At 58.3% G+C, this 56,184-nt stretch carries 55 protein-coding genes (1 of these 55 only partly in view); 21 read left to right on the forward strand and 34 right to left on the reverse strand.

Annotated features, from left to right (window positions below; translation table 11 throughout):
* From LZG00_12050 to cysQ, 3 genes are all read right to left on the reverse strand, one after another.
* On the reverse strand, positions 1 to 170 hold a 170-nt coding region (locus LZG00_12050; GenBank protein ID MCF3594727.1), incomplete at its 3' end, for a UTP--glucose-1-phosphate uridylyltransferase.
* 182 nt (positions 171 to 352) lie between these two features.
* Complete coding sequence (locus LZG00_12055; protein ID MCF3594728.1) at positions 353 to 1,606, reverse strand: glycosyltransferase; 1,254 nt, start codon at positions 1,604 to 1,606, stop codon at positions 353 to 355.
* A gap of 13 nt (positions 1,607 to 1,619) precedes the next feature.
* Entirely contained in the window at positions 1,620 to 2,414 is a 795-nt protein-coding gene (cysQ, locus tag LZG00_12060; GenBank protein MCF3594729.1) for a 3'(2'),5'-bisphosphate nucleotidase CysQ, read from the reverse strand.
* A gap of 156 nt (positions 2,415 to 2,570) precedes the next feature.
* On the opposite strand from cysQ, the gene LZG00_12065 reads away from it, so the two are divergent.
* Positions 2,571 to 3,392: an ABC transporter permease gene (locus LZG00_12065; protein MCF3594730.1), complete on the forward strand. Its 822-nt coding sequence runs from the start codon at positions 2,571 to 2,573 to the stop codon at positions 3,390 to 3,392.
* Positions 3,389 to 3,997, forward strand: a complete 609-nt coding sequence (locus tag LZG00_12070; protein ID MCF3594731.1) for an SH3 domain-containing protein — start codon at positions 3,389 to 3,391, stop codon at positions 3,995 to 3,997. Before LZG00_12065 ends, LZG00_12070 begins: the two co-directional genes overlap by 4 nt.
* Positions 3,998 to 4,012: 15 nt before the next feature.
* Here LZG00_12070 and LZG00_12075 read toward each other — a convergent pair whose 3' ends face one another.
* Complete coding sequence (locus LZG00_12075) at positions 4,013 to 4,624, reverse strand: alpha-ketoglutarate-dependent dioxygenase AlkB (protein ID MCF3594732.1); 612 nt, start codon at positions 4,622 to 4,624, stop codon at positions 4,013 to 4,015.
* Positions 4,625 to 4,841: 217 nt separating this feature from the next.
* Between LZG00_12075 and dnaK the strand changes: the two genes are divergently transcribed.
* From dnaK to radC, 3 genes are all read left to right on the forward strand, one after another.
* A complete protein-coding gene (gene dnaK, locus LZG00_12080; protein ID MCF3594733.1) occupies positions 4,842 to 6,767 on the forward strand; it encodes a molecular chaperone DnaK in 1,926 nt (641 codons plus the stop codon).
* A 76-nt stretch (positions 6,768 to 6,843) separates the two neighbouring features.
* Positions 6,844 to 7,998: a molecular chaperone DnaJ gene (gene dnaJ, locus LZG00_12085; protein ID MCF3594734.1), complete on the forward strand. Its 1,155-nt coding sequence runs from the start codon at positions 6,844 to 6,846 to the stop codon at positions 7,996 to 7,998.
* Positions 7,999 to 8,238: 240 nt separating this feature from the next.
* Complete coding sequence (radC, locus tag LZG00_12090; protein MCF3594735.1) at positions 8,239 to 9,003, forward strand: DNA repair protein RadC; 765 nt, start codon at positions 8,239 to 8,241, stop codon at positions 9,001 to 9,003.
* 23 nt (positions 9,004 to 9,026) lie between these two features.
* Here the strand turns inward: radC and LZG00_12095 are convergent, their stop codons facing one another.
* The 3 genes from LZG00_12095 to secA form a co-directional block, all read right to left on the reverse strand.
* On the reverse strand, positions 9,027 to 10,577 hold the full coding sequence (locus LZG00_12095; protein ID MCF3594736.1) for a phosphate ABC transporter substrate-binding/OmpA family protein: 1,551 nt from the start codon (positions 10,575 to 10,577) through the stop codon (positions 9,027 to 9,029).
* A 30-nt stretch (positions 10,578 to 10,607) separates the two neighbouring features.
* Positions 10,608 to 11,738 carry a hypothetical protein gene (locus LZG00_12100; GenBank protein ID MCF3594737.1) on the reverse strand — a complete coding sequence of 377 codons (1,131 nt, stop codon included), beginning with the start codon at positions 11,736 to 11,738 and terminating at the stop codon, positions 10,608 to 10,610.
* 133 nt (positions 11,739 to 11,871) lie between these two features.
* Complete coding sequence (secA, locus tag LZG00_12105; GenBank protein ID MCF3594738.1) at positions 11,872 to 14,556, reverse strand: preprotein translocase subunit SecA; 2,685 nt, start codon at positions 14,554 to 14,556, stop codon at positions 11,872 to 11,874.
* A gap of 179 nt (positions 14,557 to 14,735) precedes the next feature.
* Between secA and LZG00_12110 the strand changes: the two genes are divergently transcribed.
* The 3 genes from LZG00_12110 to mutT all read left to right on the forward strand — a co-directional run bounded on the left by LZG00_12110 (position 14,736) and on the right by mutT (position 17,305).
* The gene (locus LZG00_12110) at positions 14,736 to 15,590 is read left to right on the forward strand and encodes a peptidylprolyl isomerase (protein MCF3594739.1); all 855 of its coding nucleotides are present in this window, start codon (positions 14,736 to 14,738) and stop codon (positions 15,588 to 15,590) included.
* Positions 15,591 to 15,593: 3 nt separating this feature from the next.
* Positions 15,594 to 16,823, forward strand: a complete 1,230-nt coding sequence (gene argJ, locus LZG00_12115) for a bifunctional glutamate N-acetyltransferase/amino-acid acetyltransferase ArgJ (GenBank protein MCF3594740.1) — start codon at positions 15,594 to 15,596, stop codon at positions 16,821 to 16,823.
* An 83-nt stretch (positions 16,824 to 16,906) separates the two neighbouring features.
* Positions 16,907 to 17,305 (forward strand): 8-oxo-dGTP diphosphatase MutT, encoded by a 399-nt coding sequence (gene mutT, locus LZG00_12120; protein ID MCF3594741.1) that lies wholly within the window; start codon positions 16,907 to 16,909, stop codon positions 17,303 to 17,305.
* A 396-nt stretch (positions 17,306 to 17,701) separates the two neighbouring features.
* Here the strand turns inward: mutT and infB are convergent, their stop codons facing one another.
* From infB to pip, 5 genes are all read right to left on the reverse strand, one after another.
* Complete coding sequence (gene infB, locus LZG00_12125) at positions 17,702 to 20,200, reverse strand: translation initiation factor IF-2 (GenBank protein MCF3594742.1); 2,499 nt, start codon at positions 20,198 to 20,200, stop codon at positions 17,702 to 17,704.
* An 11-nt stretch (positions 20,201 to 20,211) separates the two neighbouring features.
* Positions 20,212 to 20,832: an RNA-binding protein gene (locus tag LZG00_12130; protein MCF3594743.1), complete on the reverse strand. Its 621-nt coding sequence runs from the start codon at positions 20,830 to 20,832 to the stop codon at positions 20,212 to 20,214.
* A 25-nt stretch (positions 20,833 to 20,857) separates the two neighbouring features.
* Positions 20,858 to 22,480: a transcription termination factor NusA gene (gene nusA / locus LZG00_12135; protein ID MCF3594744.1), complete on the reverse strand. Its 1,623-nt coding sequence runs from the start codon at positions 22,478 to 22,480 to the stop codon at positions 20,858 to 20,860.
* Positions 22,481 to 22,482: 2 nt separating this feature from the next.
* Positions 22,483 to 23,082, reverse strand: a complete 600-nt coding sequence (rimP, locus tag LZG00_12140; protein ID MCF3594745.1) for a ribosome maturation factor RimP — start codon at positions 23,080 to 23,082, stop codon at positions 22,483 to 22,485.
* A gap of 332 nt (positions 23,083 to 23,414) precedes the next feature.
* On the reverse strand, positions 23,415 to 24,386 hold the full coding sequence (gene pip, locus LZG00_12145; protein MCF3594746.1) for a prolyl aminopeptidase: 972 nt from the start codon (positions 24,384 to 24,386) through the stop codon (positions 23,415 to 23,417).
* Between the two features lie 64 nt (positions 24,387 to 24,450).
* Here pip and ubiG point away from each other — a divergent pair, with 64 nt between their 5' ends.
* A complete protein-coding gene (gene ubiG / locus LZG00_12150; GenBank protein ID MCF3594747.1) occupies positions 24,451 to 25,197 on the forward strand; it encodes a bifunctional 2-polyprenyl-6-hydroxyphenol methylase/3-demethylubiquinol 3-O-methyltransferase UbiG in 747 nt (248 codons plus the stop codon).
* Here the strand turns inward: ubiG and LZG00_12155 are convergent.
* The 4 genes from LZG00_12155 to LZG00_12170 are packed head-to-tail and all read right to left on the reverse strand — an operon-like array spanning position 25,194 to position 27,488.
* Positions 25,194 to 25,634 (reverse strand): MarR family transcriptional regulator, encoded by a 441-nt coding sequence (locus tag LZG00_12155; protein MCF3594748.1) that lies wholly within the window; start codon positions 25,632 to 25,634, stop codon positions 25,194 to 25,196. The genes ubiG and LZG00_12155 overlap by 4 nt on opposite strands.
* Positions 25,631 to 26,467, reverse strand: coding sequence for a carbon-nitrogen hydrolase family protein (locus LZG00_12160; GenBank protein MCF3594749.1), 837 nt, complete (start codon positions 26,465 to 26,467; stop codon positions 25,631 to 25,633). Before LZG00_12160 ends, LZG00_12155 begins: the two co-directional genes overlap by 4 nt.
* A gap of 6 nt (positions 26,468 to 26,473) precedes the next feature.
* Entirely contained in the window at positions 26,474 to 26,731 is a 258-nt protein-coding gene (grxC, locus tag LZG00_12165; protein ID MCF3594750.1) for a glutaredoxin 3, read from the reverse strand.
* 37 nt (positions 26,732 to 26,768) lie between these two features.
* Entirely contained in the window at positions 26,769 to 27,488 is a 720-nt protein-coding gene (locus LZG00_12170; GenBank protein MCF3594751.1) for a ComF family protein, read from the reverse strand.
* 24 nt (positions 27,489 to 27,512) lie between these two features.
* Here LZG00_12170 and LZG00_12175 point away from each other — a divergent pair, with 24 nt between their 5' ends.
* Both LZG00_12175 and hemH read left to right on the forward strand, forming a co-directional pair.
* Entirely contained in the window at positions 27,513 to 28,334 is an 822-nt protein-coding gene (locus LZG00_12175) for an SAM-dependent methyltransferase (GenBank protein ID MCF3594752.1), read from the forward strand.
* Between the two features lie 55 nt (positions 28,335 to 28,389).
* Positions 28,390 to 29,454, forward strand: a complete 1,065-nt coding sequence (hemH, locus tag LZG00_12180) for a ferrochelatase (protein MCF3594753.1) — start codon at positions 28,390 to 28,392, stop codon at positions 29,452 to 29,454.
* 78 nt (positions 29,455 to 29,532) lie between these two features.
* Here hemH and LZG00_12185 read toward each other — a convergent pair whose 3' ends face one another.
* Together LZG00_12185 and LZG00_12190 are read right to left on the reverse strand one after the other, a co-directional pair.
* On the reverse strand, positions 29,533 to 29,712 hold the full coding sequence (locus LZG00_12185) for a hypothetical protein (GenBank protein MCF3594754.1): 180 nt from the start codon (positions 29,710 to 29,712) through the stop codon (positions 29,533 to 29,535).
* Positions 29,713 to 29,861: 149 nt separating this feature from the next.
* On the reverse strand, positions 29,862 to 30,458 hold the full coding sequence (locus LZG00_12190; GenBank protein MCF3594755.1) for a L,D-transpeptidase: 597 nt from the start codon (positions 30,456 to 30,458) through the stop codon (positions 29,862 to 29,864).
* A 168-nt stretch (positions 30,459 to 30,626) separates the two neighbouring features.
* Here LZG00_12190 and LZG00_12195 point away from each other — a divergent pair, with 168 nt between their 5' ends.
* Positions 30,627 to 31,139: a CAP domain-containing protein gene (locus tag LZG00_12195; protein ID MCF3594756.1), complete on the forward strand. Its 513-nt coding sequence runs from the start codon at positions 30,627 to 30,629 to the stop codon at positions 31,137 to 31,139.
* Positions 31,140 to 31,148: 9 nt separating this feature from the next.
* On the opposite strand, the gene LZG00_12200 is transcribed toward LZG00_12195, so the two are convergent.
* The 5 genes from LZG00_12200 to LZG00_12220 all read right to left on the reverse strand — a co-directional run bounded on the left by LZG00_12200 (position 31,149) and on the right by LZG00_12220 (position 35,705).
* Entirely contained in the window at positions 31,149 to 31,640 is a 492-nt protein-coding gene (locus LZG00_12200; GenBank protein MCF3594757.1) for a L,D-transpeptidase family protein, read from the reverse strand.
* A 73-nt stretch (positions 31,641 to 31,713) separates the two neighbouring features.
* Positions 31,714 to 32,952 (reverse strand): class I SAM-dependent RNA methyltransferase, encoded by a 1,239-nt coding sequence (locus LZG00_12205; protein MCF3594758.1) that lies wholly within the window; start codon positions 32,950 to 32,952, stop codon positions 31,714 to 31,716.
* Between the two features lie 5 nt (positions 32,953 to 32,957).
* Positions 32,958 to 34,118, reverse strand: coding sequence for a CCA tRNA nucleotidyltransferase (locus tag LZG00_12210; GenBank protein ID MCF3594759.1), 1,161 nt, complete (start codon positions 34,116 to 34,118; stop codon positions 32,958 to 32,960).
* The gene (locus LZG00_12215; protein ID MCF3594760.1) at positions 34,115 to 34,720 is read right to left on the reverse strand and encodes a CoA pyrophosphatase; all 606 of its coding nucleotides are present in this window, start codon (positions 34,718 to 34,720) and stop codon (positions 34,115 to 34,117) included. The genes LZG00_12210 and LZG00_12215 overlap by 4 nt, the downstream gene beginning before the upstream one ends.
* Positions 34,707 to 35,705, reverse strand: coding sequence for an Hsp33 family molecular chaperone HslO (locus LZG00_12220; protein ID MCF3594761.1), 999 nt, complete (start codon positions 35,703 to 35,705; stop codon positions 34,707 to 34,709). Before LZG00_12220 ends, LZG00_12215 begins: the two co-directional genes overlap by 14 nt.
* Before the next feature lie 75 nt (positions 35,706 to 35,780).
* Between LZG00_12220 and LZG00_12225 the strand changes: the two genes are divergently transcribed.
* Entirely contained in the window at positions 35,781 to 36,224 is a 444-nt protein-coding gene (locus LZG00_12225; protein MCF3594762.1) for an NUDIX hydrolase, read from the forward strand.
* Here the strand turns inward: LZG00_12225 and LZG00_12230 are convergent.
* Positions 36,206 to 37,489, reverse strand: a complete 1,284-nt coding sequence (locus LZG00_12230; protein ID MCF3594763.1) for a SpoIIE family protein phosphatase — start codon at positions 37,487 to 37,489, stop codon at positions 36,206 to 36,208. The genes LZG00_12225 and LZG00_12230 overlap by 19 nt on opposite strands.
* A gap of 181 nt (positions 37,490 to 37,670) precedes the next feature.
* Here LZG00_12230 and LZG00_12235 point away from each other — a divergent pair, with 181 nt between their 5' ends.
* Positions 37,671 to 38,006, forward strand: a complete 336-nt coding sequence (locus LZG00_12235) for an Hpt domain-containing protein (protein MCF3594764.1) — start codon at positions 37,671 to 37,673, stop codon at positions 38,004 to 38,006.
* 3 nt (positions 38,007 to 38,009) lie between these two features.
* Here the strand turns inward: LZG00_12235 and ilvA are convergent, their stop codons facing one another.
* On the reverse strand, positions 38,010 to 39,257 hold the full coding sequence (ilvA, locus tag LZG00_12240) for a threonine ammonia-lyase IlvA (protein MCF3594765.1): 1,248 nt from the start codon (positions 39,255 to 39,257) through the stop codon (positions 38,010 to 38,012).
* A gap of 102 nt (positions 39,258 to 39,359) precedes the next feature.
* On the opposite strand from ilvA, the gene LZG00_12245 reads away from it, so the two are divergent.
* Positions 39,360 to 40,592, forward strand: a complete 1,233-nt coding sequence (locus LZG00_12245) for an argininosuccinate synthase (GenBank protein ID MCF3594766.1) — start codon at positions 39,360 to 39,362, stop codon at positions 40,590 to 40,592.
* Between the two features lie 128 nt (positions 40,593 to 40,720).
* On the opposite strand, the gene LZG00_12250 is transcribed toward LZG00_12245, so the two are convergent.
* The 3 genes from LZG00_12250 to LZG00_12260 form a co-directional block, all read right to left on the reverse strand.
* Positions 40,721 to 41,434: an HAD family hydrolase gene (locus LZG00_12250; protein ID MCF3594767.1), complete on the reverse strand. Its 714-nt coding sequence runs from the start codon at positions 41,432 to 41,434 to the stop codon at positions 40,721 to 40,723.
* Between the two features lie 64 nt (positions 41,435 to 41,498).
* A complete protein-coding gene (locus LZG00_12255; protein ID MCF3594768.1) occupies positions 41,499 to 41,786 on the reverse strand; it encodes a hypothetical protein in 288 nt (95 codons plus the stop codon).
* 2 nt (positions 41,787 to 41,788) lie between these two features.
* The gene (locus LZG00_12260) at positions 41,789 to 42,697 is read right to left on the reverse strand and encodes a D-amino acid aminotransferase (GenBank protein MCF3594769.1); all 909 of its coding nucleotides are present in this window, start codon (positions 42,695 to 42,697) and stop codon (positions 41,789 to 41,791) included.
* Between the two features lie 154 nt (positions 42,698 to 42,851).
* Here LZG00_12260 and msrA point away from each other — a divergent pair, with 154 nt between their 5' ends.
* On the forward strand, positions 42,852 to 43,514 hold the full coding sequence (gene msrA / locus LZG00_12265; protein MCF3594770.1) for a peptide-methionine (S)-S-oxide reductase MsrA: 663 nt from the start codon (positions 42,852 to 42,854) through the stop codon (positions 43,512 to 43,514).
* A 25-nt stretch (positions 43,515 to 43,539) separates the two neighbouring features.
* Here msrA and LZG00_12270 read toward each other — a convergent pair whose 3' ends face one another.
* Together LZG00_12270 and LZG00_12275 are read right to left on the reverse strand one after the other, a co-directional pair.
* Positions 43,540 to 44,460, reverse strand: coding sequence for a ribokinase (locus LZG00_12270; protein MCF3594771.1), 921 nt, complete (start codon positions 44,458 to 44,460; stop codon positions 43,540 to 43,542).
* 24 nt (positions 44,461 to 44,484) lie between these two features.
* The gene (locus LZG00_12275) at positions 44,485 to 46,740 is read right to left on the reverse strand and encodes an NADP-dependent malic enzyme (GenBank protein ID MCF3594772.1); all 2,256 of its coding nucleotides are present in this window, start codon (positions 46,738 to 46,740) and stop codon (positions 44,485 to 44,487) included.
* A gap of 175 nt (positions 46,741 to 46,915) precedes the next feature.
* Between LZG00_12275 and mutS the strand changes: the two genes are divergently transcribed.
* A complete protein-coding gene (mutS, locus tag LZG00_12280) occupies positions 46,916 to 49,534 on the forward strand; it encodes a DNA mismatch repair protein MutS (protein ID MCF3594773.1) in 2,619 nt (872 codons plus the stop codon).
* Between the two features lie 45 nt (positions 49,535 to 49,579).
* On the opposite strand, the gene LZG00_12285 is transcribed toward mutS, so the two are convergent.
* Positions 49,580 to 50,107, reverse strand: a complete 528-nt coding sequence (locus tag LZG00_12285) for a hypothetical protein (GenBank protein MCF3594774.1) — start codon at positions 50,105 to 50,107, stop codon at positions 49,580 to 49,582.
* A 45-nt stretch (positions 50,108 to 50,152) separates the two neighbouring features.
* On the opposite strand from LZG00_12285, the gene LZG00_12290 reads away from it, so the two are divergent.
* Complete coding sequence (locus tag LZG00_12290; protein ID MCF3594775.1) at positions 50,153 to 51,064, forward strand: histone deacetylase family protein; 912 nt, start codon at positions 50,153 to 50,155, stop codon at positions 51,062 to 51,064.
* On the opposite strand, the gene LZG00_12295 is transcribed toward LZG00_12290, so the two are convergent.
* Complete coding sequence (locus tag LZG00_12295; GenBank protein MCF3594776.1) at positions 51,061 to 52,023, reverse strand: phosphotransferase; 963 nt, start codon at positions 52,021 to 52,023, stop codon at positions 51,061 to 51,063. The genes LZG00_12290 and LZG00_12295 overlap by 4 nt on opposite strands.
* Before the next feature lie 101 nt (positions 52,024 to 52,124).
* Here LZG00_12295 and LZG00_12300 point away from each other — a divergent pair, with 101 nt between their 5' ends.
* The 3 genes from LZG00_12300 to dxs are packed head-to-tail and all read left to right on the forward strand — an operon-like array spanning position 52,125 to position 55,201.
* Entirely contained in the window at positions 52,125 to 52,367 is a 243-nt protein-coding gene (locus tag LZG00_12300; protein MCF3594777.1) for an exodeoxyribonuclease VII small subunit, read from the forward strand.
* A 4-nt stretch (positions 52,368 to 52,371) separates the two neighbouring features.
* Positions 52,372 to 53,235 carry a polyprenyl synthetase family protein gene (locus tag LZG00_12305; protein ID MCF3594778.1) on the forward strand — a complete coding sequence of 288 codons (864 nt, stop codon included), beginning with the start codon at positions 52,372 to 52,374 and terminating at the stop codon, positions 53,233 to 53,235.
* Between the two features lie 37 nt (positions 53,236 to 53,272).
* The gene (gene dxs, locus LZG00_12310) at positions 53,273 to 55,201 is read left to right on the forward strand and encodes a 1-deoxy-D-xylulose-5-phosphate synthase (GenBank protein ID MCF3594779.1); all 1,929 of its coding nucleotides are present in this window, start codon (positions 53,273 to 53,275) and stop codon (positions 55,199 to 55,201) included.
* Here the strand turns inward: dxs and LZG00_12315 are convergent.
* Together LZG00_12315 and LZG00_12320 are read right to left on the reverse strand one after the other, a co-directional pair.
* Positions 55,198 to 55,779, reverse strand: coding sequence for an exopolysaccharide biosynthesis protein (locus LZG00_12315; protein ID MCF3594780.1), 582 nt, complete (start codon positions 55,777 to 55,779; stop codon positions 55,198 to 55,200). The genes dxs and LZG00_12315 overlap by 4 nt on opposite strands.
* A gap of 31 nt (positions 55,780 to 55,810) precedes the next feature.
* Positions 55,811 to 56,184 carry the 3' end of an ion transporter gene (locus LZG00_12320; GenBank protein ID MCF3594781.1) on the reverse strand. The gene runs 442 nt beyond the window's last position, so 374 of the gene's 816 nt are visible here — the last part of the coding sequence; the start codon falls outside the window, past its right edge; it ends in the stop codon at positions 55,811 to 55,813.

Below are 56,184 nucleotides of genomic sequence, written 5' to 3' on the forward strand. Positions count from 1 at the left end.
ACAAAGATGAATTCCTTGATCCCGGCGGCGCGCGCCTCGTCGATGGCGTATTGGATCAGCGGGCGGTCGACCAGCGTCATGATCTCCTTGGGCACTGACTTGGTCGCCGGCAAAAACCGTGTCCCCAAGCCTGCAACCGGAAATACCGCCTTCGTGATCTTCTTCTTCATGACTCGCCCTCGTTATGCACGTCGCTTTTTTCCAGCGTTAAAAGTGTATTATGACATATTTCGCATATTGATAAATGGAAAATGCCCAACATTGCAGGTGCTTGTCCTGAAATCCCTGCAAATTTTCTTGCTGTGTTGTTCACGTGTCTCTCAAATGCCCGAATATCGCTTTGGCAGTGATCTCAGAGCGCCTTGGAGAGTCCGCGCAGATGCGCCACCCGCGCCCGTTCATGCGCCAGACGCCCGGCAAAGCTCCAAATCTGGAAAAACGGTCCCGCCCGATCGCTGCGGCCGAACAATCCGCCACTCTGCTCCCACACGGCATCATCGCTAAACCTGACGCGATGCATCCGCGGGCTTGGCCCGAACAGGAAAAGCGAAACATTTTCGCCCGCCGCCGCCCGTTCGCGCGCTTTGCGGCGCAGCCGTCGCGCCTGCCATATCCGCCCCGCCAAAACCACGCCGCCCCGCCGCGACGGGGCAAACGGCAGAAACCCGGTATTTGGTTCGCCAATAGGCTCTAACACGGTCAATTTCCGGCTGTTTCCATCCTCGATACCGCGCTTTAAACCCTGCATCAGCGGCTCCAGATCGGCCTTTTGCAACCGGCCTGCGCGAATCTGGTCAAACACGCGCATGCGCTGTTCTTCGATCATCCTGTTCAATCGCTTGCCGTGATCCGCCACGTCACAATGCTTGCGCAGGAAATAGGCCGTGCTGGCCCCGATCTCGCTCAGGTCTTTAACCGCGCGGTTGGATGTGCGTCGCGCGCTGGCACCATAGGCGTGATGCACCTGTGCCAGCGGCGCAATCGCCGTGCGCTGGCCTGCGCCGGCCAATCGCAGGTTCAGATCGGTCTCATCAAGATAAAACCGAAAGCCGGGATCAAACCCGCCGATCTCGGCCAGCACCGCGCGTCGCACCGCCATATTGGTGCCTTCGGTTTTGACCGCCCATCCCGGCGTCGGGTCGGGCAGAGACGGCGCCGTTTCATCAACCGTCAAGGGTCGCGCATGGCCGCCCGTATCCACCTCGCGCGCTTTCCATTGAAAGGAAATGCCGTTGCGCCCGCGCACGAACCCGCCCGCCGCCGCCACGCCTGCATCCGCAAGCGGCTCGACCAGATGGCGCAGCCATGTCGGCTCAGGCACCGCGTCGTCGTCGATAAACGCGACGATCTCGCCCGCCGCCGCGGTGATGCCAAGATTGCGCGCCGCCGAGATATTGGCTTCGTCAAACCCGATAAGCTTGACCCGCCCGTCCAGCCCCGCGCGCGTCACCGCCTCGCACCCCGCCGGACAGGCCACCACAATGACCTCGAAGGCGGGATAATTCAGCCCGTCAACGCCCTTCAAACACCAGATCAGACTTTCTGGCCGTTCCCGGCTCACAATCACGATAGAGATCGTCGGCGCGCTTGGCTTCCGGTCTGTCACCGGTCCATCCCCCTCACGCGGGTTTCAGATCAACACCCGGCGCCAGCGCGATGAAATAGGGGTTGGCATACCCCTCCTTGCCATAGGTCAGCGGGGTGTGATCATCAAACCGCACCACCTTGCCCCCGGCGCCCGCCAGAACGGCATGACCTGCCGCGGTATCCCATTCCATCGTCCGCCCGACGCGCGGATAGAGATCGGCCTCTCCCGTTGCCACCAGACAGAATTTCAGGCTCGATCCCGCGCTCTTGAAATCGGCCACGTCATATTTGGCGATGTAGTCTTTGGTTTCATCGGTCAGATGCGATTTCGATGCCACAACCAACAACGCGCCATTGTCTGGGTCAGACACGGAAATAGGCTCTAACTTGCCCAATTCGGCCCCGAACGGCCCCTGTTCCTCGACCGCGCTGCCATCGGCGCGGGTAAAGAACATCCGCTCTCTGGCGGGCGCATAAACCACGCCGCGCGTCGGCACGCCGTTTTCCACATAGGCGATGTTGACGGTGAAATCGCCACGCCGGTGGATGAATTCCTTGGTCCCGTCCAACGGGTCGACGATCAGAAATGTTTCGGCCCGCGCGGCGTGGCTGTCGGCCTGTTCCTCGGTCACGAGGGTTGCATCGGGAAATGCTTTGCGCAGGCCCGCGCTGATGATTGCGTCGGCGGCTTCATCGGCGGCAGTCACCGGGCTGTCATCAGATTTCACCTTCACATCAAAATCTTCGCGGCCATAAATTTCCATGATCTTCGCCCCGGCTTCCAACGCGAGTTCGCGCATGACATCTGCCAATCGCTGATAATCCATCTGGCTCGTTTCCTCTTACAATGTTGCCCACAAGTCGCGTCGGACAGGAGGCCATGGCTTTTGATTGAAAAATACTGACGCTACCTTATGATGCGCAGCTAACAGAACGGCAAGGAATCCGTTCTAAAATCTGCGCAACAGGCGGATCGGCAGGCGATGTTCCAGGTTAGAAAAAAACGATCGATGTTCACATCGGCCATCATCATGGCCGAGCTGATATATCATTCCGCCGTTCGCTCGATCCGTAACACCCATGGCAATGCGCTGATGTCGATTGTCATGAACCTTTTGCAGATGATCATCATGATCGCGGCCTTTTACGTGCTGTTTTCTCTTCTGGGTCTGCGCGGCTCGCAGCTCAGGGGTGATTTCCTGCTCTACATCATGACCGGCATCTTCCTTTACATGACCCATGTGAAAACGCTTGGTGCGGTCGCCGGGGCCGAAGGGCCGTCATCGGCGATGATGCAGCATGCCCCGATGAACACCATCATTTCGATCTTTGCGGGCGCGCTCAGCACGCTTTATATTCAGACGTTGTCGCTGATCGTGATCCTGTTTGGCTATCATGTCGGCGTCACCCCGTTCGAGATCGAAGATCCCTTTGGCGCCTACGGCATGTTGCTGATCGCCTGGTTCACCGGTGGCGCGCTCGGCGTGGTGCTTCTGGCAATCAAGCCCTGGGCGCCCACCGTGGTGCGGATTTTTACCATCATCTATCAACGCGCCAACATGATCGCCTCGGGCAAGATGTTTGTCGCCAACACGCTGCCTACGGAAAAACTGCGCCTGTTCGACTGGAACCCGCTGTTTCATACCATTGACCAGTCGCGCGGCTTTGCCTTCGCCAATTACTTCCCGCGCAATTCCAATTGGGAATATCCGCTATATGTCGGCATCGTCTTGTTGATGATCGGCCTTATGGGCGAATTTTTTACCCGCCGTCATGCCTCGGTAAGTTGGGGCGCAAGGCGATGATCCGCATCTTGGCGCTTTGCCTGTTCTGGCTACCCGGCGCCGCGTTGGCCCAGAGCTTTCCGGCGCTCTATGATGTGACCGGGGTTGCGTCCGACGATGTGCTCAATGTTCGCGAAGCCCCGAACGCAAATGCGCAGGTTATTGCAACACTTGGCCCAAAGGCGACGCAAGTCGAAGTGGTGCGCGCAGATACCTCGGGCCATTGGGGGCTGGTCAATGTGAACGAACAGGCAGGCTGGGCTTCGCTGCGTTATCTTGCTGTGCGACCGGCGGGCGACTATCTGCTGACCCGCCATCTCCAGTGTTCAGGGACTGAGCCGTTCTGGAATCTCACCATCACTCAGGGTCAGTCGGCCCATTTGCAGGGCATGGCGTTGTCCGATGTGAACGTCCCGGTCGGCCTGCTTCAGATCGCCTATGGCCGATCAGACCGCTACTCGCTTCGCGGACAATCCAACGCAATGCGCCTTTCGGTCATCATTCGGCGTGAAGACTGTAGTGACGGAATGTCAGAGCGTCAGTTTGGCTTTGACACCGATATTCTGGTCGAAGGGAACAACGACCCGTATCACATCTCCGGCTGTTGTTCGCTCGTCGGAAATTAACTGCCGCGCAGCGCGTTACGTCACCACCCTCAGCGTCAGATTGATCCGCCCGCCCGCTGGCAACAACCCGCTTGATCCAAACCTGATCCGATCAACCCCATGGTGCACCAGCCGCGCCGCCCCGCCGATCACCACTACATCACCTGACGATAGCCACAAAGACTCGGTCTTGCCGCCGCGTTCCACATTTCCAACCCGAAACAGCCCCTCATCCCCAAGGCTGACCGATACAACCGGCTGCGTAAAATCCGCCTCGTCGCGATCCTGATGCAGCCCCATCCGCGCCCCTTCACCATAATAATTCACCAGACAGCTTTCGGGCATCCGTGCCTCGCCCGCAAACGCCGCCCAGATCGCCAATATCTCCTCTGGGATGTCCGGCCAGCCCCCACCGCCCGGATGCTTTTTCTCATAGCGATAGCCGCGCGCGTCGCTGACCCACCCAAACGCCCCTGCGCTGGTCATCCTCACGCTCATTGCCTTGCCGCCGCGCGTTACCGGGTGAACCATGGGCGCGGCACGCGCAATCTCGCGCACCTGTTCAACCAGCCGTTCTTGTTCCTCAATGCTGAGCGCATGGCGAAACACGTCCACACCGCGTAGCCCGATTTTCCCGTTTTTATTCATACCAAAGGCCTTTGAATTGCACTCACATTCAAAAAACACACAAAATTTGCATTTTCCTGTCCAATGCACCGCTTGCAGGGTCAATTTTGCCTCCTTATATACGCCCGGAAGCGTTGCACGCAGGGAATCTCCCGGCATGCGGCTAACAAATCCGGGGACAGGCGCCAAAACGGGTCTGCTCCTCGCATCATCGCCTTAAGTAAGAAGGGATCTAAAAATGGGTAAAGTCATCGGGATCGACCTCGGGACCACTAACTCCTGCGTTGCCATCATGGACGGCTCGCAACCTCGCGTCATCGAAAATTCGGAAGGGGCACGCACCACGCCCTCGATCGTCGCCTTCACAGAAGACGAACGCCTCGTTGGCCAATCGGCCAAACGTCAGGCTGTCACCAACCCTGAAAACACCATCTTCGGCGTCAAGCGCTTGGTCGGTCGTCGGTTGGATGATGAGCATCTGTCCAAGGACAAACACAACCTGCCGTTCACTCTGGTCGACGGCGGCAATGGCGATGCGTGGGTTAAATCGCGCGGCGAGAAATATTCGCCTTCGCAAATCTCCGCCTTCATCCTCGGCAAGATGAAAGAAACAGCTGAGTCGTATCTCGGTGAAGATGTCACCCAAGCGGTCATCACCGTCCCGGCCTATTTCAACGACGCCCAGCGTCAGGCCACCAAGGACGCGGGCAAGATTGCCGGCCTCGAAGTGCTGCGCATCATCAACGAGCCGACAGCCGCGGCGCTGGCCTATGGCCTCGACAAAGAAGACAACCACACCATCGCGGTCTATGACCTCGGCGGCGGCACGTTCGACGTGACCATCCTTGAGATTGACGACGGCCTCTTTGAAGTCAAATCCACCAACGGCGACACGTTCCTTGGCGGTGAAGACTTTGACATGCGCATCGTCAACTATCTCGCGGGCGAGTTCAAAAAAGAACACGGCGTCGATCTGACCAAAGACAAGATGGCTCTGCAACGGCTGAAAGAAGCCGCTGAGAAAGCCAAGATCGAACTGTCGAGCTCAAGCCAGACCGAAATCAACCAGCCCTTCATCTCGATGGGCAAAGACGGCTCGCCGCTGCACATGGTCATGAAGCTGACCCGTGCCAAGCTGGAAAGCCTGGTTAACGATCTGATCAAATCCTCGCTCAAACCTTGTCAGGCTGCCTTGAAGGATGCCGGTATCAGCAAGGATGAAATCGACGAAATCGTTCTCGTCGGCGGCATGACCCGTATGCCCAAAGTGATCGAGGAAGTGACCAAGTTCTTTGGCAAAGAGCCGCACAAGGGTGTGAACCCTGACGAAGTCGTTGCCATGGGCGCCGCCATTCAGGCCGGTGTTCTGCAAGGCGACGTCAAGGATGTGGTTCTGCTCGACGTGACGCCTCTGTCGCTTGGTATCGAAACGCTGGGTGGCGTGTTCACCCGCCTGATCGACCGCAACACCACGATCCCGACCAAGAAGTCGCAGATCTTCTCGACCGCCGAAGACCATCAGAGCGCCGTTACGATCCGGGTTTTCCAGGGCGAGCGTGAAATGGCGGCGGACAACAAGATCCTCGGCCAATTCAACCTCGAAGACATCCCGCCCGCACCGCGCGGTATGCCGCAGATCGAAGTGACCTTTGACATTGATGCCAACGGCATCGTGCATGTCGGCGCCAAAGACAAAGGCACCGGTAAAGAGCACAAGATCACCATTCAGGCGTCGGGTGGCCTCAGCGATGAGGACATCGAGAAAATGGTCAAGGACGCCGAGGAAAATGCCGACGCCGACAAGGAACGCAAGGAGTTGGTCGAAGCCAGAAACCAGGCCGAAAGCCTCATCCACTCGACCGAGAAATCGGTGGAAGAGCATGGTGAGAAGGTCGACCCGACCACCATCGAGGCAATCGAACTGGCCATTGCAGCTCTGAAAGATGATCTCGAAAAAGACGATGCATCGGCCGACAAGATCAAGGCTGGCATTCAAAACGTGACCGAGGTTGCCATGCGTCTGGGCGAAGCCATCTACAAGGCTGCTCAGGAAGAAGGCGAAGAGCCGGAACCGGCCGGTGCCGATGAAATGGCAAGCGAAGGCAAAGACGATGATATCGTCGATGCAGACTTCGAAGACCTCGACGACGACAAGCGCAAGTAAGCGTTAGCCGGTTCACCCGGGACTCCGCGCCGTTCGCGGTGCCTTCCCGGGTGGCCCAAGCAGAGGGGAACCCCCAATGTCGAAACGCGATTACTACGATGTGCTCGGCGTCGCCAAAGGCGCCTCGGCCGACGAGATCAAGAAAGCGTATCGCACCAAGGCCAAAGAGCTGCACCCAGACCGCAACTCTGACAACCCGCAGGCGGAAGCGCAGTTCAAAGAAGCCAACGAAGCTTATGAAGTCCTAAAGGATGCCGACAAGAAGGCAGCCTATGATCGTTATGGCCATGCTGCGTTCGAAGGCGGCATGGGCGGCGGCGGCCACCCCGGTGGCTTTCGTGGCGGTGGGCAGGGCGATTTCGCCTCTGCCTTCTCGGATGTGTTCGATGATCTCTTTGGTGATTTCATGGGCGGGCGTGGCCCCGGCGGCGGGCGTGGACGTGCGGCGCGTGGCTCCGACCTGCGCTATAATCTGCGTGTGACGCTTGAAGATGCCTATGCGGGACTGCAAAAGACCATCAATGTGCCCACCTCTGTCACCTGCACCTCCTGCGAAGGCTCGGGGGCCGAAGGCGGCGCCGAACCCACCACTTGCCCAACCTGTTCGGGCATGGGTAAGGTGCGTGCCCAACAGGGTTTCTTCACGGTTGAACGCACCTGTCCGACCTGTTCGGGTCTGGGACAAACGATCAAGAACCCCTGCAAGAAATGCGGCGGTCAGGGTCGTATTCACAAGGATCGCTCGCTTTCGGTCAACATCCCTGCAGGGGTGGAAACCGGTACGCGCATTCGTCTCGCTGGCGAAGGCGAGGCTGGCATGCGTGGCGGTCCTGCGGGCGATCTCTACATTTTCATCGAGGTTGAACCGCACAAGATATTCGAGCGCGAGAGCACCAACCTCTATTGCCGCGTGCCGGTCTCGATGACCGCCGCCGCGCTTGGCGGTGACATCGAAGTGCCCACCATCGATGGCGGGCGCAGCCGGGTAAAGATTCCCGGTGGCTCGCAATCGGGTCGCCAGATGCGCCTGCGCTCCAAAGGCATGCCCGCCCTGCGCGGCGGCCCTGCGGGCGATATGTTCATCGAACTGGCCGTTGAAACCCCGGTCAACCTCACCTCGCGGCAAAAAGAACTGCTCAAGGAATTCGAGGATCTTTCGGAAGAGAACAATCCGCAAAGCTCGACCTTCTTCAAGTCGGTCAAGAATTTCTGGGACAGCATGAAAGGGTGAACGCCGCAAATACGGTCGAATCACCTACAAGGGTGCGTGGTTTCACGCACCCTTTTCTTTTTCGTAAACAGATACCGCCCGCCCCGTTAACACTCGGGCTTTTGGCGCAATCCACACACCCGGCAGCCGGGCAGCAGCCGGATGTCAGCCGCGAGTCACCCCCCAAATCCCGCCCAAAAGAATCATTAACCCTTCGCGAAATTAACCAAATCTTCAGGATATTTGCGCCACTCTGATTACATGACTCAACGCTCGCAATTTTCCGAGGCTCCCCTGCCGCTTTTTGGCGATGACGAGGTGCAGATCGTGCCTGCCTTGCCGTCCGGCACGCGTCCCTCCTATATCAAGGATCACCGCCAGCGTCTGCGCACCCGCTTCCTTGATGGCGGCGCCACCGCACTCCCTGATTATGAGCTGCTTGAGCTGGTCTTGTTCCGCGCGATCCCGCGACGAGACGTCAAGCCGTTGGCGCATAACCTCTTGGAAAAATTCGGAGATTTCAATGGTGTGATGGCCGCTCCTGCTGATCGTCTGGCCGAGGTTCCCGGCGTTGGTGACGCGGTGATTTGTGAACTCAAGATCATCGAAGCTGCGGCGCATCGCCTTGCGCGTTCCCGCGTGATGCAGCGTCATGTCGTGTCCTCTTGGGACGCGCTGATTGACTATTGCCACACCGCCATGGCGCACCGCGATATCGAACAGTTTCGCGTGCTGTTCCTTGATCGCAAAAACGTTCTGATCGCCGACGAGGAACAGGCGCGCGGCACGATAGATCATGTCCCGGTCTATCCGCGCGAGGTTGTAAAACGCGCCCTGCAACTCAATGCTAGTGCCTTGATATTAGTGCATAATCATCCGTCCGGCGACCCCACGCCAAGCCAGGAAGATATCAACATGACCGCCCGGATCGACGCCGCCGCGCAAACCCTCGGCCTCACACTGCACGACCATCTGATCATCGGAAAATCAGCCGAGCTGAGTTTTCGCTCCGAAGGCTTGCTCTGAGTCAGAAGACAATCAAGTTACTGTTATCTAACCCAGATTTCTACCCGTCTGTTGACCTGCCGCCCCCATGTACTATCATCGCAGGCCATCGGCATCGCCTCGCCGAATCCGGCAACCTCAAGCGTCACCCGATCCAGATTTACCGTCTCGGCGGCCGCGATCACCGCATTCTGCACCGCCTTCGCCCGCCGCTCTGAAATCTTCTGATTTCCCGCCGCCGGCCCGTCTCCGTCGCTGAACCCGGCAAACAGCAAAACCCGCCCATCATAGCGCCCCGCCTCCAGCGCGCGCGCCAACTGGGACACGTTCGAGCGCGACTGTGCGTCAAGTTTCACCGACCCCGCCTCAAATCGAAAAGAGGTTGTCAGCCGCTTGCGCCCCCACAGTGTGGAAATCATCGTCTGCAGATCACCCAGAGAGATATCCGTGCCCGCGCCCGCAATGGCGTTGGCCATCCTATCCCCTTGCGATTCAATCGAAATTTCCTCTGGCTGGCGATCGACAAAACCCGCCCGCCGGATCACAAGCTGGGCTATGGATGAGCGCGTATAAGACAGGAAATCGCGTGCCAGCTTGGGCAATCTTCGCGCCGGAAGATAGAGAAATATCGGCGAGGTCAGCGGATAATCCTCGGTCTTGATCGTGCGCCGGGCAGGGGCCAGCGCATAGCCACAGCGGCCCACCAGAACCAGCGGCTTGGTGTCACCTTTCGCGGCAAAGCTGGCAATCGCGATGCCGAACGGATCGCCCATCACCGCTTCGGCCAGCGCTCGGTCGCTAAGATGGCGGGCTGCGTTTTCGTCCAAGGTCAACCCGGCAGGTTTTAGCAGTCGATCCTCCAACGCCTGTCCCAGCCCCGACTTGAAGTCGCGAACATGCAGGCTAATCGGCGCGTCCGGTCCGCCGAAGTCTTTCCAATTGTCTATTTTTCCGGCGAAAACCTGTGCCAGATCATCCACCGACATATGTTCCACAGGATTACCCGGCGCTGTCACCGCCACCAACGCATCCAGCGCCAGAACCTGCGCCCGCCCGCGCGATGTCAGATCACCCAGACCGGCCTCGCGGCCATGGCGGGCCTCTTCGCGTCGGATCTCGCGCACCGCCAAGGCGATATCGGCCTCACCGGCCAGCAAATTGGCGAAGCCTTCGTCGGTATTGGTAAGCTGAAGCCGGAACCGGCCCTTGAGCTGTCCACCTGTTCGTTCGCGCAGCAGAAACTCCAGCCCGCCTTCGATGTCCTTGCGCTCGACTTCAAGCGCATGGTGCAGGGCAAATCCCTGGATAAGCGCGGGCATCAGATCACTGCCGATCGTCGCCGCACCCGAGATGTTCAACTCGGCCACGTAATCGGTCAGACTGGGACACCCGGGGCCTTCACAGACCACGCCGGAGCCGTCCACAGTCAGCTCTCCATAGATCGTATCGACCCTGTAAAATTCGCCGTCAAAGCCGCGCAATGTGCCGCTGATTTCAACGGCGCCATCGTGCGATGTCAGGGTGACATCCTGGGCCAGACCGGCAAGCGGTGTGGTCAAAAGGAAAAGTGCGGCGAAGAACGCCGCACGCACCATTGTTTTCAAATCGGGAACCTATCATATGGCTCAGTTGGTGGCTGATGCTACCTTCAAGTCATTGAGCAGGTTTTTCAACACCAGAAAATCCCCAACCGCATCGCAATCCGGCATCGCAAGATCCAGCGAATGCACTTCCGGAGCCGAATTAGGCATGGTTTGCAGGCTCTGCGCTTCGATATCCTTGCCGCAATTGGCAGCAGTGACCTCGATTTCCACGCTTAGCTCAATATCTCCGGCTTGTTTGGCCAGTTTGGTTGGGAAGGTATAAACCTGTGCCGTCTGTGCAGCGCTGACTGCGGGGTTGCCCAGTAGGATCATGAACCCGCCCTTGCCTTCAACAGCGTCGGCAATTTCGCCCGTCGCATTGGACCAGATATGGCCCGTACCATTATATCCGGCACCAAATTCCAACGCATGAAGTCCCGCGTTGCTTTCAAACTCCGATTGCACCACGGCGCGATCGAAATCGATCAGATCAGGCACCGAAGTACTGGCCACCGTGCCATCGCCATTGGCGAAGGATGCAATGAAAACCGCTGTCTGAGAAAGCGCGGGCACTGCCGTCATATAGTTGCCCATCTCATCGGTCGTGTCGGTGAACATCATACCGCTATGGTGGATGGTCAGACGTTCATTCGGCAGACAAGGAGCAGCAAGTTCCAACACGACCAGAGCCGCCGTCATCGGTTCGGCCGTCATGGCAATGTCGCATTGCGCGTCCAATTGCGGGGCCTCGCGCGAGTCGGCCACAGGGTCGCCTACGGGGTCGCTGGCCGCTTCGGGATCAACAAGCAGGCTCACCTCAACGGGGGCCTCGTCTGGGTCAGGTGTCTGTATCGGTGCAAAATCAACAGGCGCCGTGACAGGCGCGACATCATCGGGAAGCGTGACTTTCGCTTCTGTCATGTCCTCGGTCGCGGGTGGCGCCATCTCTTGCGCGCTGGGCGACACATCGGCAGGGCTTTGGCCATCCGCCGAAGTCAGTGCGATGTCTGAAATTTCCCCGGAATCCGTTGCAGGCACCTGCATTCCCATGCTGCCGACATCAGCGGTGTTTACTGCGCCCGGCGTTTTCCCGCCGCTTTGCATGAAGAACCCGGTTGCCAGGATGCAGGCAAAGGTTCCGCCTGCGATTGCATATCGTTTCACATCTACCATTTTCGCCTCCAAAGGCCCTTCTGCTCAAGGCTAAGGATGACCAAAAAAACAGGCGCAGATATGACGTCAGCGGGGAGACATTAAGACAGGTTCAAGGCGCACTGCCACTATTTGGCTCCGCTGCCGAGCGGGTCTAGACCCGCCCGTGGCAATGCTTGAACTTGCGCCCCGAGCCACAAGGGCAAGGCTCGTTTCGGCCCGGATTGCCCCATGTGCTGGGGTCATTCTCGTCAAACCCTGGGCGCGCGTTTTCAGGGTTGGCCTGGGGTGTATCGGGGGTCTCCTCGGGCGCAGGTGCTATCCCCTGTTGCGCGAGAATTTCGGCCTGTTCTTCCTGCGACAGCGGACGAACCTGGGCCAGCATCTTGGTAACATCCTCGCGCAGACTATCCAGCATCGACTCAAACAGGGCGAAAGCCTCGGTCTTGTATTCGTTCAGCGGATCGCGCTGGGCATAGCCGCGAAAGCCCACAACGCTGCGCAGATGTTCCAGCGTCAGCAGATGTTCGCGCCATTTGCGGTCGATCGTTTGCAACAAAACCTGTTTTTCGATCGAGCGCATGTTCTCGGGCCCGAACTCGACAGCCTTTTTGGCCATCGACTCGTCGGCAGCTTTTTCCAGCCGCTCGATGATCGTTTCATCGTCGACACCTTCTTCCTGCACCCAATCAATCACCGGCACGTCAATGCCCAGATGCTCAATGGCAGCAGCATAAAGCCCCGGACCGTCCCATTGATCGGCATAGGATTTCGGCGGGATATAGGTCTCGACCAGCTCGTCGATCACCTGATTGCGCATATCCTTTACGATCTCGCTCAGATCGGCGGCTTTCATGATGTCGAGGCGCTGTTTGAAAATCACCTTGCGCTGCTCGTTCATCACATCGTCAAACTTCAAAAGCTGTTTGCGAATGTCAAAGTTACGTCCTTCGACCTTGGCTTGCGCACGCTCCAGCGATTTGTTCACCCACGGGTGAATGATCGCCTCGCCTTCCTTCATGCCCAACGTCGACAGAACCTTTTCCAGCCGCTCCGAGCCGAAGATTCGCATCAGGTCGTCTTCGAGGCTGAGGAAGAACGCACTGCGCCCGGGGTCACCCTGACGGCCCGAACGGCCGCGCAATTGGTTGTCGATGCGGCGGCTTTCGTGGCGCTCGGTGGCCAGAACAAACAGCCCGCCCGCGTCCTTCACCTTTTGCTCCCATTCGGAATGCTCGGCTTCGATCCGGTTGCGGATTTCTTCAGGATCGGCATCCGGGTCGGCTGTGATGGCCTCCATGATCTTGAATTCGACATTACCACCCAGCTTGATGTCGGTGCCGCGTCCGGCCATGTTGGTCGCAATCGTCACCGCGCCCAGCTTACCTGCATCGGCGACGATCTGTGCCTCCTGCTCGTGATGGCGTGCATTGAGAACATTATGTTTGATCCCGGCCTTGGTCAGCAGGTCCGACAACAGCTCGGATTTTTCAATCGAGGTGGTCCCCACAAGGGTCGGCTGGCCTTTGGCGCTGGCCTCCTTGATGGTTTCGACGATAGCGGCATATTTTTCCTGCGCGGTGCGATAGACGGCATCGTCGTCATCGACCCGCGCAATCGGCACGTTGGTCGGCACTTCAACCACGCCCAGCCCGTAAATCTCGGCAAATTCTGCGGCTTCGGTTAGCGCCGTGCCGGTCATTCCTGCAAGCTTGTCATAAAGCCGGAAATAGTTCTGAAAAGTCACCTGCGCCATGGTCACGTTTTCAGGCTGGATCTTGCAGCCTTCCTTAGCCTCGATGGCCTGATGCAACCCTTCGGACAAGCGACGGCCTGACATCATGCGCCCGGTGAATTCGTCAATCAGAACCACCTCGTTGTTGCGAACGATGTAATCCTTGTCCTTGGTAAACAGCTTATGTGCTCGCAAACCCTGGTTGATATGGTGAACGAGGGTCGTGCTCTCGGGGTCATAAAGGCTCTGTCCCTCGGGCAGCAGACCGCGGGCAAGCATATGTTCTTCAAGCCATTCGTTACCTTCATCAGTAAAGGTCACGTTGCGGGTTTTTTCGTCGATAGAGTAATGGTCTTCGGCAAGCTCGGGAATCAGCGCATTGATCGTTACGTAAAGCTCGCTGCGGTCCTCCGCCGGGCCGGAAATGATCAACGGTGTGCGTGCCTCGTCGATCAGAATGCTGTCCACCTCATCGACGATTGCATAGTTGTGGCCGCGCTGACTCATTTGATCCAACTCGGACTTCATGTTGTCGCGCAGGTAATCAAAGCCCAATTCGTTGTTGGTCGCATAGGTAATGTCACAGCGATAGGCCGCGTGCTTTTCCGCTTCGGGCTGCTGTGGATAGATCACGCCGGTGGTCAGACCCAGCGCCTTATAGACATTGCTCATCCATTCGGCATCCCGCTTGGCGAGATAGTCGTTCACCGTAACGATATGCACGCCCTTACCGGTTAGCGCATTGAGATAGCCCGGGAATGTCGACACAAGAGTCTTACCCTCACCGGTCTTCATCTCGGAAATGTTACCTTGGTGCAGGAAAATCCCGCCCATCAACTGCACATCAAACGCCCGCAGACCCAACGCCCGCTTGGCCGCCTCGCGGCAGTTGGCAAAGGCTTCGGGCAAAAGATCGTCCAGGCTCTCGCCCGCCATCGCCCGCTCGGCCAACTCCTCGGTCTTTTCCTTCAGGCCCTCGTCTGTGAGCTTTTCAAACTCGGGTTCCAGCGCGTTGATCTTCTCAACAATTGGCCGGGTTGCCTTGATCTTCCGGTCGTTCGGTGTTCCGAAGACCTTCTTGGTGATCTTTCCTAGTCCCAGCATATTGGTGTCCGTCCGCCTATTGACATTTTTGTGCGCGACAATCGCTTGCCCCCAAATTGCACGCGCCATAAAACGGGCGTTCCAGAGCTCAATTGCCTTGATCTTAAGGCGATGTAAGGGTCGGCTCTGGCAGTGTCAACGTCGCGCGCCTTGGGCGACAGCAGCGAAGGGTAATTCCGATGTCAAAACGTCTCTCTTTCCTGGCCGTGCCACTTGTGGCTCTGCTCTCTTTTGCACCACCGGCCGTGGCTGACGAGGCGCCTGGTCTCGATACGGTTGTGGCCACCGTCAATGGCACCAACATCACTTTGGGGCATATATTGCTGGTGCATAATGATCTGCCTCAGCAATATCGCGACCTTCCGGGGGACGTGCTTTTCAAAGGCATCGTGGATCAACTCGTGCATCAAACCCTGCTAGAGCAATCTCAGGAAGGCGGCCTGCCCAAACGCGTCGAACTGGCATTGGACAATCAACGCCGCTCACTGATGGCGGCCGAAGCGGTTCAGGGCATTCTGGCAGGCGAAGTGACCGAGGATGCCATCAACAAGGCCTATGAAGAGAAATATGCCGCTGAAACGCCCTCCAAGGAATACCGCGCGTCGCACATTCTTGTCGAAACCGAAGAAGCGGCGCAGGCTCTGGTAGAAGAACTGAACGGCGGTGCCGATTTCGCGACGCTTGCTAAAGAGCATTCCACCGGACCTTCCGGCCCTTCGGGCGGGGATCTGGGCTGGTTCGGTACTGGCCGCATGGTGCCCGAGTTTGAAAATGCCGTCACCGCACTCGAAGTTGACGCAGTATCGCCGCCGGTCAAAACCGATTTCGGCTGGCACGTGATCAAGCTTTTTGAAACCCGCCTGGCGCAGGCTCCCGCGCTTGATGCCGTGCGTGATCAGATCGTGGCGGATCTGCAAAATCAGATGGTCGAAGATCGCATCGCCGCGCTTAGCGACGCGGCAGAGATTGACCGCACCGGCGAAACCGGCTTTGATCCCGCCATTCTGAAAGACACCTCTCTTCTGGAGAATTGACCCTTGGCCAAAATCACCAAGCGTTCGCCGCTCGCCCCGGCAAACTTTCCTGTGTTGCCCGAGATCGACGGCGTATCGTTTGCCACTATCGCGGCGGGCGTGCGCTACGCCGGTCGCACTGATGTGATGTTGGCCCAGCTGGCAGCAGGCAGCGCCGTAGCGGGCGTCTTTACCCGCTCGGCGACGCGCTCGGCCTGTGTGCTCGATTGTCAGGCGAAGATCGGCGGCGACCCGGCCCAGGGCGCGGCGATCATCGTCAATTCCGGCAATTCCAACGCCTTCACCGGAAAAGACGGTGAAGCAGCGGTCAAGGCAATCACCGCTGGCGTGGCCGACACGCTGGGTGTGCCCGAAGGGCGGGTGTTCTCCTCCTCCACCGGCGTGATCGGCGAAAGACTCGCCTATGAGAGAATCACCGCCAAGCTGAGCGACCTGAAAGCCGCGCTGTCCCCGTCGGCCATCGAAGCCGCCGCAAATGCGATCATGACAACCGATACCTTCCCCAAAGGGGCAACCGCCGCATTCGAGCGTGATGGCAAAACGGTGCGCATCTCGGGCATCGCCAAGGGTTCTGGCATGATTGCCCCCGACATGGCCACCATGCTGGTCTATATCTTCACCGATGCGCGCATCGCGCAGCCCGCCCTACAATCCATGCTGTCTGAATTCACCGACACCACATTCAACGCCATCACCGTCGATAGCGATACCTCGACCTCCGACACCCTACTGCTGGCCGCCACCGGCGCCAGCAATGTCGAGATCGACGCAGACGACCGAGAATTCCGTGCAGCCCTGCATGGGGTCATGCTCGATCTTGCGCATCAGGTGGTGCGCGACGGCGAAGGTGCGACGAAATTCGTCGAGATCCGCATCACCGGAGCCACGAATGACGGCGATGCCCGCACCCATGCCATGGCGATCGCCAATTCGCCTCTGGTCAAAACCGCCATCGCCGGAGAAGATCCGAACTGGGGCCGCATCGTCATGGCCATCGGTAAATCCGGCGCCGCAGCCGATCGCGACCGTCTCAGCATCCGCTTTGGTGATATCCTCGTCGCAGAAAACGGCTGGGTCTCGCCTAGTTATCGCGAAGAAGACGCCGCCGCCATTATGAAAAAGCAGGATATCGTCATTGGCGTCGATCTCGGCCTCGGGTCCGGTGCTGCCACCGTATGGACCTGTGATTTGACCCATGGCTACATCGACATCAACGCCGATTACCGTTCCTGAGCCTCTTCTTCTGAGTGAAAATATCCCGGGGGTGTGGGGGTTGGCCCCCACTCCTTTCGACAGCAAAACCAGGCGCAACGCTCATGAAAACCCTCCTTGTCTCCGCCGTCGCGCTGATTGATCGTGACGGTCGCGTGCTTCTCGCCCAACGCCCCGCCGGCAAATCCATGGCCGGCCTTTGGGAATTTCCCGGCGGCAAGATCGAACCGGGTGAAACCCCTGAATCCGCCCTGATCCGCGAGTTGCAGGAGGAGTTGGGCATCGACACATGGGCCTCCTGTCTCGCCCCCCTGACGTTCGCTTCACATAGCTACGCTGATTTCCATCTGCTGATGCCGCTTTTTGCTTGCCGAAAATGGGAGGGAATTCCCCAGGCCCGCGAAGGCCAGGTGCTGAAATGGGTCCGCCCCAATGCCTTGCGCGACTATCCAATGCCGCCTGCCGACATCCCGCTGATACCGATTCTGCGCGATTGGCTTTGATGACGAACCGATGCCAAAGCAGCCCCCATTTTCGCCTATATGGGATCCAAGCTCACCAATCTGACTAAATCGGCTCCAAGATTGTCATAAAAATTTTAGAAAATTTTGGTGATTTTTTCAGGATTCTGTGGCCAGATGTACCCATCAAGCCATCTTGGGGAGGATTTGCTTTGCTTCACACAATCCAAATGGGATCTTGCGTTTCTGTTCAGGGGATATTTGTGAAGACCTTGCCCGATGGCCGGGTTCAGGTGCGCGTTGGGCAACAGCTTTTTGTCGGCAAGCCGGTCAACAAAGCAGCCTGAGTCTCCGCGCACCCAATCAAACAAGCATCCAAAACGAGAAAAGGGAGCCGCTTTCGCAGCTCCCTTCCTACACTTTCCATAACGGCCTGGCTCAATCGAGCTGGCGTTCGACCTCTTCGCGTTCGAAAATCTCGATCACGTCATCAGGGCGAATGTCGTCGTATTTCTCGAAGGCCATGCCACATTCCTGACCGGACTGAACTTCGGCAACTTCGTCTTTGAAGCGTTTCAAGGTTTTCAGTGTGCCTTCATGGATCACCACGTCATCGCGCAGAAGCCGCACACCCGCCGAACGACGCGCCACACCTTCAGTCACAAGACACCCGGCAACCTTGCCGACACCCGTGACCTTGAACACTTCCTTGATCGTCGCATAACCGATGAAGGTTTCGCGGATCTCGGCAGACAGCAAGCCCGATGCAGCGGCTTTCACATCGTCCACCAGATCATAGATCACGCTGTAATAGCGAATCTCCACACCCTTCTGGTTGGCCGACTGCCGTGCTGGCGCATTGGCCCGCACGTTGAAGCCAATGACAGGTGCGCCCGATGCTTCCGCCAAGCCAATGTCGCTTTCGGTGATGGCGCCAACGCCCGAATGCAGCACGCGCACGCGCACCTCGTCGTTGCCGATCTTTTCCATCACCTGAACGATTGCTTCGGCCGAGCCCTGCACGTCTGCCTTCACCACGATGGGAAGTTCGCTGACGTTCTTGTCGGCCTTGGCGTTTGCCATCAGCTGTTCCAGCGTCGTGGCGGCACCAACTGCGGCGCGTTTGTCCTTGGCGGCACTTGCGCGGTATTCCGCGATTTCGCGCGCCTGCGCTTCGGTGTCGACCACGTTCAGAACGTCACCTGCTTCGGGTGTGCCATTCAAACCAAGCACCTCAACAGGCATCGAAGGCCCGGCTTCGTCCACCCGATCGCCCTTGTCGTTGACCATGGCGCGCACGCGGCCATATTGCTCGCCTACGACAAAGATATCGCCTTGACGCAACGTGCCTCGCTGAACCAGAACGGTGGCCACGGGGCCGCGACCCACATCCAGCTGCGCTTCGATCACGGCACCTTCGGCGGCGCGATCCGGGTTCGCTTTCAGTTCAAGAATTTCGGCCTGCAACGCAATCGCTTCCAGAAGTTGGTCAAGCCCCTCGCCAGTGTGCGCACTGACCTCCACATCTTGCACCTCGCCAGACATCTTCTCGACAATCACTTCATGACGCAGCAATTCGCTACGCACCTTGTCGGGATCGGCAGCAGGCAGATCGCATTTGTTGATCGCCACGATCATCGGCACTTCGGCGGCCTTGGCGTGGTGAATCGCTTCAATGGTCTGCGGCATGACCGCATCATCGGCGGCCACAACCAGCACGACGATATCAGTTACCTGCGCCCCACGCGAACGCATCGAGGTAAAGGCGGCATGGCCTGGCGTGTCGAGGAAGGACAAAACCGCGCCGTCGTCGGTGGTCACCTGATAGGCGCCGATATGCTGGGTGATTCCGCCTGCTTCACCGGTCTGAACCTTGGCATTGCGGATCGCATCCAGAATCGAGGTCTTGCCGTGGTCGACGTGGCCCATCACGGTGATGACCGGTGGGCGTGGCTTCATCTTGTTTTCGTCATCATCTTCGACTTGGAGCACATCCTCCACATCCGAATCAGAAACGCGCACGGATTTATGGCCAAACTCTTCGATGATCAGTTCGGCAGTATCAGCATCAATGGTCTGATTCTGCGTCACCATCATACCCATGTTCATCAGCGATTTGACCACTTCGGCCACGCGCTCGGCCATGCGGTTGGCCAGTTCGGAAACCACAATGGCTTCCGGCAGCTTGACCTCACGTACAATCTTTTCGCGCTCAACATTACCGCCCATCGCCTTCTGGCGGGCGCGTTCTTGCTTGCGCTTCATTGCGGCCATCGAACGTTGCCGTCCACCTTCGCCACCAGTCAGCGCCTGATTGAGCGTCAGCTTACCGGAACGGCGACCGCCATCGTCGGTGCGTGCCTTGCGATTGCGTTCTTCGCGCTCGGGGGCGCGGCGTTCCGGCTGTTTGGTTGCGGGCTTAGCGGCTGCGCGCGGTGCGGCAGGCTCGTCCGCCGGTGCGGCAGCTGCAGCAGCGGCACGCTTTGCGGCTTCCTCGGCCTCGCGCTTGGCGCGCTCTTCCTCGTCGGCCTTGGCCTTAAGCGCTTCTTCGCGCTCGCGTTCTTCGCGCTCTTTCGCTTCGGCTTCCTCGCGGCGGCGGTCGCGTTCTTCCTCGCGGGCCTTTTCATCGGCGGCGCGTGCAAGGGCCTCTTCGGCCTCGCGTGCCTTGGCCGCAGCCAGCGCTTTCATCCGGCGTTCCAGCTCGGCATCGGTAATGCCTGCGGGCCGCTTCGAGGGATCACCACCCTTAGCGAGCTTTGCCGTAACCGATGCTCCGGTTGGCTTGGCGGCACCCGGCTTTGGTACGACAACGCGCTTGCGCTTCGTTTCCACCACGACATTCTTCGTCCGCCCGTGGCTGAAGCTTTGCTTCACGTTGCCGGGGCGGGCGCCGCCTCCTCTGAGGCCCAATGTCTTTTTGCCGTCGTTATCGCTCATTATGGCTATCTTTATCCTTTCCGGCGGGCTTGCCCGCCTTCGGAAACGCGCAGACCTTTCAATCTTGCCGCTTCCTCTACAACACGTGGCGCCAAACCTCCAGCGCCTATGGCAGCGTGAACGACGGTTTCTCGTCCAAACGCCTGACCCAGCTCCCCGGTGGTAAGCCAGCCCACATATCTTGCCCCTTCGGGCGTCCAGAGCTTGGACTTGCCGCGCTCCGAACCGTCGCTCGATTGCAGGAGGACTTTGACGTCCTCCTTGTTGAGCCGATCCTTGACCTTCTCAAAACCAGCAACCGCCAAGCCCGACTTGCGCGCCAGCGCAATGAGGTCGATCAAACGCTGTGCCACCTGCGCCTCGACCCGCGTGACCAGATCATCGGGCACAGTCACCGGCTGTTTCGCCGCGCGGGCGAAAAGCCCCTTGGACGCCGCCTTTTCCAGAGCCGTCTTTGTCGCGCTCACCCAGATGCCACGCCCGGGCAGCTTGCGCAGGATATCGGGAACAATCGTCCCATCCGGCCCGACGACAAATCGGATCAGCTCTGCCTTCGGCAAAAGCTCGCCCGTCGCAATGCATTTGCGCACTTCGCCGTCGTCCCGGCTCTTGGATTGGCCACCACGCCCCATATTCAGGCTCTCCCGAGACCTACGATCAGGCCTCGGCCTCCTCGTCTGCGGTTTCCAACGTGTCTTCGTCTTCGTCGTTCGCTTCAAGTTCGGTCGGATCAACCCAACCCAGCAGAACGCGCGCGGTCATTACCATGTCCTGCGCTTCTTCCAGGCTCACATCAAAAGGCTCCAGAAGCCCGTCGTCCTTGACCCGCTCACCTTCAACGGTGGTCCAGCCCCCGGCCAGTTCCCAATCGGCGCAGGTGGCGAAATCTTCCAGGGTTTTCACCCCGTCCGCCGCCAGCGCTTCGATCATCTTCGGCGTCAGACCTTCAAAGTTGATCAGGCTGTCCTCGACACCCAGTTCCCGCGCCCGCTCCAAAGCGGCCTTGGCTTCGGCTTCGAGATAATCGCGCGCCCGCGCCTGAAGTTCAGATGCGGTGTCGTCGTCAACACCGTCGATCACCAACAGTTCGTCAACCTCGACGTATCCAACCTCTTCAAGGCTGGTAAAGCCCTCTGCCACCAGAAGTTGGGCAAAGAACTCGTCCAGATCAAGGGTATCCATGAAGAGTTTGGTGCGTGTTTCGAATTCTTTCTGACGACGCGCCGATTCTTCTTCTTCGGTCATGATGTCAATATCGAGCCCGGTAAGCTGGCTTGCCAGCCGCACGTTCTGCCCGCGTCGACCAATCGCCAGCGACAGTTGCTCTTCCGGCACCACCACTTCAATGCGTTCGGCTTCTTCATCGAAAACAACCTTGCTCACTTCCGCCGGTTGCAATGCGTTGACAAGGAAGGTCGGGATATCTTCATTCCACGGAATGATGTCGATCTTTTCACCCTGAAGCTCATTCACAACCGCTTGAACCCGGCTGCCGCGCATACCAACGCAAGCACCGACAGGATCAATCCCGCCATCATAGGAAATCACGGCGATCTTGGCGCGCGAACCCGGATCACGGGCAACGGCCTTGATTTCGATGATGCCATCATAGATTTCCGGCACTTCCATCTTGAACAGCTCGGCCATGAATTCCGGCGCGGTGCGGCTCAGGAAAATCTGCGGCCCACGTGCTTCGCGACGTACATCCTTGATAAAGCAGCGGATACGATCATTCGGGCGATAGGCTTCGCGGCCAATCTTTTCGTTACGGCGCAGGATGGCTTCGCCGCGGCCCACATCGACGATGACGTTGCCATATTCCTCGCGCTTGACCTGACCATTGATGATCGTGCCGGCGCGGTCTTTGAATTCTTCGTACTGACGGTCGCGCTCGGCTTCGCGCACCTTTTGCAAGATCACCTGCTTGGCGCTCTGTGCCGCGATCCGGCCCATTTCGACCGGCGGCACTTCCTCAACCAGCGTATCACCGACCTTGGGGTCTTCGAGATACTGTTTGGCCTGCTCAACGGTGAATTCGGCCTGATAATTCTCCAGCTCTTCTTCCGCCACCACGGTGCGCACCCGGGTAAAGGTCGCCCGACCGGTCTTGCGGTCGATATGCACACGAATGTCCATTTCGGCGCCGTAACGGCTCTTGGCAGCGCGCGCGAGGCTCTCTTCCATCGCTTCGATCACCAAAACCGGGTCGATCATCTTCTCGCGTGCCACAGCTTCGGCTGTTTGCAACAGCTCCAACTGGTTTGCAGAGGTAATTGCCATTCTTAAGTCTCCTCGGAAGAACCGTTCTCGGTTTCAGTCTCGGTTTCAAACTCGTCAAATTTCGTTTCATCCTGCGGGCCCGCACTCTTGCGCGCCTTCAGCATGGCTTTGATCAACTCATCGGTCAGCACCAGCTTGGCCTCGGCCAGCCAGTCGAATTTCAAGCCCACGGTTACGGTTTCGTCGTCTTGGCGGATGTTGATCAGCACTTCATCGCCCTCAACCCCGGCCAGCACGCCCTTGAACCGCTTGCGCCCGTCGATCAATTCGTCCGTTTCCAGCTTGGCGTCATAGCCTTCGAACACGTCAAAGTCCTTGAGTCGCGTCAGCGGGCGATCGATCCCCGGGCTTGAAACTTCCAACGTATAAGGATCGGCCAGCGGATCTTCGACATCCAGAACGGCGCTCAGAGCGCTGGAAATATCGCCGCATTCGTTCACTTCAATGGTGCCGTCGGGCCGCTCGGCCATGACCTGAAGCGTTTTGTTTTCGCCGCCCATCAACCGCAGGCGCACCAATTCGAACCCCATGTCCTCAAGGACGGGGGTCACGATCTTGGCCATTTTGCGATCCATCGCGGTTTTGGCAATCAGGTCAGTCATTCATATTCCAAGCACAAAAAAACGGGCGCGCGGCCCGTCGATATTTCCCGGTGGAGCGTCAGGTTTGGACCCCAGCGCGCCGCTGTTGAAGGGGATATACGCAAGTCGGGCCGAGTCTGCAAGAGCCGAGCGCATCTTAGATTAACGCGGCTCAACAAGGCGCCCAGCCACACGTTAATCCGTGGTTCACTTTTCATCGTGCGTTGCGCGATTCGGTGCTCAAAGGTTAATTCACGCGGGCGATTCCGTCGGCAGCCGTGCAGCAGACGGGTAGCAGCCGCGAGTCACCCCCCTGATTTTGCCGATTTCCGCCAAACCTTAACGCAGCGTTCTCACAGCCCCGCCTGTTCGTCCATAACCCGGCGCAGCTCGGCGCTGATACCGGGCTCAGACAGCGCGTGCCCGGCGATTGGAATCATCCGAAGATCGGCATTTTTCCATTTGTTCGCAAGCTGATAGGCGGTTTCTGGCGGGCAGATCATGTCATAGCGTCCCTGCACGATCACACCCGGAATACCGGCAATTCTGTCCAGCCGATCCATGATTTGCTGGTCGCGATCAAGAAAGACCTTATGGGTGAAATAGTGGTTTTCAAGCCGCGCAAACGCCCGCGCATATTCCCCCCCCGCATCGCCGCCATCCCCACTGGAACGCACTGATGCCAAAGCATTTTCCCAGCGCGCCCAGGCTTTCGCAAACAGGGTTTCCTGTGCCCTGTCGCCGGAAAACAGCCGCTTGTGATAGGCCGCGATAAGATCACCGTGTTCCCGTTCCGGGATCAACCCGACAAACCTTTCCCAAGTCTCGGGCCAGAACCTTCCGGCCCCACCGCCATAGAACCAATCAAGTTCGCTCTGCGTGCCAAGAAACACGCCGCGCAGTACCAGCCGCTCCACCGATTCAGGATGCGTTTCGGCATAAATCAACGCCAGAGTCGCCCCCCAAGAACCGCCAAAAACCGTCCATTTGTCTATTGTTAAGGTTTTGCGAATAGTTTCGATATCACGGACAAGATGCCATGTGGTGTTGTCTTCGACGCTTGCATGGGGCTTTGATCGACCACAGCCGCGCTGATCGAACAGGATCACGCGGTAATACGACGGCTCGAAGTAACGCCGCATCGCCGGGCTGCATCCGCCGCCCGGACCACCATGCAACACGACCACGGGTTTGCCATTTGGGTTGCCCGATTGCTCCATGTAAACCTGATGCCCGTCGCCCACATCCAATATGCGGCGATCAAACGGCTCGATCTGCGGATAGAGGTAATCCGCCGCGCTTCGGGGGCCTGTGAATTTGTCCATGGCGAGCCTGTGTTATCCTGCCTATATGGGAAGAGCACGCTTAGTTGAGCATATGGAGAGCAGAATGCAACCCGCCGAAAGCACGGTCGATCCCGCAGAAGTCGCCAAGTTCGAAGCCATGGCAGCCGAATGGTGGGATCCCAACGGCAAGTTCAAGCCGCTGCACCTGATGAACCCGTGTCGGCTCGACTATATCACCACACAGATTGCCGAAGAGTTCGAGCGCAATCTAGAAAACCCGCAACCTTTCAAAGGCTTGCGGCTTCTCGACATCGGCTGTGGCGGCGGCTTGCTCAGCGAGCCGATGGCACGGCTGGGGGCCGAAGTAATCGGGGCGGATGCTGCCGAAGGCAACCTTCCTGTCGCCCGTATCCACGCCGAACAATCGGGCCTTGAGATTGATTATCGTCACACCACGGCCGAAGCGCTGGCCGCTGCGGACGAAACGTTTGATGTTGTGCTCAACATGGAGGTGGTCGAACATGTGGCCGATCCGCTGGCCTATCTCACGGCCTGCCGCAAGCTTCTGAAGCCCGACGGACTTCACATTTGCTCGACTCTCAATCGCAATCCGAAAAGCTTTGCCATGGCCATTGTCGGCGCCGAATACGTGATGCGCTGGCTGCCCAAGGGCACGCATGAGTGGTCCAAATTTATTACCCCAGAAGAGCTTTTTGCGTTGCTCAAGAAAGCAGGGCTCGACCCGGTGGACAGTAAGGGATTCATGTTCAACCCGATCAGTTGGCGCTGGACGATTTCCGACCGTGACTTAAGTGTAAATTACGTCACGGCAAGTAAAGTTTCGGGTTAGTCCGCTTCAAGTTTGAGCCGCAATTCGCGCAGAATTGGCAATGCCGCGCGTACCTTCACCTCTCCCAGATCGGTCACAAGTTCGCTCAATATCGGCTCGATCGCAGCCAGGGCAGCATCGCGCGCCTGACGTCCTGCCGGGCTGATCGCAACCATCTTGCGTCGCGCATCTTCCCAATCCGGGCGAATATGAATGTATCCCGCCCATTCCAGCTTGCTCAGCGTATTGGTCATCGCGCCGCGGGTCACATGAAAGCTTTTTGCCAACTGAGCGGGCGAGCGTTCTTCGCCGCTATGCGCGAGGTGGTTGAGCACCGAGAAATGCGAAATCTCCATACCCTTCGGCAAGACTTTCGATAACCGGTTGCGGGCCAGTTGGTCTGCGGTCAGAATTTCGCTGAACAGCGCGACGGCAAGGGCATTGTTCGGGTCGGTCATGTGGTCGGCCCATCAAAGCTTCGATCATGACCGAGAGACGGGATTCTCTTCCTTGAACGAGCAACTTCATCCAAATCGAGATCAACAAACGTTACGCCACAACCTAGCCCCGCATCGGCCAGAACTTCGCCCCAGGGCGCCACAGCCAGCGAATGGCCATAGGTGCGCCGCTCGTTCCCGTTGTTGACATAATGCACCCCTGTCTGCGCCGGAGCGAGCACGAAACAGCCGGTCTCGATTGCGCGCGCGCGCAACAACGGCTCCCAATGCGCCGCACCCGTCACCGCTGAAAAAGCCGCCGGAACGGTCAGAATCTCGGCCCCGGCCTGCGCCAGCGCCCTGTGCAGATGGGCAAATCGCAGGTCATAACAGACGGTCAATCCGATGGTGCCAAAGTCGGTTTTCCCAGTCACAGCCGTCTTTCCCGGGCGGAAATGGGCAGATTCGCGATAGCTTTCGGTTTCTGAAACGTCGACATCGAACATATGAATCTTGTCGTACCGCGCCACGATATCGCCCTGCGGCGAGATCAGGAAAGACCGGTTCGCAAAGCGCCCATCCTCATCACCGGTCAAAAGCGCCAGTGAGCCGATCAATATCCAGATTTCAAGCTTACGCGCCTCGGAGCGTATCGCGGTGAGCGTCGGATCGTCCGCTTCAAGATGCAATATGCTTTGCTGATGGCTGCGACTGCCAGACACACAGTTTGTCACCTCGGGCGTCAGCGCAAAGCTGGCGCCACCCGCCTTGGCCTCACGCAGATAAGAGAGCGTATTGGCCAGGTTTTCCTCGGGGTCTTCCCCGGACGTCATCTGGATCAGTGCGGCGCGCAGCATGACTCAGCCCTCCAGCAGCGCGTCCAGTTTGCCGGCCCGCTCCAATGCATAGAGTTCATCGCAGCCGCCGACATGAATGTCGCCGACAAAGATTTGCGGTACCGTGTGGCGGCCATTGGCGCGCTGCATCATTTCGGGTTTGTGCGCAGGATTTTCCAAGATGTTGAACTCGGTGAATTCAGCGTCTTTTTCTTTCAAAAGCCGTTTGGCGGCGTGGCAGAATCCGCACAGCGGAGAGGTGTAGATTTCTATCGTTTTCATGGCATTGGTCCTCGACAATCAGTTCCTTGTCTCGGATTTAATCACCCTTTGCAACGCGCGCCAGTGTCAGCGCCGAAACGTCACGTGCCCCAGCGGCCAGACAGGCCTCGGCGGCGCCGGCCATGGTGGCGCCCGATGTCAACACGTCATCAACCAACAGAACGTGCTGCCCAACCATGTGGTGGCGGCGCTTCGGGTGGGCGCTTATGGCTCCGCTAAGCGTGCTGAAGCGGGCGTCAAAGCTCTTTCCTCCAAGGCTTTCAGTTCGAACCCGGCGGATTAGAAGGTCAGGGCAATAAGCAGCTTTTACGCGTCGCGCCAGAGCGCGTCCCAGCAGCGCTGATTGGTTGAATTTACGCTTCAAGAGCCGGGTCCAATGAAGCGGAATAGGCGCAATCAGAGTGTTTTCGCTCAACAAGGGCTGCGCCGCCCGCGCCAGCCAAATACTCGCAGGTTGGACAATATCATGCCGATCGCCGTGTTTCAGAGCGAGGATCAGTCTGCGACCATTGTCTCTGTAAACAAAAGCGGCCCGCCCCCGGCTCCAGGGTCGTGAAGTAGCGCGGCAGGCATCGCAATGCTCTGCTTCATCCGATTCCCCCGGCAGTGGTACGCCACAAGAGTCACAGCATAATCCTTCGATAAAAGGGGTGTCGCGCCAACATGGCCCGCATAGGCCAAAATCGCTTTCGACACGCTCACCGCAAGAAACGCATTGCGACGGGTAAAGAACCCTTAACGCCGTTTGAAACTTCAACGAACTCCCCCTATTCTCGCGCTCATGTCACAGCCACCTATCCTGTTTGATCGTCAGGCCCTCGCCCTCAATCGCGCACGCGCGGCGAAGCGGTTTGAATCGTTTCTGCACACCATCGCCGCCGATGAACTCAAGCATCGGCTTTCCATGGTTAATAAATCGTTTAATGCACCGGTGATTGTGACAGGTCATGGCGATTTCTGGGCTGAAGAGATGCCGGGGATGGGGATTGTCGAAGATGACGACGTGCTGGCTCTTACTCCTGGCGCGCATGATCTTGTCATCCACGCGATGGCGTTGCACTGGGCCAACGATCCGGTTGGTCAATTGATTCAAAGCTTGCGTGCGCTGAAACCCGATGGGCTGTTCATGGCGGTGAGCTTTGGCGGCCAGACGCTTCATGAGTTGCGCGCCGCGCTGGCACAGGCCGAAGCCGAAGTGGCGGGCGGGCTTTCGCCGCGCATTGCGCCGATGGCAGAGATTCGCGATCAGGGTGCGTTGTTGCAAAGGGCGGGGTTTGCGCTTCCCGTGGCGGACAGCCTGACGCTGAACACCAGCTATGAGTCCGCGTGGCACCTGATGCGTGAGCTGAGTGCAATGGGTGAGCAGAGCGCGCTTGTAGCGCGCCCGCGCCGCTTTACGCAGCGGGCTGTTCTTGAACGCGCCGCAACCCTTTATCAAGATGCCTTTCCTGAAGAAAATGGCCGTGTGCAGGCCACATTCGAATTAATTTTTCTGGCCGGATGGGCGCCAGACCCCAGCCAGCAGCAGCCTTTGCGCCCCGGATCGGCGAAATCGCGACTTGCGGATGCGTTGGGGGCGTTTGAGATCCCGCTGAAGGATTGACCCGGACGCTACACCCCCTATGTCAACATGAAGCAACTTCAGACAGGGAATATGGATGACTATTGAGACAAAACCCGGCTTTGACGTTGCGCATGCGCCGACAGATCATCCCGCACTACCGTCTGAGAAGACAGGTATTCTTATTGCCAATCTGGGAACGCCCGATGGCTATGATTATTGGTCGATGCGGCGGTATTTGAACGAATTCCTCTCGGACCGGCGGGTGGTCGACTATCCTGTGTGGAAGTGGCAGCCGCTTTTACAATTGATTATCCTGTCGAAACGGCCATTTACCTCCGGTGCGGCGTACAAATCGATCTGGAATGAAGACAAGGGTGAAAGCCCGTTGTTGACCATCACCAAAGAGCAGACGGCTGCAATCGCAAGGGAGATGCACAGTCGTTTCGGCGATAGTGTGATGGTCGATTTTTGCATGCGCTACGGTAATCCTTCGACTGAATCAAAGGTGCGTGAAATGGTGGCAGCGGGGTGTTCCAGGCTGCTCTTCTTTCCGCTCTATCCGCAGTATGCAGGCGCCACAACAGCAACGGCCAATGATCAGTTCTTCCGCGCCTTGATGAAAGAAAAGTGGCAACCCTCCGCGCGCACCGTTCCGGCCTATTTTGAGAATCCGAAGTATATTGATGCGCTGGCCCAGTCGATTGAGCGGGCCTATGACGGGGCAAAGATCAGACCTGAACTGCTCGTTGTGTCCTATCACGGGATGCCACAGCGCTATCTTCGGGAAGGCGATCCCTATCATTGCCAGTGCCAGAAAACCACGCGACTTCTAAAAGAGCGTCTCGGGTGGGACGACACGAGTATCACCACAACATTTCAGTCGGTTTTTGGCCGCGAGGAATGGTTGCAGCCCTATACGGTGAAAGAGGTGGCGCGATTGGCAAAAGAAGAAGGTAAGACCAATATCGCGGTGATTGCGCCGGCGTTTGCCGCCGATTGCATCGAAACGCTGGAAGAAATCAACGAAGAAATCTGCGACAGCTTTGTCGAAGCAGGCGGAAAGGACTTTCTCTATATCAGCTGCCTGAACGATGATGCCGCTCATATTCAGGTGCTTTCCGATGTGATTTCCGAAAATATCAAGGGCTGGGCGATCTGAAGCGTCGTCCGTAAGATAGGCAAAAGAAAAGGCGGTGGAAAACCACCGCCTTTTCAAACTTAACAGTAGCTGGACGTATCAGTCCATTGCCACCGCAACGATTGCCGCCAGAACCAGCAGCGGAATGATGATGCCAGCAGACGAGCTAGCAGCTTCTTCCACGATAACCGGGGCTTCGATGATAGGGTCGGCCATAGAGCCGGCATATGCGGTCGAAGCAGCAGCGGTCAGAGCAGCAGCGAGAACGAGTTTCTTCATAGTATCCTCCAGAAATTCGCTTGCCGTCTCAAACCCATAGGGCCAACGGCAAGCACCCAAGACTTACCTCGTGACTCTCTCTAACCAGCAAAATTCGGGGAATGCAAACCCAACTTGTGGCTCTTAGGGCAGAGGCGCGCAAAATGTCGTCAAATTAGCAACACTTGCGTGCCTATGGTGCACATAGCGAACAGTTCAGAGATGTGTTCGTTGTAGAGCCCGATGCATCCGTTGGAGGATCGACGGCCAATCTTGCGCGTGTCATGCGTGCCGTGAATGCGGTAATAGGTCCAACTGAGATACATTGCATGGGTGCCCAGCGGGTTGTCAGGGCCAGGGCCTACAAATTCCGGCCATTCCGGGTTGCGCTTACGCATGGCCGGAGTCGGACGCCAGCTGGGTCCGACCACCTTGCGCACGACACTGGTTCGACCGCGGCGCGTCAGATCTTCAGTAAGTGGAACGCTCGTCGGATAGAGCTTGTAGGTCGAATGATCTTCCGACCAGAAGTGAAGCGCCCGCGAGGTGATGTCGACCAATACCGCGCCGTTGTTGAGATTGTTAAAGTAAGGCTCCCAGCTAAGTGAGCGGAAGCTAGAAATATTGCGCCGGACGGTCTCGCTGATGTCACGCTCAACTTCAGTGGTACTGTCGTTATCGACAGCCCGCACGATTGAGGGTGTTGCAATCATTGCGGCACCGCTTGCAAGGAAGCCGCGGCGATTGAGTTTTCCATAATCTTTCATCTCGTCATCCTTTTGGCTGACCATGAATGCCAGAGTTATGGCATATTATGGCTCGAATGCCGCAGTCGCAAATCAAACCTCCGTCAATTGGCCGACTCACGCTTATGTGGGTTTGAATGGCAACGCCGGGCGGGTTATGGCATATAAAGTTTAATTGGATGGTATGAAATGGCGCGACTTCTCGGTGTTCTGGTCTCTCTTTTGCTGGTTCTTCAAGCTTGCACAAGTACAACTTCCCCGCAAATGGGGGCCGACGGCAAGCCATTGCCGCGGCTTTATCGCATTTCGGCAGGATCAACGGCCAAGATTCAGTATCGGGTGCTCGATTCTGTAAATGCGTTGCGCCAGGCGGCTGGCGTGCCGGCGATTCAGCTTGATGCCAAGCTAAATGCGGCTGCTGCAACGCATGCGCGCGATATGTCGGTGCAAAACCGCCCGTGGCATTTTGGGTCTGATGGGTCTTCCCCGATCGATCGTGTTGCCCGCGTAGGCTATCCCGGCGCGATGCTGGGTGAAACGATTTCTGAAACCTACGAAACCGAGCTTGAAACGCTGGGTGCGTGGATGGAGCAGCCTGACACCCGGGCTGTCATCCTTGATAAGCGCGCGGCCAACATGGGTTTTGCATGGTTTCAGGAGCGCAATGGCAAGATCTGGTGGACGATGCTGATCGGTTCCTGATGCTTCTGCCTAGGGACGGATCGTGATTGGCGTGCCGTCGCGCACCATCGCATAGATTTCTTCGATTTCCCGATTGGTCACGGCGATGCAACCTGCTGTCCAGTCGCGCCCCCCCTTTCGGTTCTTCCAAGGACGGCCGTGAATAAAGATATCGCCCCCTGGGCTCTTGCCAATGGAGCGCGCGAATTCGCGATCCTGATTGTTGGGATAAGAAATGCCAATCGATAGGTGGAATTCGCTGTTGGGGTTGCGTCGGTCGATTCGGTATTCGCCTTCTGGCGTGCGTCCATCCCCTTCGAACGCCTTATGCTCCGTGGGCGCAAAACCGAGACCGACCGAATAGCTCTTGAGAACCTGATCGTGGTGCAAAAGGTGCATTTTCCGCTCGCCCTTGGCGACCAGAACTCGGGTCACCTCGGGGCCGTTATAGGTCTTGAATTTGCTGCAACCTGCCACCGTGGCGACAAGTAGCACTGCCAAGAGAATCTGGAAAATACGCATATCGCTGTCCGTCGATTTGATTTTCGGCAGTCTTACTGAAATTTCGGTGCCCAAAGTAGCTCTTTTTTGATAATCACGCCGATGTGAGGGTGAAGCTGGCCGCCAATTCAACATGCGAGGACCAGCGGAACTGATCGACGATCTGTACCCAATCAAGCACATAGCCCGAATTTACCAGCGTTCTGGCATCGCGTGCGAAGGTGATCGGATTGCAGGAGACATACGCAACCTTTGCAATATGCGCCTGCGCTAACTCGGTAATCTGTGCTTCGGCCCCGGCGCGCGGTGGATCGATAACACAAGCGTCAAAACTGGCCAATTCGTCGGACAGGAGCGGGCGGCGGAAGAGATCACGGGCCTCGCTGGTGACAGATTTGAGACCCAAAGCCTTGCGCCAGCCTTGGTCGAGCGCGTGTATCATCGCCTGACTACCCTCAACCGCATGAACCTCGGCGTGTTCCGCCAGCGGCAGAGCAAAGGTACCGCATCCGGCAAAAAGATCGGCAATACGCGCGGCGTCCTCGGTGATCTCGCTTACGGCCGAGAGCAATGCGGCTTCTCCTGAAAGTGTTGCTTGAAGGAACGCCCCTGGCGGGGGAACAACGCTCGCTTTGCCAAAATTCTGCATGGGCGAACGGTGTGTCGCAATGATCTCTCCATTCCATGCCAGTCGGGCCAGATCGAATCGCCCCGCCTCCTGCGCCAGATTGACCAGCATCGGGCCGTCTGCGGGCAAGCCGCCTTGCACGGCGACATCCAGCCCGGCCTTTGAGAGCGTGGCCGTCACGCTCAGCTCGCCTCTTCGGCTTGCCCCGATGCGTGCAAGGGATTCGGCAATGGACAGCGTTGGCATCAGCTTGGGATGCAGCAACTTGCAATCCGAAACTTCGATGATCACATCAGAGGCGCGGGCGTGAAACCCGGCCATAGCGCCCTTTTTGGTTCGACGCGCGGAGATCGTCGCACGTCTGCGCGAATGGGGTTCACAGGTTATCAGAGGGCGAAAATCGGTTTCGAGACCCTGCGCATGCAGTGCATATACGACCAGATCGTGTTTCCAGCTTTCCACGAACGAATCGGCAGCGTGTTGAAGCTGACAACCGCCGCAGGATTTGAAGTGACGGCAGGGCGGCGAAACGCGGGTTGGCGATGGCGTGACCACTTTGATGTTGGTCAGGGAGGACCCGCTCAATACGCCCGAAACGGTTTCGCCCGGCAGAGTAAGCGGGGCAAATATCGGCCCGTCTGCTATACCGTCGCCGTGCAGGCCCAACCGCTCGATCAAAATAGTGCTTTCTTCTGATCCGCCCATGCCGCTCACTCTTCCGGTGTTCCCAAAAGCTCTGCAGCGCTAAGAGCAAAGCCGGAATTGATCCATTCGGTTTCGAGCTGTTTAAGCCGCTGACCGAGTGCCGGGCCCGAAAGTTCGGGCATCAGATCGGCGGGTTTCACGGGAAACCGTGCCAACGCGCCACTTTGGCAATCGGCCAAAGATTCCTCGGCAAGTGGTGTTTCGAGCAGTGCAGCTCTAAGCAGGAGGATGTCACGAGCTTGATCAAAACCGAAGAAATACCCCAACCGCATGGGGATTTCGGCGCTTTCTGACCCAGCACGGAGAACGGATAGTCTTTGAGCCTCTTTCTTGGAGAGACGGAACCGGCTGATTGGATCTTCGCCACCGATCACCGCAAGTCGTCTTAGCGCGTCTGGCGCGATGTCATGCAGCGTTTCGAGATGCACAAGCGGGCCGATCGCCTTGTCATCGGCACCGGGCAGAATGCGGTGTAATACGCCTGTTGCCCGCATCGCCGCTAAGGATTGCGCAGGGTCCGGGGCGCCGAGCAGCTTTTTCATCTCCGCTCCAACACGCTCATGTGACAGACGATCAAGCCCCTCCAGATTCTGCGCAATCGCGGCCAAACCGTCTTGATCCAACCCACCTTGGGGGTCGCCATACCAAGCGTGGAACCGGAAAAACCGCAGCGTTCTGAGGTAGTCTTCACGAATCCGGTCATCTGCGTTTTCAATGAAACGAACATACCTGACCTGAAGGTCGCCAAGCCCGCCCAGCGGATCGATAACCGTGCCAGAGGCATCGGCATAAAGCGCGTTCATGGTAAAATCACGACGGCGCGCATCATCTGCTACATTGTTTGAAAACGCGACAACGGCGCGGCGGCCGTCGGTTTCGACATCGTGGCGAAAGGTGGTCAATTCGTGCGGAATACCCTTGGCAATCACGGTAACAGTGCCATGATCTATACCGGTAGGAACAACCTTGAAGCCTGCCTGGGTCTGGATTTCCGTTACCACCTCTGGGGTGGCGTCAGTTGCTATGTCGATATCTCCCACCGGCACGCCGAGAAGGGCGTTGCGCACGCACCCTCCGACGAACAACGCCTGATAACCTGCATTTTCAAGCGCATGGCAAACCGCTTGGGTGTGTGGGTTGGTTAGCCATTCGCCGGTGATATTCATTCCGCGCACATGCTGTTGGCCAAGCTGCATAGGATGCGAGCCGTTGCCCCCCAGATATAGTAGGGGCCGAACGGAACCGTGTAGTAATAGCGCCGCCGTCCGAGCCAATATCGCGATTGGATGCGATAGCGGTCGGGATTGCCGAGAAGATCGAGCGGCACTTGGAACACTTCATCGACTTCCTGCGGCTCGGGCAGGTATTCGAAAGGTGCGCGCACCCGCCCAAGGACTGGCGTAACGTTAAAACCAGTGACCGTTTCGTGCGAGGCCATCGTGCCCAGCACTTCGACATTCGATGGAACGAGCCCGATTTCCTCATGCGCCTCTCGAAGCGCGGCTGCCACGGCATCGGCATCAGTATCGTCCTGTTTTCCACCGGGAAACGCAATTTGACCGGGATGATGTTTCAACCCGGATGCGCGTTTTGTCAGGATGACTTCAACTTTATTTTCGCGCACAAGAAACGGCACCAGAACACCAGCCGGACGCAGTTTGCGACTTTCAGGCAGATCTGTTTCAGGGTTCAGATCGAAATCGGATGATGCCTTGGCACCGCGCGCCAGCGCGGCGGACACCATTTGAAGGGGATCAGACTGTGCCATCCCCGTTCCCATCTGCTTCGAAGCCAACTGTTTTCGGGTCAAGATCATAGTGTTTTCCGCAGAACTGGCAGTCTGCGGTAACGCGACCCTCATCGGTTGTCATTGTTTCAATGTCGCGCGCAGAATAGATCGACAGGCTTTGGCGCACCCGATCTTCCGAGCAGGTGCAGCCGAAGCGCAGCGTTTGCGAATCGAACACTCGGGGGCCTTCCTCGTGAAACAAGCGCACCAACAGTTCATTTGGCGGAACCATCGGACCGATCAACTCCAGATCTTCGACGGTATCGAGCAGCATGTTTGCGCGTTTCCAGTTCTCGCCGTCATCCTCGTTCAGAAGATCGTCTGAACGCAGCAGGCGGGCGGCGGTTTCGTCTTCGATCGGTTTCAACAAGGGCGAAGACTTGGGCATATGTTGCAGCATCACACCGCCAGCGCGCCAATGTTCAGCAAGGCCGGGTTGGGTGGATTTCCCAAAGCCGAGTGAGAAACGCGTCGGAAGTTGTTCGGATTGGGCGAAGTATGCCTCGGCACAATCCGAAAGCGAGTTGCCTGCAATCGGCGTAATTCCCTGATAGGGTGTCATGCCCTCGCCTTGGTCGATCAGGACTGCGAAATAGCCCTCGCCAATCTGTTCAAACGGCTTACCAGAGGTGATTCGATCCTGATCAAAACTTGCGTAGGCACGTATCTTGGCGCTGCCGCCTTCTTCCTCGGGAGCAAAGTAATCAGTCGCGATCATCCGGACCGGACCTTTCGACTGCACTTGCAAAGACAGCTTCCAGCGAAGTTTTATCGTCTGACCGATCAGTGCGGTCAGCAATACCATTTCGGCGACAAGTGCCTCTACTGGGGCTGGGTAGTCGTGTTGGCTTAAAATGCCGCCAAGCACGCCATCAAGACGGGCAACGCGCCCGCGAATGTCTGATCTGTCAAGTTGGAACGGCAGGATCGTGTCGTCCCACGCGATTTTCTGTCCAAGCGTCATGGGGTTTCCTTAAAGGCCGGGTGTTGGCATATCGCGTTGATATAGGGCCGACAAGGGGGGCTCCAAGGAGAGTGGATGATAAAAAGATTTGGCAGACCTCCGATACGTGGTCAAAAGTATGTGCTGCGACGTGGCGTTTATGCTCTTTTGCCGATGGGTAAAGACCTGTTGGTGACCTTTCAGGATGCTCCCTTCGAGGAGTTTCAATTACCCGGTGGCGGTATAGAGAGCGGCGAATCACCGATACAAGCCTTGCATCGCGAAGTGCGTGAAGAAACCGGCTGGCGGATTGCTAACCCGCGCCGACTGGGGGCGTTTCGACGATTCACCTATATGCCGGAATACGATCTCTGGGCTGAAAAACTGTGCGAGATATATGTCGCTCGACCAGTGCGCGCGCTCGGCCCACCGATGGAGATTGGTCATCAGGCGGTATGGATGAGCATTCGGAGCGCGGCGCAAGTTCTTGCGAATCCGGGTGACCGACATTTTGCCAATCGCTATGCAGGCGGACTCTGAAACTCGACCAAAATAGCCGAGATGTCGTCAGGGAAATCACGGTCACCGGCAAAATCCGACAACTTCCAGGTCAGCGCCTCGAGAAGGGGGGGGCCAGAGGAATCGGACAGCTCTCGCATTATCTTTTCAAGGCCCTCTTCTTCAAGCAGCTGACCAGTTGGCGAAGGGCATTCGACAATACCGTCTGAAAAGATCAACAGGCGATCTCCGGGCGCCAGTATGGTTTCAAACTCATCGTATTGCGCGCCCGCAATCAGCCCGACGGGAAGCCCACCCGGTCCGCTCTGAACTATCTGGCCATTACGTCGCTGTACCAAAGGATGCGGGTGTCCCGCCTGCGCCATACGTATCCGCCCGGATTCGAGGTTGAGATTGGCCAGAAGCAGGGTGAAATAATGCTCGGTTTCCATCTCTTCCAGCACGAGTCGATTGAGATGCTCGATCACCTTGGCGGGCGCAACCGGGCGATACCCGCCGCCCGGCGCCTCTTCCATGGCGATATTCTGTTCAGGGGAGGCGGACGACAAATACCCGGCGAGTCGAGCGGTCATCAGCGCAGAGCTGATTCCATGGCCAGAGACATCAATTGCAAATAGTCCGATTCGCTTTTCGTTGATCTGAAAGAAGCCAACCAAATCACCGCCGACATGCCCACTTGATTGCAACAACAGGGAAACCTGGGCGCTTGCAAAGTCATGGTAATGCTCGCGCACCAAAGATTGTTGCAGCTTCTTGGCCTCCAGCAGATCACTGTCGATTGAATCGTAGAGCGACTGCAGTTCTTGCAGAGTTGCGGCGACCAAGCGGTTCTTTTCGGTCAGTTCGCTTTCCATTCGCAAAATGCGATCCCCGGCTGTCAGCCGCGCACGTAACTCTGCTGGGTTAACTGGTTTGGTCAGGAAGTCGTCGGCACCATTGTCGAGTCCCTTGGCAACCTCGTTCTTCTCGCTTTTTGACGTCAAGAGAATGAAATAGCCATAACTCGACCGTTTCATTTTGCGGAATTCCTTGCAGAATTCCAGACCGTCGATTCCCGGCATCATCCAGTCGCTGATCACCATATCCGGTTCGGTCTGGGCGCAGATCTGCAAGGCCTGTTCACCGGATTCCGCCTCGAGAACATGATAACCCCACCGTGATAGAGAGGCTTGCAGAATCCTGCGTTGCAGGCGGCTGTCGTCAACGACCAGAATCGTGCGCGCACAGGCTGAATCGGCCTCGGTTCTTGGTGAGCATTCCTGTGTATCTGAAAGGAGCTGTTTCATGAGTAGTGACGCGATAGACCGTGTTTGGACAAGCTTTCTCTCTGTATAAATGCGGAGATTTAACAACCCGTGAAATCTAAAGTTTGCGGAAGTTCCGCGGCCAAATTGGAATCTGAAAACGCGGTCTTAACCCTTTTGTCGCAAAGTTTTCTCATCGCAGGTGCGACAATGGGGCTTCACGATGATCGACTGGCAAAAGGTTACGGAACTAAGAGAGGACATCGGAGATGAGGATTTTGACGAGGTATTAGACCTGTTTCTAGAAGAAGTTGACGAGGCGGTGCTGGATTTACGTAAAGATCTGGCGGATGGAAACGCACTCGAACGCTGTTTGCATTTATTGAAGGGTAGCGCGTTGAATCTCGGCTTTCGCGAGTTTTCCAATCTCTGTTCCGAAGGCGAAAAAGCCGCAGCAATCGGTGCGTATCATCGCATAGATTTGGGCGCGATTACCGAATCCTATGATCGCTCCAAGTGCAAGTTTCTGGCTGAATTGAAAGCACGGCTCGCGGCTTGATCGTCAGATCAGGAACCCAGACAACACCTCGTCGCGGGTGATATCCTGATAGGTAAACCCGGCCTTGTTGAGGCGAGCAAAGAGCGCATCGAAATTCTCGGGTGCCAGGGTTTCAATGCCGATCAGGACCGAGCCAAAATTGCGTGCGGATTTCTTCAGGTATTCGAATCGTGCGATGTCATCATCCGGACCAAGAATGCCGAGGAACTCTTTGAGAGCACCTGGGCGCTGCGGTAGGCGGAGGATGAAGTATTTTTTCATGCCCAAATAGCGTTGCGCACGCTCCTTGACCTCAGGCAAACGTTCAAAATCAAAATTGCCGCCTGAGGTAATGCAGACGACCTGTTTGCCCACGATCTGATCTGCCACGTCGACCAACGCATCAATTGCCAGCGCGCCGGCGGGTTCAAGAACGATGCCTTCGACATTGAGCATTTCGAGCATGGTGGTGCAGATACGATCTTCGGGCGCATTAAAGACGGTCTCGGGCGGGGTGTCGGCGAGAATCTGGAATGGGCGGCTTCCGATCCGCGCGACGGCGGCGCCATCGACGAAGCTATCCACCTTCTTGAGTGTGACCGGCGCGCCCGCGTTTAGCGCGGCGGCAAGGCTTGCCCCACCAGAAGGTTCGATCAGGGAATAGCGCACGGTATCGCCGAAATATTGCGTCACGCCCGCGGCAAGACCCCCGCCACCAACGGGGAGGATGATGTGATCCGGGGCGCCGTCAAATTGATCGGCGATTTCGACAGCAACGGAAGCTTGACCCTCGATTACATCAGCATCGTCGAACGGCGCCAGAAAATGCCCGCTATGGGCGGTGCAATAGCGCTGCGCTTCGGCCAATGTGTCATCGAAATAGTCACCGACCAGTCGAATCTCGATTGTGTCGCCGCCAAATATTCGGGTTTTCTGGATTTTCTGTTGCGGCGTTGTCACCGGCATGAAGATTACACCACGCACGCCGAAATGCTGGCACATGAAAGCCACCCCCTGCGCGTGGTTGCCCGCAGAGGCGCAAACAAAAAGCCGAGACGCAGGCGCCACATCGAGCACCTTGCGCATCGCGTTGAACGCACCGCGCAGTTTGTAAGAGCGCACAGGCGACAGATCTTCGCGTTTCAACCAAATGTCGCAGCCAAACCTTTCGGAAAGATGAATGTTGCGTTGCAACGGCGTTTGGGGGAACACCTGACGCATGGCGCGTTCGGCCTGACGGGCGCGGGTATGAAAATCTTGTTGAAAGCTCATGGTCTTCAATAGGCGTTGCAGATCGCCAGAAGCAAGCCCCGCGCCTTGCTCTGCGACGCAAAACCCGATAATCGCGCCGTGACGATATGAAGGGAAAATCCAATGTCTGCGCCGAAGAAAGTTGTGCTCGCTTATTCCGGGGGTCTTGATACCTCGATCATCCTGAAATGGCTGCAAACCGAATATGATTGCGAGGTGGTGACATTCACTGCCGATCTGGGGCAGGGTGAAGAGCTGGAACCAGCGCGCAAGAAGGCAGAACTGCTTGGGATTAAACCGGAAAATATCTTCATTGAAGATGTGCGCGAAGAGTTTGTGCGTGATTTTGTGTTCCCGATGTTTCGCGCCAATGCGCAGTATGAGGGGCTTTACCTGCTGGGCACGTCGATTGCGCGGCCGCTGATTTCCAAGCGCCTGATCGAGATTGCGGCCGAGACCGGGGCCGATGCGGTGGCACATGGGGCTACGGGCAAGGGCAACGATCAGGTGCGCTTTGAGTTGGCCGCTTATGCGCTGAACCCGGATATCAAGGTGATCGCGCCGTGGCGGGAATGGGATTTGACCAGCCGCACCAAGCTGCTTGATTTCGCAGAGAAAAATCAGATTCCGATTGCCAAGGACAAGCGCGGGGAAGCGCCGTTCTCGGTTGATGCGAACCTGCTGCACACCTCGTCCGAGGGTAAGGTTCTGGAAGACCCGGCTGTGGATGCGCCCGATTATGTCTATCAGCGCACGGTGAATCCTGAGGATGCGCCGAATACGCCGGAATTTGTCGAGATCGGCTTTGAAAAAGGCGATGCGGTGAGCATCAATGGCGAGGCGATGAGCCCGGCTAACATCCTGACAAAGCTTAATGAATTGGGCGGAAAACATGGCATCGGGCGGCTTGATCTGGTTGAGGGTCGGTTTGTCGGAATGAAGTCGCGCGGGATCTATGAGACACCTGGCGGGACTGTTCTGCTTGAGGCGCATCGTGGTATTGAGAGCATTACGATGGACCGGGGTGCGATGCACCTGAAGGACCAGTTGATGCCGCAATATGCCGAGCTGATCTATAACGGGTTCTGGTACAGCCCCGAACGTGACATGCTTCAGGCGGCGATTGACAAGAGCCAGGAACACGTGACCGGGACCGTAAGATTGAAGCTTTACAAGGGCTTGGCGCGGACCGTGGGCCGTTGGTCAGAGCATTCGCTTTATAGCGAAGAGCATGTGACCTTTGAGGATGACGCCGGTGCCTATGACCAGCAGGACGCAGCGGGCTTCATCAAGCTGAACGCGCTGCGCCTGCGGCTTCTGGCGATGCGTGACCGGAGGCTTTCGGGAAAAGGTTAACCTATCTTTTGCCTGGCGAATCGGGGGGGGGTGACTCCCGGCTGACATTTGGCTGACTCCCGGCTGCCGTCTGAGCGGGCTTGCCCGCCAGCGACAGCGGTTAACGCAGCGTGCGGATCAACGAAGGGTTAAAGCTTCTCAGCGGCGAGTTTGCGGTAGGAGTCCATCGCTTGTTCGGCCAATGCGGCGGCTTCGGGCGCGAGATAGGGAAGCGGGCCTTCTGCCGGGGCAAAGCCGGTGGAGCGATGCACCGCGCCATACCAATGCGCCGCCCAGACGCCATCGTCTGCATGACCGCCCGAAGGCCAAGACAGCATCGCGGGAGTCCAATCGAGGCCAATGGCGGCACAAAGACGCTTGAGCATCTTTTCGGGATCGCGACGGATATCGGAGCTGTCGATAACCACGGGGGTGCCGCCCGACGCGCAGACATGGTCGAAGAGTTCGCCCTGTTGCAGGAAGCCGATATCCATGATCGACGGGTTTTCATATTTCGCTGAGAAGCTCGCAACCACGCGGGCGGGGTGGCGAATGAGGAAAACATTGCTGACCTCGGACATCCAGCCGCGCGGCATGCCGGGGATCATGTGCTGGGTCATATGCTTTTGGTAGAAATGCGACTTTTGGGCAGGAATAGAGCCTGTTAGGGCTTGTTCCACCGCTGCCGGATCCTGCGGTTGCGCGGCGAGAATTTCGGCGCGCATCGGGTGAGCGAGGCCGGTTTTTGCCAGGTAGGCGGCATAGAACGGCTCATCCACCACGGCACAATCGGGGCGGGCGGCGAAGGCATACATCATGGCGGTGGAGAGGTTGCGGGGGCCGGACCACATTGCGATACGCATGCTTGAAGACCTTTGTGAAATGGTGTGCCGTGGAGGCATCTGTTACGGGATGGTGTGTGGGCGATTATTCAGTAATGACGCCAACGTGACCGCATTCGGGATGCGCCCCAACTTCGTGAAAGATCACATCAAGGCCGGGTTCGACCGTTGCTTTCTGCGTGCCGTCTTTCAGTGTCAGAATCACATCGAGCTGGTGAGATTGATAGACCGTGTCGACTCGGCACTTTGCGAGCAGTGTTTTGGCCTCGTCCCAGGTGATCTGGTCGAAGGTCGGGGCAGTGTTGGTTGGCTGAGGCTCCATGCAGGCGCTCAGAGCCAGGGTTACGGCGGGAAGAAGTAGAAGTTGTTTCATGATCAATCCACGCTACTTTGAATAAGTGATTTGTAGAGGTGTCGAAGCCTCTCTGTTACCGGACCCATATCTCCATCGCCGATTTGTCGGCCGTCGATCGACGCCACGGGGGTTTGTGCGCCGAAGGTGCCGGTGAGAAAGGCTTCATCGGCGCCGTAGGCATCGACCAGCGAATAATTGCGCTCAAACACCGGGATGTCGTTGGCGCGGCAGAGGTCGATCACTTTCTGGCGGGTGATGCCGTTCATGCAATAGTCACCCGTGCTGGTCCAGACGGCGCCTTTGCGCACGATAAAGAAATTGCAGGCATTGGTGGTGTTCACAAAGCCATGCACGTCGAGCATCAGGGCCTCATCGGCGCCGGCCTTTTCCGCCGCGATGCAGGCCAGGATGCAGTTGAGCTTGGAATGCGAGTTGAGCTTGGGATCCTGTGTCATCGGCAGGCCGCGAATATGCGGCACCGTGGCAAGGCGGATCGGGCGCGGAATGGAGGGGCGCGAATGCTCCATGATGATCGTGATCGTGGGGCCTTGGCGGCTAAGCGAGGGGTGTTGGAACGGGCGGGTTTTCACACCGCGGGTGACCATAAGGCGGGCGTGGGCATCCGTGGTCATGGCATTGGCAGATTGGGTCTCTAACAAGGCTGAAATGACCTGATCCCGCGTCATGCCAATGTCGAGATCAATGGCTTTGGCAGCCTCGAACAGGCGATCCATATGCTCATCGAGAAAGGCCCATGTGCCGTCATAAAGGCGCAATCCTTCCCATACGCCGTCGCCCAGCATGAAGCCGCTGTCATAGACCGACACAAGCGCGTCAGCCTTGGGGACGAGAGAGCCATTGAGCCAGATAAGGATCGATTCATTGCGGGCGTCGTCCTGAGCCTGATGGGTGGTGACGTGATCTTGCATGCGGCGCGCTCCTTTGTTGCGGGCAGGCTAAAGCGTTTTGTGTCAATGCCAAGGGGTCACGTGTGCTCACCACTGCGTGACATCTGGTTTCATGGGATTGGCGAAACGGGTTTGACGCGCCATCGTGGGGGTCGAAATGTGAGAGGACCGTGTCATGATCAAATCATTGCGAAACCTGAAGCCGATTATCCTGAGCCTGCTGATCGCGGTGGCGTTGCTGTTGCACGGTCACAAGGCGGATGCCGGACCGCGCGAGACGTTGATCGTGGCGGGCGGTTGCTTCTGGTGTGTTGAGGCGGATTTCGAGAAGGTGTCCGGCGTGATCGAGGCGGTGTCAGGGTATACCGGCGGCACCGTCAAGAACCCGACTTATAAGCAAGTGGTGCGTGGCGGAACCGGCCACTATGAGGCGGTGAAGATCATCTTTGATGCGGGGAAAGTGAGCCGCGAGACCCTGCTCAACTTGTTCTTCCGCTCGGTTGATCCGACAGATGCGGGCGGGCAGTTTTGTGACCGGGGTGACAGCTATCGCACGGCGATTTTCGTCTCTAACGCAGCGGAAAAGGCGATTGCCGAGAAGGCGCGCGCCGAGGCGCAGAGCGCTTTGGGGCGGAAGATCGTTACGCCAATTCTGAATGCGGCGACGTTTTATGAGGCCGAGGATGACCATCAGAACTATTACAAAGGCAAGAGCCTGGTGCTGACGCGGGGCGGGCCGAAAACGCAGGCAACCGCGTATGATTTTTATCGCAAGGGATGTGGCCGTGACGCACGGGTGAAGCAGCTTTGGGGTAGTGCGGCGCCGTTTGCCGGCTAGTCAATAGGGACAGTGCGAGGCAATTTCAGGACGACGAATTGCGCAGGATCAGAGGCTCTTCTGGCGGGGTGTTTCGGAGCAGGAAAGTATCAACCTCTTGCGCAGTCGGGATCGCGTCGGCGGTGCCGGGGCGCGTGACCTGAATGGCAGAGGCGGCGGCGGCGCGGCGCATGGCTTGGGTCTTGTCGAGCCCTTGATCAAGGCCAGCAGCAAGAGTGCCGATGAAGCAATCGCCTGCGCCGGTGGTATCGACCGGGGTGGCCGCGAAGGCCGGAACATGGATTTCCTGATCATCCTGTAGGTCGTGCCAGGTCGCCCCATCGCTGCCGTGGGTGATCAGGAGATGCGGCACGTCGAGGCGCTTGAGTTCAATTCCGAGGGATTTGCTGAGCTGGGCGGCTTCAACCGCGTTCATCACCAGCATGTCGGTAAAGGGTAGCATTTCGCGCACCGCAGAAGCGGAAAAGGGTGCGGCGGAATAGATCACGTCAAGGCCGCGGGATTTGGCGATTTCGGCGGCTTCTAGCGTCAGGTTTGTTTCGTTCTGAAGGATCAGCATGTCACCGATGCTGGCCGCAGAAAGGGTGGATTGCACCTGTGTTAGAGACTGTTCCATGTTTGCGCCGGGAAAGATGACGATGGCATTTTCACCGCGCGGGTCGACATTGATGATGGCATGCGCAGTGGGTGTATCAAGGGTCGACACGTGGGCGGTATCGACGCCAAATTCGCGCAAGCGTTGCACTGTCCAAAGACCATCGCGCCCGATGGCGCCGATGTGAATCACCGTTGAGCCCGCCAGCGCGGCGGCGACAGATTGATTGGCACCCTTACCGCCCAGCCCGGTGGAATAGGCGGTAGCCGCCAAGGTTTCGCCGGGTGTAGGCAGATGCGGCACAGAATAGAACAGATCGGCATTGATTGAGCCGAGATTGTAAATTGTCATTGCCGCCCTCCCACGCGGGGCGCTTTAGCCAACCTTGCAGGCTGCCAGAACCGCCATGTTGAGGATATCGTTCACTGTCGAGTTAGAGGAACAAATCTGAATCGAGTTATCCACACCGGCAAGAATCGGCCCAATTACCGTTGCACCTGCCATTTCCTGCATCAGCTTGACCGAGATAGAGGCCGAATGTCTGGCCGGGACAATGAGAATATTGGCCGGTCCGGAAAGACGCGAGAACGGATAAGCGGCCCGAGTGGCGGGATTGAGCGCCACATCGACCGTCATTTCGCCATCATATTCGAAGTCGACCGCTCGCGTATCAAGCACTTCGGGGGCGAGGTGCATCTTTTCCGCCCGTTCGGACCGGGGGTAGCCGTAGGTCGAGAAAGACACGAAGGCGACGCGCGGTTCGAGCCCGAGATGGCGGGCCACATCTGCCGAACGTTCAGCGATATTGGCGAGATCTTCTTCATCGGGCCATTCATGCACCAGCGTGTCGGCAATGAGCACGATCCGGCCCTTGTGTAGCACGGCGGTGACGCCGACGGCACCATGTTCTGCATCGGCATCGAATACATGATTCATCAGATCGAGGACATGCGAAGATTTGCGGGTTGCCCCCGTAACCAGTGCATCGCCATGGCCATGGGCCACCATGAGCGCGGCGAATACATGGCGGTCACGTGCGGCGAGGCGGTGAATGTCGTGCCGATCAAAGCCTTTGCGTTGTAGACGATTATAGAGAAAATCTTTGTATTCCGCGAGATGCGGTGTGTTGGCGGCGTTGACGACTTCCAGTTCGCTCACCGCGTCGGCCATGCCTTCGGCTGTCAGCTTTTGGGTCACGTCGCTTTCGCGACCGACCACGATGGCCTTGCCCATGCCGGCACGTTGATATTGCACGGCGGCGCGCAACACGCGCGGATCGTCACCTTCGGCGAAGATCATCGTGGCCTGTGCCGCGCGGGCGCGGGCATTGAGACCGCGCAGAATAGCCGCAGTCGGGTCCATCCGGCTTTTCAGCGTCAGTTCGTATGCGTCCATGTCGATGATCGGACGGCGCGCGGCACCTGTATCCATGCCCGCGCGCGCTACGGCGGGCGGAATGGTGTGGATCAGGCGCGGATCGAACGGCGTTGGAATGATGTAATCGCGCCCAAAGGTCAGCTTTTTACCATAGGCGACGGCAACTTCGTCGGGCACATCTTCGCGCGCGAGTGCGGCCAGGGCCTCGGCGCAGGCGATTTTCATCTCGTCGTTGATGGCACGCGCATGAATGTCGAGCGCGCCGCGAAAGAGATACGGAAAGCCAAGCACGTTGTTGACCTGATTTGGATAATCCGAGCGTCCGGTGGCGACGATGGCATCTTCGCGCACGGCATGCGCCTCTTCGGGCGTGATTTCGGGATCGGGGTTGGCCATGGCGAAGATGACCGGATTGTCGTTCATCGCGGCGACCATCGCGGGGGTCACAGCGCCTTTGGCCGAGACACCGAGGAACACATCGGCACCCTGCATCGCCTCTTCGAGGGTGCGCAGTTTGGTGTCGACGGCATGCGCCGATTTCCATTGGTTCATGCCTTCGGTGCGGCCCTGATAGATCACGCCCTTGGTGTCGCAGGTGATGCAGTTCTCATGCCGCGCGCCCATGCGCTTGAGCAATTCGATACAGGCAATGCCCGCAGCGCCCGCGCCATTGAGGACGATCTTCACATCTTCGATTTTCTTGCCTGAAATATGCAGTGCGTTGATCAGACCGGCGGCGCAGATCACGGCGGTGCCGTGTTGGTCATCGTGAAAAACCGGGATGTCCATCTGCTCTTTAAGCGTCTGTTCGATGATGAAACACTCGGGCGCCTTGATATCTTCGAGGTTGATGCCGCCGAATGTCGGCCCCATCAGGCGCACGGCGTTGATGATTTCGTCGGGGTCTTCTGTGTCGAGTTCGATGTCGATCGAATTGACATCGGCAAAGCGTTTGAACAGCACCGCCTTGCCCTCCATCACCGGTTTGGAGCCGAGCGCGCCGAGATTTCCGAGGCCCAGAACGGCCGTGCCGTTTGAGATGACCGCGACGAGATTGCCCTTGTTGGTATAGTCATAAGCCAGTTCGGGATTGGCGGCGATATCCTCGCAAGGAACAGCGACGCCGGGAGAATAGGCCAGCGACAGATCACGTTGGGTGGTCATTGGCACGGTGGCGCTGATTTCCCACTTGCCGGGTGTCGGATCGGTATGAAACTGCAGCGCATCTTCGCGGGTAAACTTGTTCTTGGTCATTCATTTCTTCCGTGCGTGGGGCTTCTTGCCTCTTACATGGGGTTGGGCGGGCTCTCAACCGAAAGCGTTGCGGGGCGAAACAAGGCCTTTCACGCCGCCGCACGTGTTTGTAAGGTTCGCCGGAATTGGAAACCGGGGGGCTTTCGTGACATCTGCCAAATCTGCCGTAACGCCGATGATGGCGCAGTTTCTTGAGATCAAGGCCGGGTATCCGGGTGCTTTGCTGTTCTATCGCATGGGCGATTTCTATGAGCTGTTCTTTGACGACGCGGTGGCGGCGGCCGAGGCGTTGGATATTGCGCTGACCAAGCGGGGCAAGCATCTGGGCAAGGATATTCAGATGTGTGGTGTACCTTATCATGCCGCCGAGGGTTACTTGCTGACGCTGATCCGCAAGGGCTTTCGCGTGGCGGTGTGCGAGCAGATGGAGAACCCGGCAGAGGCCAAGAAACGCGGATCGAAATCTGTGGTTCGCCGTGAGGTGATACGGCTTGTCACGCCGGGGACATTGACGGAAGAGACACTGCTGGAGGCGCGGCGGCACAACTATTTGTGCGCATATGCCGAGGTGCGCGGTGAGGCAGCGTTGTCTTGGGTCGATATTTCGACGGGGGCGTTTCATGTTCTGGCCTTGCCGCCGGTACGGTTGGGGCCGGAACTGGCGCGGCTGGGCCCGTCCGAGGTGGTGGTATCAGAGGCGCAAGAAGCGGATTTGGCAGAAGTAGTGACCGAATCTGGCGCGTCAATCACAGCGCTGGGCCGTGCGGCGTTTGACAGCACGAGCGGAGAAAAGCGGCTGAAGGCGTTGTTTGGCGTCGGGGCGCTGGAAGGGTTCGGGCAGTTCACGAGGCCCGAATTGTCGGCGATGGGTGCCATCGTGGAATGGCTGGAAATCACCCAGAAGGGCAAGCTGCCGATTCTGCGGGCGCCGGTGCGCGAGGCGGCGGGACGCGTGATGCAGATTGACGCGGCTACGCGCACCAACCTGGAGTTGACGCGGGCGTTGTCAGGGGGGCGGCAGGGGTCGCTTCTGGCCGTAATCGACCGCACCGTGACGGCAGGGGGTGCGCGGCTGTTGGAGCGCCGGCTTTCTTCGCCTTCAAGGGTGCTTGACGTGGTGCATGGGCGACTGGATGCGGTGCAATTTGCGCTGGAACAGAGCCGCATTGCGACCGACCTGCGTGCGGCGTTGCGGCAGGTGCCGGATCTTGATCGCGCGCTTTCGCGGCTAGGGCTGGAGCGGGGGGGACCGCGCGATCTGGCTGCAGTGCGCGCGGCGCTGGGCCAGGCCGAGGCGATAGCCGGGACGCTGAATGAAGCGGAGTTGCCCGAAATTCTGGCCGAAGCGGTGGCGGCGCTCAGGGGGCATGAGGCCTTGCTTGATCTGCTCGATCAGGCGTTGGTGGCCGAGCCGCCCCTTTTGGCGCGCGATGGCGGGTTTATCGCCGAAGGTTATGACGAAGAACTGGATGAGTGCCGACGGCTGCGCGATGAAGGGCGCGGCGTTATTGCGGCGATGCAGGCGGATTATCAGAAGCTGACCGGGATTCAGAGCCTGAAGATCAAGCACAACAACGTGCTGGGTTACTTCGTGGAAGTCACGGCGACACATGCTGACAGAATGCTGTCTGAGCCACTGAGCGAGACCTTCAAGCATCGTCAGACCACGGCCAACCAGGTGCGTTTCACCACGGTGCCGCTGAGTGAGATGGAGACGAAGATATTGAACGCTGGGGGGCGGGCAATCGAGATCGAAAAGCGGCTCTATTCCAGCCTAAGTGCGTCAATTCTGGAGGTTTCAGACCGGCTTTTCGGGGTAGCGCGAGGGCTGGCGGAACTGGATCTGACAACGGCTTTGGCGGATCTGGCAAAGGGGGAGGACTGGGCGCGCCCGAAAGTGGATGACAGCCGCAAGCTGATTATTGAAGGCGGGCGGCATCCGGTGGTGGAACAGGCGTTGCGCGCGCAGGGTGGCGCGCCGTTCATTGCTAATGATTGCAGCTTGGGCGAGCAAGAGGATATCTGGCTTCTGACCGGGCCGAACATGGCGGGTAAATCGACGTTTCTCAGACAGAACGCGTTGATCGCGGTGCTGGCCCAGATGGGGTCTTATGTGCCGGCGGCGCGGGCAGAAATTGGAATGGTGAGCCAGTTGTTCAGCCGCGTCGGAGCGAGCGACGATCTGGCGCGGGGGCGCTCGACCTTTATGGTCGAAATGGTGGAAACTGCGGCAATCCTTAATCAGGCGGATGATCATGCGCTGGTGATTCTGGACGAAATCGGGCGCGGCACGGCGACTTATGATGGGCTATCGATCGCTTGGGCGACGATGGAGCATTTGCATGATGTGAATGGCTGTCGGGCGTTGTTCGCCACGCATTATCACGAGATGACCAGCCTGTCGGCCAAGCTTGACCGGGTGGAGAATGCCACTGTCGCGGTCAAGGAATGGGACGGCGACGTGATCTTTCTGCATGAAGTGAAGAAGGGTGCGGCGGATCGCTCGTACGGGGTGCAGGTGGCCAAGCTGGCTGGGCTTCCTGCTGCCGTGGTGGCGCGGGCCAAGGTTGTGTTGGAGGCGCTGGAGAAGGGCGAGCGCGAGGGCGGCGGCAAGGCCAAGGCCCTGATCGACGACTTGCCGTTGTTTGCCGCGATGCCGGTGCAGGCAGAGCCAGTGAAAGCGAAGGAAAGTGCGGTCGATGTGTTGTTGGACGGGCTGCACCCGGACGAGATGTCGCCGAGGGAGGCGTTACAGGCGCTGTATGATTTGAAAGAGGCGTTGAAGAGCAAGTGAGGTGTGCGCAATATGTGCACGAGGCGAGTTAGGCAATGTTAGAGCCTAATTCACGCCGCAAACGTTGGGGATCGGGTGATCGTCTTTGAAGTCGGTGACGGGGATCGGGCGAAGGCTGGTTTGAACCGAAGTCTTGGCACCTCTGCCTTTGGTCAGGAAACCCCGCCCGGTTAGCAGGTTGAGATCACATTTGCCGCTGTTGGCGAGATCAAGCGTGTCATACCAATCATAGGTGTAGCCAACGACTTTGTAAGCACCTTGCCGGTGGGCGATGGTCAGGGTGAGGTGCCAACGGTTGCGCCCGATGGAATCATTCATCGAGCGGAGCAGGACCGAACCGTTGGGCGCGCGTGCGAGTTCGGGCTTTTGGCCGATGCCGCCACTCCAGGCGATACCCTGGGCGATGACCACGTCGCCGCCGGTGTTTTCGATGTGCAAATCGACCAGGCCGTCACGGGTGATCAGGGTGAATCGTTCGGATTTGCCGTCACCATTAAGATCGGAGGACACGGTTTGCGCAGTGGCGGGCAGGGCGAGGCATAAGAGAGTGAGAGCAAGAGATAAAGAGCGCATCTGGCGGGCCTTGTCAGTTGGGGCGGAATGGCGTTTGTTGGCGAAATGAACACATTATTGATAACACATCCCGAATGCCGCAACCATATGACGCCGATGGGACATCCCGAGCAGGTGGCGCGGTTGAGTGCGGTGGAAACCGCGTTGGCCGGGTTGGGCGATTTGCACCGGCGCGAGGCGCCACTTTGCTCTGACGGGGACATCTTACGCTGTCATCCGCAGGCCTATCTGGACCGGATCGCGGGGCATGGTGCAGGGCAGCTTGATGGCGATACCTGGATGTCGGCGGGCTCGATGCAGGCCGCGCGCCGGGCTGTTGGAGGAGCGCTGGCTGCGGTGGATGCTGTGATAGCGGGGGAGGTGAAGAACGCGTTTGTTGCCTGCCGCCCGCCGGGGCATCATGCCGAGAAGGCGACGCCGATGGGGTTTTGCCTGTTTGGTAACGTCTCTATTGCAGCCAAACACGCGCTTGATGTCCATGGATTGAACCGCGTGGCGGTGATCGATTTTGACGTACATCACGGCAATGGAACGCAGGATCTTCTGTGGGATGAGCCACGCGCATTGGTTGCCACGTCGCAGCAGTTCCCGCTTTGGCCCGGCACCGGGCGAGCGGAGGAACGTGGCGGGCATGACAACGTTTTGAACGTGCCGCTGGCGCCGGGGAGCGGCGGGGCGGAGATGCGGGCCGAGTATGAAAGCCAGATTTTCCCACGGGTGGACGAGTTTGCGCCCGAGATGATTTTGATCTCGGCCGGGTTTGATGCCCACGCGGATGATCCGCTGGCAAATTTGAACTGGCTCGATGACGATTTCGCTTGGCTTACCGAGCAGATTTGCACGCTGGCCGCGAAGCATTGTGAGGGGCGCGTCGTTTCAGTTCTTGAAGGGGGTTATGAGCTTGACGCGCTGGGGAGATGTGCGGCTATGCATGTGCGCGGGTTGATGGCGGGTTAGGTAATTTGCTTTAGGTCGCGGAGCACGGTTCGCGCCATGGTTTCGGCCTTGGCAAGGCGAGGTTCGGGCATTTGGGGGTGTTCGACTTTGATCAGCGTCTCGAACGCGATCATGAAGGGCAGATGCGCCTCGCGTTCAAGCGGAGACATCTCAAACGCATCCGCGAAGGCATGGAACGAGGCGGCATCAACACCGAAATGACGCGCGCCCGAGAAGGGTTTTGCGCGGCGCGCCATATGCGTAAGGGCGCGGGCGATGTCCTTGACGATGGGCATGCGACCGGAACCGCCGGTGTCGATGCCAACGAGCGCCTCGCCATTCAGGATCAGGTTGTTGAGGTGGAAATCACCATGCGAGATGGCGGTGCGGCAATCGGTATCGTGCAAGGTGCGACCCAGGCGTTTCATGCGGCGCAGGATGCGGGCTTCGATGTCGCGCAGGGCCGGGTGGGGCTGGGCCGCGGCGGTCTCGGTGGCTTTGTTGTGCCAGCGGCGGAAGTTCAGCGGTTTGAGTTCGGTGGTCGGGGTAGTGTAGGCGTTGAGCCAATCGGCGGCGCGGGCAATCAGCGGTTGGAGGGTCTCGGGTTCGGCGCGGCGCAGTTGGGTGAACAGCGGCGTGCCGGGGACGTGTGCAATCGACATTAGCCCCGTGTTAGGGTCGAAACTTATCGGTTCGACCACACAGAGAGGAGGGTTGGACATATAGGTGTAAGCGCGGGTGAGTTCGGCCCATTCGCGGGCGAAATCGGTGCGCCCGGCGTCATCCAAGGGTAAGCGGAAGACCACCTCTTGTCCGTTGAGCCGCCCGCGAAACAGCGCGCGCTTACCAGGGACGAGGCGCATGGGTTCTATGACTTCGGCGTCGTGACCCGAGGCGGCGAGCAGTTCTTCAAGCCGTTGCGATGCGGCCAGGGCCTGATCCGGGTAGAGCTTGAGATTGCTGGTTGTGACCACGTTCATGGTGGTTAGCATCGGAGGCAACGTGCCGCCCGTCAACCGAATTGAACCGGGACCAATGCGGGAGTAAGGTGGCGCGAAACCCAAGTTCCGGAGAGAGCAAGATGAGCGACCGTCCCGTAGCGGAAATGACATTTGAAGAGGCCATGGCCGAGTTGGAACAGGTGGTGGGCCAGTTGGAACGGGGTGATGTTGCACTGGAAGATTCGATCAAGCTCTATGAGCGCGGCGCAGAGCTTAAGAAACGCTGTGAGAGCAAGCTTAAGGAAGCCGAAGAAAAGGTGGCGGCGATCACGCTGGACGGGGAGGGGCAGCCCACGGGATTGAAGCCGGTCGAGGGGCTTTGAGTCCATGTTCGGGTCGGTTTTGCGTGGCGACGCCAAGACGATAGATGCATGCCTTGAGCGGGTGATCGGGGGCGATTTACCGCTTAGAGCGGCGATGCGCCATGCGGTAAGTGGCGGCAAGGGTATGCGCGGCTTTCTGGTGATGGAATCGGCGCGGCTGTTTGGTGTTGCGCCCGAACAATCGGTGTGGCCGGGTGCGGCGATTGAGGCGTTGCACGCTTATAGCCTTGTGCACGATGATCTGCCTTGCATGGATGATGACGATCTGCGCCGGGGGCGGCCGACGGTGCATCGCAAATGGGATGAGGCGACGGCGGTATTGGCCGGGGATGCGCTGCAAACGTTGGCGTTTGAGCTGTTGGCGCGCGAAGAGACCAGCCCCGAGCCGCAGGTGCGTGCCGATCTGGTACTGAGTCTGGCGCGGGCGGCGGGGGCGAGCGGTATGGTCTTGGGGCAGGCGTTGGATATTGCCGCCGAGAGCGCGACAGTGCCTTTGACGCTGGAGCAGATTACGCGGTTGCAGGCGGGCAAGACCGGTGCGTTGATAACATGGTCGGCTTGCGCGGGGGCGCGGCTGGCGGGGGCGGATCTGGCGCCGCTAACGGCTTATGGTGATGCGTTGGGGTTGGCCTTTCAGATTGCCGATGATGTCCTGGATGTAGAGGGCGATGCGAAAGAGGTCGGCAAGGCCGTGGGCAAGGATGCCGAGGCCGGGAAAGCCACGTTTGTTTCGCTTCTGGGGCTGGAGGGAGCGAAAAGCCGTGCGGCGGAGCTTGTTGAAAGCGCATGCGACGCCTTATCGTGCTATGGCGAAAGGGGCGAAACCTTGCGTGAAGCCGCGCGTTTCGTTATTGCGCGCCGAAACTGATACGCCCGGCCTGAATGAAACCCCAGAAGGGGAACCAATGTCTGACAAACCGCAAACTCCGCTTTTGGACACCGTGCAGGTGCCAGCCGATCTCAAGCGGCTGAGCGATGCGCAGTTGCGCCAACTGGCCGGTGAACTGAGGGCAGAGACGATTTCGGCTGTGTCAGAGACAGGTGGGCATTTGGGTGCAGGGCTTGGGGTTATCGAACTCACCGTGGCGTTGCATCATGTGTTTGACGCGCCCAAGGACAAGATCATCTGGGATGTGTCGCATCAATCCTATCCTCACAAGATTTTGACCGGGCGGCGGGACCGGATTCGCACCTTGCGCAAGAAGGGTGGTCTGAGCGGTTTTACCAAGCGCACCGAGAGCCCCTACGATCCATTTGGTGCAGCGCATTCGAGCACGTCGATCAGTGCGGCGCTGGGCTTTGCCGTGGCGCGCGATCTGGGCGGCGCCTGCCCCGAGGGGTTGGGAGATGCTATTGCCGTAATCGGCGATGGCGCGATGAGCGCGGGCATGGCGTTTGAAGCGATGAACAACGCCGGGCATCTCAACAAGCGGCTGATTGTAATCCTGAATGACAACGACATGAGCATTGCGCCGCCGGTCGGGGCGTTTTCAAGCTATCTCAGCCGTTTATATGCCGGTGAGCCGTTTCAGGAATTCAGAGCCGCCGCGAAGGGGGCCGTGAGCCTTCTGCCGGAGCCGTTTCGTGAGGGAGCGAAGCGTGCCAAGGACATGCTGAAAGGCATGGCAGTGGGCGGGACGTTGTTTGAAGAGCTTGGCTTTTCGTATGTCGGGCCGATTGACGGGCATGATCTTGAGCAGCTTTTGCCAGTTTTGCGCACGGTAAAGGCACGCGCGAACGGGCCGATTTTGGTTCACGTGCTGACCAAGAAGGGCAAGGGGTATGCCCCGGCAGAGCGGGCCGATGACAGGGGCCATGCAACCGCGCGGTTTGATGTGGTGACTGGCAAACAGCAAAAGGCATCGAGTAATGCGCCGAGTTATACCAGCGTTTTTGGCAAGACGCTGGTTGAGCTGGCGGCGAAGGATGACAAAATCTGTGCGATCACGGCGGCTATGCCGGATGGCACGGGGCTGAACCTGATGGCTGAGAGATACCCCAGCCGTTGTTTTGATGTGAGTATTGCCGAGCAGCATGGTGTGACCTTCTGTGCCGGGTTGGCCGCCGGGGGGATGAAGCCGTTTTGCGCGATTTATTCGACGTTCTTGCAACGGGGTTATGACCAGGTGGTGCATGATGTGGCGCTGCAAAACCTGCCAGTGCGCTTTGCGGTGGATCGTGCCGGTCTGGTCGGGGCGGATGGCGCGACCCACGCGGGGGCGTTTGATGTCGCCTATCTCGCCAACCTGCCCAACATGGTGGTGATGGCGGCTGCGGATGAGGCCGAGCTGAAACATATGGTGGCCACGGCGGCGGCGCATGATAGCGGGCCGATTGCGTTCAGATATCCGCGCGGTGAGGGCGTGGGTGTGGATATGCCCGAGGTGGCGCAGGTATTGGAGATCGGCAAGGGCCGGGTGATCCGCGAAGGTGGGCGCGTTGCGATCTTAAGTTTTGGCACGCGGCTCAAGGAAGTGATGAAAGCCGCCGAGGCACTGGAGGCGAAGGGGATTTCGCCGACCATCGCGGATGCGCGTTTTGCCAAGCCGCTGGATCGGGAGATGATTCTTGGGCTGGTGCGCACCCATGAGGCGTTGATCTCGATTGAAGAGGGCGCTGTGGGCGGGTTTGGCAGCCATGTGGCGCAATTGCTGGCGGATGAGGGCGTGTTTGATGACGGGCTGAAATTCCGCGCGATGGTGCTGCCGGATAGTTTTATTGATCAGGCCAGCCCCGAAGACATGTATGCCGCGGCTGGACTGAATGCGGAGCACATCGAGGCGAAGGTTCTGGATGTGTTGGGTGTGGCGCGGATTGACAGCAAGCGGGCCTAACTTAGCAGATACCAGAGCGCGGCGAAGCTGAGGCCGATCTGAAGATAGCCGAGAAGCGTGAACAGCCCGTCGCGGGCCAGAAGGCCGACGGCGAGCAGGCTGATCGCGACTGCGAAGACCGACGTGACCATTGGCAACACTTCGAGAAACGGGATCAACAGGCAAATCCCGAGGATCACGATCAGGGTGAGTATGTTAAGCGGTCGCGAGGTGAGAAGTCTGAGCCGCCGGTCTGTGTGCCGGTCACCCCAAGAGGCCACCGGGCGAAGCCAGCGGACCGCTTTTTGCAGGCGTTTTGATTTGATACTGCGCCGCGTCAGGGTGGCTGGCATCCAGACATGCGGGCGGCCTGTGAGTTTTTGCAGGGTGATCAGGAAGATGATCGTGGCGCCTATTGTGGGCAGGCCAAGAATGCCTGAGAGCGGCGAGACGAGGATAAGAGAGGGGATCAGGATGAGCGGAGCGAAGCTCTGATCTCCGGTTTCCTGCAGCACGTTGTCGAGCGAGACTGTTCCGTCTTGCCCGGCGTCGTCGAGCGCGTCGAGGATGTCGGATAAGGTGCGGATTTCGTGGTTCATGCGGGTTTAACGCGCGGTGGGGTGAAAAGGTTCAAATTGACGGGGGGCGGCGGGATTGGTCGTTGGAAGGTTTGCGGGAGGTGGTGAGGTTGTCGAGCCTGGCATTGAGTGCATCGAGCCTCGCCAGAACATCATCACGGTAGGCGTCGGTGTTGGCGGCGTCTTCGGCGTGATGAGCGTCTTGCATGGAGTTCACGATAAGGCCGACCAGCAGGTTCACAACCGCGAAGGTGGTGACGATGATGAACGGCACGAAGAACGCCCAAGCCAAGGGGTAGACATCCATCACCGGGCGCACGATGCCCATCGACCAGCTTTCCAGTGTCATGATCTGAAACAGGGAATAGGCCGAGTTTCCGAGCGTGCCGAACCAGTCAGGGAAGCTGTTGCCAAAGAGTTTGGTGG

The organism is Rhodobacteraceae bacterium LMO-JJ12, assembly GCA_021555075.1.
In the GTDB taxonomy this organism is placed as follows: Bacteria; Pseudomonadota; Alphaproteobacteria; order Rhodobacterales; family Rhodobacteraceae; genus JAKGBX01.

Bases quoted from the DNA above. Each gene is read 5' to 3' on its own strand.
- cysQ (MCF3594729.1), bottom strand. From the start codon at position 2,414: ATGGATTATCAGCGATTGGCAGATGTCATGCGCGAACTCGCGTTGGAA.
- LZG00_12065 (MCF3594730.1), top strand. From the start codon at position 2,571: ATGTTCCAGGTTAGAAAAAAACGATCGATGTTCACATCGGCCATCATC.
- LZG00_12070 (MCF3594731.1), top strand. From the start codon at position 3,389: ATGATCCGCATCTTGGCGCTTTGCCTGTTCTGGCTACCCGGCGCCGCG.
- LZG00_12075 (MCF3594732.1), bottom strand. From the start codon at position 4,624: ATGAATAAAAACGGGAAAATCGGGCTACGCGGTGTGGACGTGTTTCGC.
- dnaK (MCF3594733.1), top strand. From the start codon at position 4,842: ATGGGTAAAGTCATCGGGATCGACCTCGGGACCACTAACTCCTGCGTT.
- dnaJ (MCF3594734.1), top strand. From the start codon at position 6,844: ATGTCGAAACGCGATTACTACGATGTGCTCGGCGTCGCCAAAGGCGCC.
- radC (MCF3594735.1), top strand. From the start codon at position 8,239: ATGACTCAACGCTCGCAATTTTCCGAGGCTCCCCTGCCGCTTTTTGGC.
- LZG00_12095 (MCF3594736.1), bottom strand. From the start codon at position 10,577: ATGGTGCGTGCGGCGTTCTTCGCCGCACTTTTCCTTTTGACCACACCG.
- LZG00_12100 (MCF3594737.1), bottom strand. From the start codon at position 11,738: ATGGTAGATGTGAAACGATATGCAATCGCAGGCGGAACCTTTGCCTGC.
- secA (MCF3594738.1), bottom strand. From the start codon at position 14,556: ATGCTGGGACTAGGAAAGATCACCAAGAAGGTCTTCGGAACACCGAAC.
- LZG00_12110 (MCF3594739.1), top strand. From the start codon at position 14,736: ATGTCAAAACGTCTCTCTTTCCTGGCCGTGCCACTTGTGGCTCTGCTC.
- mutT (MCF3594741.1), top strand. From the start codon at position 16,907: ATGAAAACCCTCCTTGTCTCCGCCGTCGCGCTGATTGATCGTGACGGT.
- infB (MCF3594742.1), bottom strand. From the start codon at position 20,200: ATGAGCGATAACGACGGCAAAAAGACATTGGGCCTCAGAGGAGGCGGC.
- LZG00_12130 (MCF3594743.1), bottom strand. From the start codon at position 20,832: ATGGGGCGTGGTGGCCAATCCAAGAGCCGGGACGACGGCGAAGTGCGC.
- nusA (MCF3594744.1), bottom strand. From the start codon at position 22,480: ATGGCAATTACCTCTGCAAACCAGTTGGAGCTGTTGCAAACAGCCGAA.
- rimP (MCF3594745.1), bottom strand. From the start codon at position 23,082: ATGACTGACCTGATTGCCAAAACCGCGATGGATCGCAAAATGGCCAAG.
- pip (MCF3594746.1), bottom strand. From the start codon at position 24,386: ATGGACAAATTCACAGGCCCCCGAAGCGCGGCGGATTACCTCTATCCG.
- ubiG (MCF3594747.1), top strand. From the start codon at position 24,451: ATGCAACCCGCCGAAAGCACGGTCGATCCCGCAGAAGTCGCCAAGTTC.
- LZG00_12155 (MCF3594748.1), bottom strand. From the start codon at position 25,634: ATGACCGACCCGAACAATGCCCTTGCCGTCGCGCTGTTCAGCGAAATT.
- grxC (MCF3594750.1), bottom strand. From the start codon at position 26,731: ATGAAAACGATAGAAATCTACACCTCTCCGCTGTGCGGATTCTGCCAC.
- LZG00_12175 (MCF3594752.1), top strand. From the start codon at position 27,513: ATGTCACAGCCACCTATCCTGTTTGATCGTCAGGCCCTCGCCCTCAAT.
- hemH (MCF3594753.1), top strand. From the start codon at position 28,390: ATGACTATTGAGACAAAACCCGGCTTTGACGTTGCGCATGCGCCGACA.
- LZG00_12185 (MCF3594754.1), bottom strand. From the start codon at position 29,712: ATGAAGAAACTCGTTCTCGCTGCTGCTCTGACCGCTGCTGCTTCGACC.
- LZG00_12190 (MCF3594755.1), bottom strand. From the start codon at position 30,458: ATGAAAGATTATGGAAAACTCAATCGCCGCGGCTTCCTTGCAAGCGGT.
- LZG00_12195 (MCF3594756.1), top strand. From the start codon at position 30,627: ATGGCGCGACTTCTCGGTGTTCTGGTCTCTCTTTTGCTGGTTCTTCAA.
- LZG00_12200 (MCF3594757.1), bottom strand. From the start codon at position 31,640: ATGCGTATTTTCCAGATTCTCTTGGCAGTGCTACTTGTCGCCACGGTG.
- LZG00_12205 (MCF3594758.1), bottom strand. From the start codon at position 32,952: ATGGGCGGATCAGAAGAAAGCACTATTTTGATCGAGCGGTTGGGCCTG.
- LZG00_12210 (MCF3594759.1), bottom strand. From the start codon at position 34,118: ATGAATATCACCGGCGAATGGCTAACCAACCCACACACCCAAGCGGTT.
- LZG00_12215 (MCF3594760.1), bottom strand. From the start codon at position 34,720: ATGGCACAGTCTGATCCCCTTCAAATGGTGTCCGCCGCGCTGGCGCGC.
- LZG00_12220 (MCF3594761.1), bottom strand. From the start codon at position 35,705: ATGACGCTTGGACAGAAAATCGCGTGGGACGACACGATCCTGCCGTTC.
- LZG00_12225 (MCF3594762.1), top strand. From the start codon at position 35,781: ATGATAAAAAGATTTGGCAGACCTCCGATACGTGGTCAAAAGTATGTG.
- LZG00_12230 (MCF3594763.1), bottom strand. From the start codon at position 37,489: ATGAAACAGCTCCTTTCAGATACACAGGAATGCTCACCAAGAACCGAG.
- LZG00_12235 (MCF3594764.1), top strand. From the start codon at position 37,671: ATGATCGACTGGCAAAAGGTTACGGAACTAAGAGAGGACATCGGAGAT.
- ilvA (MCF3594765.1), bottom strand. From the start codon at position 39,257: ATGAGCTTTCAACAAGATTTTCATACCCGCGCCCGTCAGGCCGAACGC.
- LZG00_12245 (MCF3594766.1), top strand. From the start codon at position 39,360: ATGTCTGCGCCGAAGAAAGTTGTGCTCGCTTATTCCGGGGGTCTTGAT.
- LZG00_12250 (MCF3594767.1), bottom strand. From the start codon at position 41,434: ATGCGTATCGCAATGTGGTCCGGCCCCCGCAACCTCTCCACCGCCATG.
- LZG00_12255 (MCF3594768.1), bottom strand. From the start codon at position 41,786: ATGAAACAACTTCTACTTCTTCCCGCCGTAACCCTGGCTCTGAGCGCC.
- LZG00_12260 (MCF3594769.1), bottom strand. From the start codon at position 42,697: ATGCAAGATCACGTCACCACCCATCAGGCTCAGGACGACGCCCGCAAT.
- msrA (MCF3594770.1), top strand. From the start codon at position 42,852: ATGATCAAATCATTGCGAAACCTGAAGCCGATTATCCTGAGCCTGCTG.
- LZG00_12270 (MCF3594771.1), bottom strand. From the start codon at position 44,460: ATGACAATTTACAATCTCGGCTCAATCAATGCCGATCTGTTCTATTCT.
- LZG00_12275 (MCF3594772.1), bottom strand. From the start codon at position 46,740: ATGACCAAGAACAAGTTTACCCGCGAAGATGCGCTGCAGTTTCATACC.
- mutS (MCF3594773.1), top strand. From the start codon at position 46,916: ATGATGGCGCAGTTTCTTGAGATCAAGGCCGGGTATCCGGGTGCTTTG.
- LZG00_12285 (MCF3594774.1), bottom strand. From the start codon at position 50,107: ATGCGCTCTTTATCTCTTGCTCTCACTCTCTTATGCCTCGCCCTGCCC.
- LZG00_12290 (MCF3594775.1), top strand. From the start codon at position 50,153: ATGAACACATTATTGATAACACATCCCGAATGCCGCAACCATATGACG.
- LZG00_12295 (MCF3594776.1), bottom strand. From the start codon at position 52,023: ATGAACGTGGTCACAACCAGCAATCTCAAGCTCTACCCGGATCAGGCC.
- LZG00_12300 (MCF3594777.1), top strand. From the start codon at position 52,125: ATGAGCGACCGTCCCGTAGCGGAAATGACATTTGAAGAGGCCATGGCC.
- LZG00_12305 (MCF3594778.1), top strand. From the start codon at position 52,372: ATGTTCGGGTCGGTTTTGCGTGGCGACGCCAAGACGATAGATGCATGC.
- dxs (MCF3594779.1), top strand. From the start codon at position 53,273: ATGTCTGACAAACCGCAAACTCCGCTTTTGGACACCGTGCAGGTGCCA.
- LZG00_12315 (MCF3594780.1), bottom strand. From the start codon at position 55,779: ATGAACCACGAAATCCGCACCTTATCCGACATCCTCGACGCGCTCGAC.